The organism is Nocardiopsis sp. CC223A (assembly GCF_030766825.1).
Taxonomy (GTDB): domain Bacteria; phylum Actinomycetota; class Actinomycetes; order Streptosporangiales; family Streptosporangiaceae; genus Nocardiopsis.
This window is the reverse complement of the sequence record NZ_JASFDV010000033.1, coordinates 1-56,709: the sequence shown is the minus strand read 5'-3', so window position 1 is coordinate 56,709 and position 56,709 is coordinate 1. Positions and strand designations below refer to the sequence as shown.

54 protein-coding genes (1 of these 54 only partly in view) are annotated in these 56,709 nt (G+C 71.3%); 30 read left to right on the top strand and 24 right to left on the bottom strand.

Annotated features, from left to right (window positions below; all coding sequences use genetic code 11):
* Positions 1-1,791, top strand: partial view of a methionine--tRNA ligase gene (metG, locus tag QJS33_RS15415; protein WP_306368661.1) — the 3' portion only. It extends 30 nt beyond the left edge of the window; only the last 1,791 of its 1,821 coding nucleotides appear in the window; its start codon lies beyond the left edge, outside the window; it ends in the stop codon at positions 1,789-1,791.
* Positions 1,792-1,929: 138 nt separating this feature from the next.
* On the top strand, positions 1,930-2,853 hold the full coding sequence (locus tag QJS33_RS15410) for a TatD family hydrolase (protein WP_306368660.1): 924 nt from the start codon (positions 1,930-1,932) through the stop codon (positions 2,851-2,853).
* Positions 2,854-3,184: 331 nt separating this feature from the next.
* Here the strand turns inward: QJS33_RS15410 and rsgA are convergent, their stop codons facing one another.
* From rsgA to QJS33_RS15390, 4 genes are all read right to left on the bottom strand, one after another.
* Complete coding sequence (gene rsgA / locus QJS33_RS15405; protein ID WP_306368659.1) at positions 3,185-4,297, bottom strand: ribosome small subunit-dependent GTPase A; 1,113 nt, start codon at positions 4,295-4,297, stop codon at positions 3,185-3,187.
* 217 nt (positions 4,298-4,514) lie between these two features.
* Positions 4,515-5,408 (bottom strand): MHYT domain-containing protein, encoded by an 894-nt coding sequence (locus QJS33_RS15400; protein ID WP_306368658.1) that lies wholly within the window; start codon positions 5,406-5,408, stop codon positions 4,515-4,517.
* 166 nt (positions 5,409-5,574) lie between these two features.
* Entirely contained in the window at positions 5,575-6,408 is an 834-nt protein-coding gene (locus tag QJS33_RS15395) for an MHYT domain-containing protein (RefSeq protein WP_306368657.1), read from the bottom strand.
* Between the two features lie 187 nt (positions 6,409-6,595).
* Positions 6,596-7,144: a TetR/AcrR family transcriptional regulator gene (locus tag QJS33_RS15390; RefSeq protein ID WP_306368674.1), complete on the bottom strand. Its 549-nt coding sequence runs from the start codon at positions 7,142-7,144 to the stop codon at positions 6,596-6,598.
* A gap of 447 nt (positions 7,145-7,591) precedes the next feature.
* On the opposite strand from QJS33_RS15390, the gene QJS33_RS15385 reads away from it, so the two are divergent.
* The 4 genes from QJS33_RS15385 to QJS33_RS15370 all read left to right on the top strand — a co-directional run bounded on the left by QJS33_RS15385 (position 7,592) and on the right by QJS33_RS15370 (position 9,934).
* Entirely contained in the window at positions 7,592-8,287 is a 696-nt protein-coding gene (locus QJS33_RS15385; protein ID WP_306368656.1) for a carbonic anhydrase, read from the top strand.
* Positions 8,288-8,579: 292 nt separating this feature from the next.
* The gene (locus tag QJS33_RS15380; RefSeq protein ID WP_306368655.1) at positions 8,580-9,053 is read left to right on the top strand and encodes a hypothetical protein; all 474 of its coding nucleotides are present in this window, start codon (positions 8,580-8,582) and stop codon (positions 9,051-9,053) included.
* 98 nt (positions 9,054-9,151) lie between these two features.
* A complete protein-coding gene (locus QJS33_RS15375; protein WP_306368654.1) occupies positions 9,152-9,523 on the top strand; it encodes a hypothetical protein in 372 nt (123 codons plus the stop codon).
* Between the two features lie 174 nt (positions 9,524-9,697).
* Positions 9,698-9,934 (top strand): hypothetical protein, encoded by a 237-nt coding sequence (locus QJS33_RS15370; RefSeq protein ID WP_306368653.1) that lies wholly within the window; start codon positions 9,698-9,700, stop codon positions 9,932-9,934.
* A 154-nt stretch (positions 9,935-10,088) separates the two neighbouring features.
* Here the strand turns inward: QJS33_RS15370 and QJS33_RS15365 are convergent, their stop codons facing one another.
* The 8 genes from QJS33_RS15365 to QJS33_RS15330 form a co-directional block, all read right to left on the bottom strand.
* On the bottom strand, positions 10,089-11,093 hold the full coding sequence (locus QJS33_RS15365) for a sugar phosphate isomerase/epimerase (protein ID WP_306368652.1): 1,005 nt from the start codon (positions 11,091-11,093) through the stop codon (positions 10,089-10,091).
* A gap of 55 nt (positions 11,094-11,148) precedes the next feature.
* On the bottom strand, positions 11,149-11,829 hold the full coding sequence (locus QJS33_RS15360) for a hypothetical protein (protein ID WP_306368651.1): 681 nt from the start codon (positions 11,827-11,829) through the stop codon (positions 11,149-11,151).
* Positions 11,830-11,991: 162 nt separating this feature from the next.
* The gene (locus QJS33_RS15355) at positions 11,992-12,849 is read right to left on the bottom strand and encodes a sugar phosphate isomerase/epimerase (protein WP_306368650.1); all 858 of its coding nucleotides are present in this window, start codon (positions 12,847-12,849) and stop codon (positions 11,992-11,994) included.
* A 12-nt stretch (positions 12,850-12,861) separates the two neighbouring features.
* Entirely contained in the window at positions 12,862-14,067 is a 1,206-nt protein-coding gene (locus QJS33_RS15350) for a substrate-binding domain-containing protein (protein WP_306368649.1), read from the bottom strand.
* Between the two features lie 2 nt (positions 14,068-14,069).
* Positions 14,070-15,125, bottom strand: a complete 1,056-nt coding sequence (locus QJS33_RS15345) for an ABC transporter permease (RefSeq protein WP_306368648.1) — start codon at positions 15,123-15,125, stop codon at positions 14,070-14,072.
* On the bottom strand, positions 15,122-16,219 hold the full coding sequence (locus QJS33_RS15340) for an ABC transporter permease (protein ID WP_306368647.1): 1,098 nt from the start codon (positions 16,217-16,219) through the stop codon (positions 15,122-15,124). Before QJS33_RS15340 ends, QJS33_RS15345 begins: the two co-directional genes overlap by 4 nt.
* On the bottom strand, positions 16,216-17,823 hold the full coding sequence (locus QJS33_RS15335; RefSeq protein WP_306368646.1) for a sugar ABC transporter ATP-binding protein: 1,608 nt from the start codon (positions 17,821-17,823) through the stop codon (positions 16,216-16,218). The genes QJS33_RS15340 and QJS33_RS15335 overlap by 4 nt, the downstream gene beginning before the upstream one ends.
* Positions 17,820-18,962, bottom strand: a complete 1,143-nt coding sequence (locus QJS33_RS15330) for a Gfo/Idh/MocA family protein (RefSeq protein WP_306368673.1) — start codon at positions 18,960-18,962, stop codon at positions 17,820-17,822. The genes QJS33_RS15335 and QJS33_RS15330 overlap by 4 nt, the downstream gene beginning before the upstream one ends.
* A 114-nt stretch (positions 18,963-19,076) precedes the next feature.
* On the opposite strand from QJS33_RS15330, the gene QJS33_RS15325 reads away from it, so the two are divergent.
* Positions 19,077-20,300 carry an ROK family transcriptional regulator gene (locus tag QJS33_RS15325; protein ID WP_306368645.1) on the top strand — a complete coding sequence of 408 codons (1,224 nt, stop codon included), beginning with the start codon at positions 19,077-19,079 and terminating at the stop codon, positions 20,298-20,300.
* Between the two features lie 228 nt (positions 20,301-20,528).
* Here QJS33_RS15325 and QJS33_RS15320 read toward each other — a convergent pair whose 3' ends face one another.
* Positions 20,529-21,059, bottom strand: a complete 531-nt coding sequence (locus tag QJS33_RS15320) for a DUF6069 family protein (RefSeq protein WP_306368644.1) — start codon at positions 21,057-21,059, stop codon at positions 20,529-20,531.
* Between the two features lie 127 nt (positions 21,060-21,186).
* Between QJS33_RS15320 and alr the strand changes: the two genes are divergently transcribed.
* The 13 genes from alr (at position 21,187) to QJS33_RS15255 (ending at position 33,044) form a co-directional block, all read left to right on the top strand.
* Complete coding sequence (gene alr / locus QJS33_RS15315) at positions 21,187-22,314, top strand: alanine racemase (RefSeq protein WP_306368643.1); 1,128 nt, start codon at positions 21,187-21,189, stop codon at positions 22,312-22,314.
* A gap of 192 nt (positions 22,315-22,506) precedes the next feature.
* Positions 22,507-23,025, top strand: coding sequence for a tRNA (adenosine(37)-N6)-threonylcarbamoyltransferase complex ATPase subunit type 1 TsaE (tsaE, locus tag QJS33_RS15310; protein ID WP_306368642.1), 519 nt, complete (start codon positions 22,507-22,509; stop codon positions 23,023-23,025).
* 4 nt (positions 23,026-23,029) lie between these two features.
* On the top strand, positions 23,030-23,707 hold the full coding sequence (gene tsaB / locus QJS33_RS15305; protein ID WP_306368641.1) for a tRNA (adenosine(37)-N6)-threonylcarbamoyltransferase complex dimerization subunit type 1 TsaB: 678 nt from the start codon (positions 23,030-23,032) through the stop codon (positions 23,705-23,707).
* Between the two features lie 68 nt (positions 23,708-23,775).
* Positions 23,776-24,213: a ribosomal protein S18-alanine N-acetyltransferase gene (rimI, locus tag QJS33_RS15300; protein ID WP_306368672.1), complete on the top strand. Its 438-nt coding sequence runs from the start codon at positions 23,776-23,778 to the stop codon at positions 24,211-24,213.
* The gene (gene tsaD, locus QJS33_RS15295) at positions 24,206-25,246 is read left to right on the top strand and encodes a tRNA (adenosine(37)-N6)-threonylcarbamoyltransferase complex transferase subunit TsaD (protein WP_306368640.1); all 1,041 of its coding nucleotides are present in this window, start codon (positions 24,206-24,208) and stop codon (positions 25,244-25,246) included. Before rimI ends, tsaD begins: the two co-directional genes overlap by 8 nt.
* A gap of 225 nt (positions 25,247-25,471) precedes the next feature.
* Positions 25,472-25,798 carry a hypothetical protein gene (locus tag QJS33_RS15290; protein WP_306368671.1) on the top strand — a complete coding sequence of 109 codons (327 nt, stop codon included), beginning with the start codon at positions 25,472-25,474 and terminating at the stop codon, positions 25,796-25,798.
* A gap of 48 nt (positions 25,799-25,846) precedes the next feature.
* Positions 25,847-26,356, top strand: a complete 510-nt coding sequence (locus QJS33_RS15285) for a hypothetical protein (protein ID WP_306368639.1) — start codon at positions 25,847-25,849, stop codon at positions 26,354-26,356.
* A gap of 232 nt (positions 26,357-26,588) precedes the next feature.
* A complete protein-coding gene (locus tag QJS33_RS15280) occupies positions 26,589-27,614 on the top strand; it encodes a PQQ-binding-like beta-propeller repeat protein (RefSeq protein WP_306368638.1) in 1,026 nt (341 codons plus the stop codon).
* 195 nt (positions 27,615-27,809) lie between these two features.
* Positions 27,810-29,018, top strand: a complete 1,209-nt coding sequence (locus QJS33_RS15275; RefSeq protein WP_306368637.1) for an ISAs1 family transposase — start codon at positions 27,810-27,812, stop codon at positions 29,016-29,018.
* A gap of 269 nt (positions 29,019-29,287) precedes the next feature.
* On the top strand, positions 29,288-30,571 hold the full coding sequence (locus tag QJS33_RS15270) for a PQQ-binding-like beta-propeller repeat protein (protein ID WP_306368670.1): 1,284 nt from the start codon (positions 29,288-29,290) through the stop codon (positions 30,569-30,571).
* A gap of 411 nt (positions 30,572-30,982) precedes the next feature.
* Complete coding sequence (locus QJS33_RS15265) at positions 30,983-31,537, top strand: Uma2 family endonuclease (RefSeq protein ID WP_306368636.1); 555 nt, start codon at positions 30,983-30,985, stop codon at positions 31,535-31,537.
* A gap of 200 nt (positions 31,538-31,737) precedes the next feature.
* A complete protein-coding gene (locus QJS33_RS15260) occupies positions 31,738-32,358 on the top strand; it encodes a hypothetical protein (protein WP_306368635.1) in 621 nt (206 codons plus the stop codon).
* A 62-nt stretch (positions 32,359-32,420) separates the two neighbouring features.
* Positions 32,421-33,044, top strand: coding sequence for a hypothetical protein (locus QJS33_RS15255; RefSeq protein ID WP_306368634.1), 624 nt, complete (start codon positions 32,421-32,423; stop codon positions 33,042-33,044).
* A 27-nt stretch (positions 33,045-33,071) separates the two neighbouring features.
* Here QJS33_RS15255 and QJS33_RS15250 read toward each other — a convergent pair whose 3' ends face one another.
* From QJS33_RS15250 to QJS33_RS15225, 6 genes are all read right to left on the bottom strand, one after another.
* Positions 33,072-34,397, bottom strand: coding sequence for an NtaA/DmoA family FMN-dependent monooxygenase (locus QJS33_RS15250; protein ID WP_306368633.1), 1,326 nt, complete (start codon positions 34,395-34,397; stop codon positions 33,072-33,074).
* Positions 34,398-34,560: 163 nt separating this feature from the next.
* Complete coding sequence (locus tag QJS33_RS15245; RefSeq protein WP_306368632.1) at positions 34,561-35,448, bottom strand: hypothetical protein; 888 nt, start codon at positions 35,446-35,448, stop codon at positions 34,561-34,563.
* Positions 35,449-35,521: 73 nt separating this feature from the next.
* Entirely contained in the window at positions 35,522-35,989 is a 468-nt protein-coding gene (locus tag QJS33_RS15240) for an ATP-binding protein (protein ID WP_306368631.1), read from the bottom strand.
* The gene (locus QJS33_RS15235; RefSeq protein ID WP_306368630.1) at positions 35,986-36,525 is read right to left on the bottom strand and encodes a hypothetical protein; all 540 of its coding nucleotides are present in this window, start codon (positions 36,523-36,525) and stop codon (positions 35,986-35,988) included. Before QJS33_RS15235 ends, QJS33_RS15240 begins: the two co-directional genes overlap by 4 nt.
* 364 nt (positions 36,526-36,889) lie before the next feature.
* Positions 36,890-37,072 (bottom strand): DUF397 domain-containing protein, encoded by a 183-nt coding sequence (locus tag QJS33_RS15230; RefSeq protein WP_306368629.1) that lies wholly within the window; start codon positions 37,070-37,072, stop codon positions 36,890-36,892.
* Positions 37,069-37,833, bottom strand: a complete 765-nt coding sequence (locus QJS33_RS15225; RefSeq protein ID WP_306368628.1) for a Scr1 family TA system antitoxin-like transcriptional regulator — start codon at positions 37,831-37,833, stop codon at positions 37,069-37,071. Before QJS33_RS15225 ends, QJS33_RS15230 begins: the two co-directional genes overlap by 4 nt.
* Before the next feature lie 98 nt (positions 37,834-37,931).
* Between QJS33_RS15225 and QJS33_RS15220 the strand changes: the two genes are divergently transcribed.
* Positions 37,932-38,213 (top strand): hypothetical protein, encoded by a 282-nt coding sequence (locus QJS33_RS15220; protein WP_306368627.1) that lies wholly within the window; start codon positions 37,932-37,934, stop codon positions 38,211-38,213.
* Positions 38,214-38,353: 140 nt separating this feature from the next.
* Positions 38,354-38,590 (top strand): hypothetical protein, encoded by a 237-nt coding sequence (locus QJS33_RS15215; protein ID WP_306368626.1) that lies wholly within the window; start codon positions 38,354-38,356, stop codon positions 38,588-38,590.
* A 1,878-nt stretch (positions 38,591-40,468) separates the two neighbouring features.
* Here QJS33_RS15215 and QJS33_RS15210 read toward each other — a convergent pair.
* The 3 genes from QJS33_RS15210 to QJS33_RS15200 all read right to left on the bottom strand — a co-directional run bounded on the left by QJS33_RS15210 (position 40,469) and on the right by QJS33_RS15200 (position 43,599).
* Positions 40,469-41,125 carry an ABC transporter ATP-binding protein gene (locus QJS33_RS15210; protein ID WP_306368625.1) on the bottom strand — a complete coding sequence of 219 codons (657 nt, stop codon included), beginning with the start codon at positions 41,123-41,125 and terminating at the stop codon, positions 40,469-40,471.
* Between the two features lie 39 nt (positions 41,126-41,164).
* Positions 41,165-43,222 (bottom strand): hypothetical protein, encoded by a 2,058-nt coding sequence (locus QJS33_RS15205; protein WP_306368624.1) that lies wholly within the window; start codon positions 43,220-43,222, stop codon positions 41,165-41,167.
* Positions 43,223-43,293: 71 nt separating this feature from the next.
* Positions 43,294-43,599, bottom strand: coding sequence for a lactococcin 972 family bacteriocin (locus tag QJS33_RS15200; RefSeq protein ID WP_306368623.1), 306 nt, complete (start codon positions 43,597-43,599; stop codon positions 43,294-43,296).
* A 250-nt stretch (positions 43,600-43,849) separates the two neighbouring features.
* Between QJS33_RS15200 and QJS33_RS15195 the strand changes: the two genes are divergently transcribed.
* Both QJS33_RS15195 and QJS33_RS15190 read left to right on the top strand, forming a co-directional pair.
* Positions 43,850-44,791, top strand: a complete 942-nt coding sequence (locus QJS33_RS15195) for a zinc-binding dehydrogenase (RefSeq protein ID WP_306368622.1) — start codon at positions 43,850-43,852, stop codon at positions 44,789-44,791.
* A gap of 106 nt (positions 44,792-44,897) precedes the next feature.
* The gene (locus QJS33_RS15190) at positions 44,898-45,305 is read left to right on the top strand and encodes a VOC family protein (protein ID WP_306368621.1); all 408 of its coding nucleotides are present in this window, start codon (positions 44,898-44,900) and stop codon (positions 45,303-45,305) included.
* 101 nt (positions 45,306-45,406) lie between these two features.
* On the opposite strand, the gene QJS33_RS15185 is transcribed toward QJS33_RS15190, so the two are convergent.
* Together QJS33_RS15185 and QJS33_RS15180 are read right to left on the bottom strand one after the other, a co-directional pair.
* Positions 45,407-47,629 (bottom strand): hypothetical protein, encoded by a 2,223-nt coding sequence (locus tag QJS33_RS15185; protein WP_306368620.1) that lies wholly within the window; start codon positions 47,627-47,629, stop codon positions 45,407-45,409.
* Between the two features lie 388 nt (positions 47,630-48,017).
* Entirely contained in the window at positions 48,018-49,283 is a 1,266-nt protein-coding gene (locus tag QJS33_RS15180; protein ID WP_306368619.1) for a class I SAM-dependent methyltransferase, read from the bottom strand.
* Between the two features lie 245 nt (positions 49,284-49,528).
* Between QJS33_RS15180 and groES the strand changes: the two genes are divergently transcribed.
* The 6 genes from groES to QJS33_RS15150 all read left to right on the top strand — a co-directional run bounded on the left by groES (position 49,529) and on the right by QJS33_RS15150 (position 56,638).
* The gene (gene groES / locus QJS33_RS15175) at positions 49,529-49,840 is read left to right on the top strand and encodes a co-chaperone GroES (RefSeq protein WP_220564839.1); all 312 of its coding nucleotides are present in this window, start codon (positions 49,529-49,531) and stop codon (positions 49,838-49,840) included.
* Between the two features lie 118 nt (positions 49,841-49,958).
* Positions 49,959-51,566, top strand: a complete 1,608-nt coding sequence (gene groL, locus QJS33_RS15170) for a chaperonin GroEL (protein WP_306368618.1) — start codon at positions 49,959-49,961, stop codon at positions 51,564-51,566.
* 256 nt (positions 51,567-51,822) lie between these two features.
* The gene (locus QJS33_RS15165; RefSeq protein WP_372339668.1) at positions 51,823-52,464 is read left to right on the top strand and encodes a sigma-70 family RNA polymerase sigma factor; all 642 of its coding nucleotides are present in this window, start codon (positions 51,823-51,825) and stop codon (positions 52,462-52,464) included.
* 410 nt (positions 52,465-52,874) lie between these two features.
* Positions 52,875-54,368 carry an IMP dehydrogenase gene (gene guaB, locus QJS33_RS15160; RefSeq protein WP_306368616.1) on the top strand — a complete coding sequence of 498 codons (1,494 nt, stop codon included), beginning with the start codon at positions 52,875-52,877 and terminating at the stop codon, positions 54,366-54,368.
* Positions 54,369-54,516: 148 nt separating this feature from the next.
* Positions 54,517-55,623 carry a GuaB3 family IMP dehydrogenase-related protein gene (locus QJS33_RS15155; protein ID WP_306368669.1) on the top strand — a complete coding sequence of 369 codons (1,107 nt, stop codon included), beginning with the start codon at positions 54,517-54,519 and terminating at the stop codon, positions 55,621-55,623.
* A 154-nt stretch (positions 55,624-55,777) separates the two neighbouring features.
* On the top strand, positions 55,778-56,638 hold the full coding sequence (locus tag QJS33_RS15150) for a lytic transglycosylase domain-containing protein (protein ID WP_306368615.1): 861 nt from the start codon (positions 55,778-55,780) through the stop codon (positions 56,636-56,638).
* Positions 56,639-56,709: the final 71 nt, after the last annotated feature.

The following is a 56,709-nucleotide window of genomic DNA, read 5'->3' as shown; positions in this document are numbered from 1 at the left end:
GTCGCTTGGCCTTACACCAACGGACCGCGCCACATCGGTCACGTGTCCGGCTTCGGAGTCCCCTCCGACGTCTTCTCGCGCTTCCAGCGAATGTCGGGCAACAACGTGCTGATGGTCAGCGGCACCGACGAGCACGGCACCCCGATCCAGGTCCTGGCCGACCAGGAGGGCGTCACCGCCCGCGAGCTGGCCGACCACTACAACCGGGTGATCGCCGAGGACCTGGTGGCCCTGGGCCTGTCCTACGACCTGTTCACCCGGACCACCACCGGCAACCACTACTCCGTGGTGCAGAAGCTCTTCACCACGCTGTACGACAACGGCTACGTCTTCGCGCGCACCACCAAGGGCGCCATCTCCCCGTCCACGGGGCGCACCCTGCCGGACCGCTACATCGAGGGCATCTGCCCGATCTGCGGCTACGACGGCGCGCGCGGCGACCAGTGCGACAACTGCGGCAACCAGCTGGACCCGATCGACCTCATCTCGCCGCGCTCCAAGATCAACGGCGAGACCCCGGAGTTCGTGGACAGCGAGCACTTCATGCTCGACCTGCCCGCGTTCGCCGGCGTGCTCGCGGAGTGGCTCAAGGGCAAGGAGGGCCAATGGCGCCCCAACGTCCTGAAGTTCTCCATGAACCTGCTGGACGACCTACAGCCGCGCGCGGTCACCCGTGACCTGGACTGGGGCGTGCCGATCCCGCTGGACGGGTGGAGCGACAACGCCAACAAGCGGCTGTACGTGTGGTTCGACGCGGTCATCGGCTACCTGTCCGCGTCCATCGAGTGGGCCGAGCGCACCGGTGACCCCCAGGCGTGGCGCCGCTGGTGGCAGGGGGAGGACCCGGAGTCCTTCTACTTCATGGGCAAGGACAACATCGTCTTCCACTCGGTGATCTGGCCCGCCATCCTGCTGGGTGCGAGCGGCCGGGGCGACCGGGGCGGCGACCCCGGCCCGCTGGGCGCGCTGAACGTGCCCACCGAGGTGGTCTCCAGCGAGTTCCTCACCATGGAGGGGCGCAAGTTCTCGTCCTCACGCCGCGTGGTCATCTACGTGCGCGACTTCCTGGAGCGCTACTCCGCCGACTCGCTGCGGTACTACATCATGGCCGCCGGGCCCGAGACCCAGGACACCGACTTCACCTGGGCCGAGTTCGTGCGCCGCAACAACGACGAGCTGGTGGCGGCCTGGGGCAACCTGGTCAACCGCTCCATCTCCATGGCGGCCAAGAACCTCGGTGAGATCCCCGCGGCGGGAGAGCTCACCGACGAGGACCGCCGGGTGCTGGAGGCGTCCGGGGCCGCGTTCGACACCGTCGGCGCCCGCCTGGAGCGCTCGCAGTTCAAGGCGGCGCTCCAGGAGGCGATGCGGACCGTCGCCGAGGCCAACAAGTACATCTCCGAGCAGGCCCCGTGGGCCCTGAAGAAGACCGACCCGGAGCGGATGGCCACCGTGCTGCACGTGGCGCTCCAGCTGGTCCAGGACGCCAACACCCTGCTCACGCCGTTCCTGCCGGAGTCGGCCAACAAGGTGTACGCGATGCTGGGCGGCGAGGGCACCTGGACGGGCATGCCCCGGCTGGAGACCGGCCACGACACCATCGGCGGCTCCGCCGAGAAGGTCGACTACCCGGTCATCACCGGTGACTACGCCGACAACGCCGCCCGCTGGGAGTCGGTCCCGATCGTTCCGGGCACCCCGCTGGCCCGCCCCGAGCCGCTGTTCGCCAAACTCGACCCGTCCGTCGTGGACGAGGAGCTGGCCCGCCTGGAGGGCGGCGCCGCCGAGTAGGGCGGACGGCACGAGAAGAAGTTCGGACACAGGAGAAGCACCGTGGCCGCCGGCCGTCCGCTGAGGGCGGTGGGCCACGGGTGGGACGCCGCGCCGACGGGCCGACCCGTCGGCGCGGCTCGTCGCGGAGGGAACGACATGGGCAAGCGGTCGGGAAAGGCCGTCGAGGCGCGCAACGCGCAGACGCCGCCTCCGGCACCGGAGCCGCTGCGGGTCCCGGTGGCCGACAGCCACACCCACATGGACATGCAGACCCCGGAGGTCGCCGAGATCATCGCCGCCGCCGAGGCGGTCGGGGTGACCCCGCTGCTCCAGGTGGGCGTCGACCTGCCGTCGTCGCGCTGGGCGGCGGACGTCGCGGCCGCCAACCCCGGGAAGGTGTGGGCGGCGGTCGCCCTGCACCCCAACGAGGCACCCCGCGTCGTGCACGGCGACGGCGCGGACGGTGTGGAGGTGGACGACACCGACTGGGCGGGCAAGACCCGCCGGCCCGGCGGTTTCGAGGCCCTCGCGAAGCAGCTGTCCGAGATCGACGCCCTGGCCGCCCGGCCGCAGGTGGTGGCGGTCGGAGAGACCGGCATGGACACCTTCCGCACCGGCCCGGAGGGGACGCGGGCGCAGGAGGAGTCGTTCCGCGGGCACATCGCCATCGCCAAGCGGCACGGCAAGGCCCTGATGATCCACGACCGGGAGGCGCACGAGGACGTGTTCCGGGTGCTGGAGGAGGAGGGCGCCCCGCACACGGTGGTGTTCCACTGCTTCTCCGGCGACGCGGCCATGGCCCGCCGCTGCGCGGAGCTGGGCTACTTCATGAGCTTCGCGGGCAACGTGACGTTCGCCAGCGCCGAGCCGCTGCGCGAGGCCGCGCAGGCGGCCCCGGCGGAGCTGGTGCTGGTGGAGACGGACGCGCCGTTCCTGACCCCCAAGCCCTACCGGGGCCGCCCCAACGCCCCGTACCTCATCCCGCACACGCTGCGGACGCTGGCGGAGGTCAAGGGGATGGACGAGGACGAGCTGGCGGCCGTCATCGCGGGCAACGCCAAGCGGGCCTTCGGCTTCTAGAGAAGCGCTTTCGGGGAAGACGGGGACGGGCCGACCTGTCGCACGCGACCCGCTCGACCCGCATCCGAGCCGCTTGCGCTCGGTCGGATCCTCGAACGACCTGCGCGCTGGAGAGCGTCCGCGCGGTCTGGGCGCCCGCACATCCGGCGTTCTCCGATCAGGCCGGATGAGGGAACCGTCGAGGATGAGCGGGTCAGATGCGACTCCGCACGGTCGGATGCTCATCCGATCCACTCGGCCCCTGGCCACCGCCTCGCACACTGCGCGGGCCGACTGCGAACGGGGACGGGCGCCTCCCCGGCCGGGGAGGCGCCCGCAAGCCGTCCCGGCCTCAGCGGCCGCCGCGCTTGAGACGGCCGCGTTCGCGGCCCTCCTTGGTGATGGCCTTCCACCTGCGCGTCTGCTCGGAGCGCAGCCGGGCGTCGCCCCGGGCCCGGTTCCGCTCCGACTCGCGGCGCAGCCGGTTCCACCGCTCCAGGCGGCTCAGGTCCAGCTCCCCCTCGTCGATGGCGGCGCGGACCGCGCACCCGGGTTCGGTCTCGTGGACGCAGTCCCGGAACCGGCACTGTTCGGCCAGCCCGGTGACGTCGGCGAAGGTCCGGTCCACGCCCTCGGCCTCGCCGGGGACGTCGATGCGGCGCACCCCGGGGATGTCCAGGACGACCGCCCCGTGGGGCAGCACCAGTAGCTGCCGGTGGGTGGTGGTGTGCCGCCCCCGCCTGTCGCCGCGGATCTCACCGGTGTCCATCAGGTCCTGCCCGGCCACGGCGTTGATCAGGCTGGACTTGCCCGCACCCGAGGTGCCCAGCAGCACCCAGGTGGACCCGGGTGCCATCCGCTCGGTGAGGGCGTCCAGCCCCTGGCCGGTGTGCGCGCTGACCACGTGCACCTCGATGCCGGGGGAGACCGAACGCACGAGTTCGACGACCTCGGGCAGCCGGTCCCCGGCCAGTTCGGCCTTGGTGACGGCGACGATCGGTTCGGCGCCGCCCGCCCAGACCAGGCTGAGGAACCGTTCCAGGCGGCCCACGTTGGGCCCCTGGTCGGCGGCCTCGCAGATCAGGACGCGGTCCACGTTGGCGGCGAGGACCTGGTCGTAGGAGTCCTTGGCGATGCCCTGGCGCACGAGTGTGCCGGAGCGCTCCAGCACGGCCTCCACCAGCCAGGTGTCACCCGAGCGGCGCAGGGCGACCCAGTCGCCGGTGCACGGTGCCAGGGCGGGGTCGGTCCGGGCGTCCTTGAGGACGGCGGGGGAGTGGTCGGCGGGGACCTCGCCCTCGGCGGTGCGGACCACCGAGCCGCCGCGGCGGGCGGCACTCACACGCCCGGGCACCAGGAGGTGCTCCGAGCCGTGGGAGACGGTGTCGAAGGCGGTCGCGACGCGCGGGTTCCAGCCCAGCGCGGTCAGCGGATGCGGAGGTGTGCCGGTGACAGGGGTGTTCACGGTACGGCTCTTTCTTTCGGGAAGAAGGCGAGCCGGGCACCCGGGGAATGGCCGGGTGCGCTCAGGGCTCGCGGAACGTCGGGAGGTGGGGCTCACAGGCAGGGACGTTCACAGGCATGGCACGTCCTCCTCTCCGTCTCGTTCCGCGGCGGGCGCACGCGGACCCGCCGAAACTACACTCGGCGGGCCCGCGGGGGCCAGTGGTTTTTCCGGGGTGTCAGCGGCGGCGCGTCCACACGTCGTCGGCCGGGCGGTACCGCTCGCCCGCCGCCGGCAGGGCGGGGGGCGCCGAGGCGTGGCGCGGACTGTACCCGGCGTCCCCGGGCCGGACCGCGTCGTCCGCGGGGACGGCGGCGGCGTGCTCGGGGCGGCGGCTGTAGTCGGTGCGCTCGTCCTCGACCCCCAGCAGGAGGAAGAGACTACAGATGAGCAGGAACACGAAGAGCACCACGATCATCGGCAGCAGCAGGTCGGGCACGGTGGAGCCCTCGGGGGCGCCGTATCGGGTGAACTCGGGGGCCTCGTGGTGCACGCCAGCCATCCCGGTGTAGTGCATCGAGGTGACGGCGATGCCCATCAGGACGGAGGCGCCGGCGTTGGCGCCCAGCCCCGTGACCCGGGTGGCGAACCACAGGGCGACGGTGGCCGCGACGATCGCGATGGCACAGGACGCGGCCACGTACCCGGGGTCCAGGTGCAGTTCGCCGTGGACGTTCATCGACGCGACGCCGGTGTAGTGCATGGCGATCACGCCGAAGCCCAGCAGCAGGCCGCTGAGCAGCAGCCAGATGGTCCTCCGGTTGCGCAGGCTCAGGGCGAGCGCGAAGCCCATGACCACGATGGCGATGGCGCCGCTGACGAGGGTGAGCAGTGTGTCGTAGCGGATGGCGGTGCCCGAGAGGCGGAAGCCCATCATGGCGATGAAGTGCATGGACCACACGGCCATACCGCCCAGAGCGAGGGATGCCAGGAACGTCCAGTGCCACCGGGCGAGCCCGGTGGCACGGCGGGCCCGGTGGGCGAAGGAGAGGCCGAGGAAGGAGCCGATCACCGAGACGGTGAACGCGATGGCGGGGGTCAGCCAGTCCTGGCCGAAGACATCGTCGAGCACGGGACTTCACTTTCCATGACCTGCGTCACATTGGGCGTGGGTACGGATCATAAAGTCGAAACGGCGGAAAAGCCAGGGGGTGTGCGGAAACCATGTGCCCCCGATGCGGAGGGTCACCATTGGGGGCGTGCTTTTTTCTGGCCTGTTCCCGATGTCCGAATAGGGATTAGCGGGTGCGGTTCCGGTGCGGATCGAAAACGTGACGGGGAGAATACTCTCCGCTCTTTTCGCTCTTCTCCTCCGGGGCCGCGACGCGCGGTTCCGCGGGGCGCCGGGGCGAGTCCTCCACGCCCAGCATGAGGAAGAGGCTGCACACGAGCAGCAGGACGAAGAGGCCCACCACGAGCGGCAGCAGCAGGTCCGATGAGGTGGCCCCGGCCGGGGCGGACATGTGGTGCTCCGCGCTCACGGTGGCGCTCATCCCGAACATGCCGGTGTAGTGCATGGAGGAGACGGCCACGCCCATGAGCAGCGAGGCCAGGGTGATGGCGGGCAGGCCGGCCACGCGCCGGGCGAACCACAGTGCGGCGGTGGCCGCGGCCAGGGCGATCGCCGTCGCGGCGGCCACGAACACCGGGTCGTGGTGCAGTTCGCCGTGCAGGTTCATCGAGGCCATGCCCATGTAGTGCATGGCGACGATCCCGGATCCGGCGACGGCGCCGCTGAGCAGCAGCCAGCCGGTGGTGCCGCGGCGGATGGTCAGGTACAGCGCCACTCCCATGACCAGGACGGCGACGGCGCCGCTGGCCAGCGTCAGGGCGGTGTCATAGCGGATGGGGGTGCCCGAGACCCGGAAGCCCATCATCGCGATGAAGTGCATGGACCAGACGGCGGTTCCGCCCAGGCAGACCGCGCTCACCGCCAGCCACTGAAGGCGGGCGAAGCGGCGCGTGGCGGCGCGTGACCGGGTGGCCGCCATCAGGCCGATGAAGGAGCCGATGACCGATACCGCGTAGGCGATCCCCGGAGTCCACGGCCCGTAGGTGAAGTGGTCGATCATGCCGTTCCTGCCCGTTGGTGTGGTTTTCCGATGAAAAAATCATAGAAAGCACATACGGGGGAGAAAGCCGCAGAGTATTACGTTGTCTCGTTTTCGGAGCGTTCGGTCCGGGGCGGACACCTGACCCCGTCGGGCATGTGACCGGCGGTGACCGTGATCTCCGTGACCGTTATCACCGGCCCCCGGGTCAGGCGGGATGCGGCGGGCGGCGCAGCCCCTGGAAGGCGACCGTGGCGAGGGTGTCGGCGATCTCCTCGGCCGACAGCCCGCGGTCGGGCTTGTACCACTCCACGATCGAGTTGACCATGCCGAACAGCAGCCGGGCCGCCACCGCCGGGTCGACGTCGTCGCGGATGTCCCCGTCGACGATGCCCTCGCGGACCAGGTCGGCGATCAGGTGGTCGAACTCGCGCCGCCGCTCCAGGGCGTGCTTCTCCACCTCGGTGTTGCCGCGGACCCGCAGCAGCAGCGTGACGTGCGGGAGCAGCTCCACCAGTACGCGGACGCTGCCGCGCAGGACGTGGTCGAGCCGGTCCACGGCGGGGCCGGTGACCGAGGCCTCCTCGCGGGTGACCTCGAACAGGGCGTCCATGGCCAGGTCCAGCGACCGGCGCAGCAGCTCGGTCTTGCTGGAGACGTGGTGGTAGATCGCGGACTTCGTGACGCCCAGGGCGCGCGCCAGGTCCTCCATGCTGGTCCCGTCGTAGCCGCGCTCGTTGAAGACACGGGCCGCCACGTGCAGGACGGAGTCGGCGTCGTGGCCGGGGCGTCCGGAGCGGCGCCTCCCGGAGCGCGGGGGCGCGGACTCGCCAGGGCTGGTTCGGGGCACGGTTGTCGAATCTACCTCGTGTCGTCGTTCGGTCGCGGCCCGATCGCCCGCGCGCGGGGCGCGTGTCGTGACCGTCACACGAGGGGGTCGGTCACCGAACGGTCGGTCGGTCGGGAGTCTACGGCGGATCCTGGTGCATCGGTAGAGGTGGGGGGCTCGCGGCGGCCGGTGACCGGCCCCTCGGCCGGGAGGGGGTCGGGGCGGGCGCGTGGCGGTGGGGGAGAAGCGGGTGCGGAGCCGACGCTAAGAACACGTTAAGTGGCTTGTGTCCTTTTTGTGGTGAGCGTAGTTTTTGTTCGCTTTCTTTGCCAGGAGGCGCGATCCGCCTCGAAACGAAGAAGAACGAGACTCCCCATGGCCATTTCACGTCGTCACGCACTGCGCGCCTCCCTGGTCGGCGGCGCTGGAGCCGCCCTGGCCGCCGCGGTTCCCGCGTCCGCATGGGCCGATTCCGGAACCCCTTTCGAGGGAGGGGCCGCCGACGCCCTGCGCCTGCTCAAGCAGGGCAACCGGCGCTGGCGCAGGTTCGCCTCCCGCCACCCCCATGAGGGGCGCCGCCGCCGGATCGAGGTCGCGCAGGGGCAGAACCCCTTCGCCCTCGTCCTGGGCTGCGCCGACTCGCGCGTCGCCCCGGAGCTGATCTTCGACCGGGGCCTGGGCGACCTGTTCACCGTCCGCTCCGCGGGCGAGGTCCTGGACTCCTCGGTGCTCGGCAGCATCGTCTACGCCGTCGAGCACCTGGCGGTCCCGCTCATCGTGGTCCAAGGGCACTCCGGCTGCGGCGCGGTGACCGCCGCCGTGGAGGCCCACCGCACCGGGGAACTCCCGCACGGCCACGTCGGCTACCTCGTGGAGCAGATCCTGGAGGTCGTCGACTCCACCCCCGACGACGGGGGCGACTTCGTCGACGACTGCGTGCGCGCCAACGCCGAGCACGTCGCCGACCTGCTGCGCCGGGACACGGAGCTGGCGCCCTTCGTCGAGTCGGGCAGGCTGGACGTCGTCGCGGCCCGCTACGACCTCGAAGGGTACGGGGTCGACTGGCTCTGATCCGGATCGTAGGTCCCGAAAAACCCATACGACGATAAAGGCGATCGCCCGTTGCATTGCGGGCGATCGCCGTTTTCATTGTGCCTTACGTGCACAATCCTTTCAGGTCCGTCATTGCCGACTCGGGACTCCTGGCAGGTATAACGCAATAAATCTTGGAAAACCCAGCGAAAAGGTCCGTGCCCCTCTATCGTCGTGTCCTGTCCGTACCGGGGCGGCCCGCGGCCCCGCCCCCACGGGCCGCCCGACCCCGTCTTCCCAAAGGACCGATGTGCGCGCGATCGACCGACAGATGAGGGACCTGCTCCGGACGCCCGGGGCGCGCAGTGTCCACCTCGTCGACTGGCGGAGCGGGCGGACCCTCGTCCACGTCGGCGACGAGGACCGCCCCGAGGACGTCGTCGAGATCCTGCGGTCCGTGCACGCGGGTCCGCTGTACGCGGACCAGGCCATGGAGGACGTCGTCGTCTCCGACGGCGGACACCACGTCCTGGCCGCCGTCCTGGCCGGAGCCGACGGCCTGTGCCTGCGGCTGCGGGTGCGCCGGGAGGACGGGAACCTCGGTCTCGCCCTGCGGCACCTGCGGCACCTCGCCCGCACCGCGCGGGCACCCGTACCCCGACGCGACCGGCCGCCGCTGCCGGGCCGGGGGGCCGTCCCCCGGCCCCGGACCGCCGTCCCCGTGGACCGCGGCGTCCTGGAACGCGTCCTGGGCGCACTGCGCTCTCTGTCCACCGACCACCCCGACCGGGCGGTGACCGCGTGACCGGTGACGCCTCCCCGCGCCGTGCGGTCCACGGGCTGCGCCGTTGGATCACCGAGCGGGGGCGGACGCGCCGAACCATCCAAAGGAGAGAGAAGGACATGCCGAACATCGAAGCCGGGCTCAAAGAGATGATGGCGATCGACGGGGCGGTCGGCGCCGCCGTCGTGGACTACAGCAGCGGGATGGCACTGGGCACCCTCGCCGCCACCAACTCGCTCGACCTCACGGTCGCGGCGGCGGGCAACACCGAGGTGGTCCGCGCCAAGATGCGCACCATGGACCAGCTCGGCCTCAACGACGCCATCGAGGACATCCTCATCACGCTGTCCGGGCAGTACCACGTCATCCGGCCGCTCACCAGCCGCAAGGGCCAGGGGCTGTTCCTCTACCTGGCGCTGGACCGCTCCCGGGGGAACCTCGCCCTGGCCCGGCACTCGCTCAAGGGGATCGAGGAGACCCTGGAGGTCTGACACCGGGACCCGGTGCGGGCAGGGGAGGGGTTCCGCCCCTCCCTCCTGCCGCCCGCCACCGCCCTCGACGGACGGCTCCTCCGGCGGCTCCGCGGCGCCGCCGCCGATGATGGGGGACAATCGGGGAAGACCCCGCTTCCCCACAGCCGCCCCCATGTCCGAGGAGAACCGGCCATGTTCCGGATCGCCATCAGCCGCCTCGACGATGCGCGCATCGTCCCGGAGCACCGGGAGACCGTGCTCTCCGTCGACGAGGCCGTCCGTGCCGTCCTGGTCCGCCTGCCCGCCGCCGACCCGGCGGCGTTCAGCGGCCGCGCGGTCCAGGACTCGGTCAACCGGGTCAACGACTTCCGGCGCGACGTCGTGGCCGACGGCCGCGGATACCGGGTGGTCATCGCTCCCATGATGTGAACCGCGGCCGCCGCCTCCGAGCCCTGTCCTCGATGCCCTGCTGCGCCGCCGGGGCCGGGCGAGGCGCCGGCGGGGTTCTGGCGGGGCCGAGGGTTCCTGCCCTCTGGGGCCCCGAGCACGGACCGAAGCGAAGCGGAGGTTCGGGGAGTACTGCTCAGCCGGAGCCGAACGCCGAGTCGAACGACGCCTGCGGTGGGTCGTAGGCGTGGGAGCGGACGAACTCCACCGCCTCGGCCGCGCCCACCAGCCGGTCCATCCCCGCGTCCTCCCACTCCACCGAGATCGGCCCGGTGTAGCCGATGGAGTTCAGGACGCGGAAGCAGTCCTCCCAGGGCACGTCGCCGTGGCCGGTGGACACGAAGTCCCAGCCGCGCCGCGGGTCGCCCCACGGCAGGTGCGAGCCCAGCCGCCCGTTGCGGCCGTTGCCGGTCCGCCTGCGGGTGTCCTTGCAGTCCACGTGGTAGATCCGGTCCCGGAAGTCCCACAGGAACCCCGCCGGGTCGATGTCCTGCCACACCATGTGGCTGGGGTCCCAGTTCAGGCCGAACGCCTCCCGGTGCCCCACCGCCTCCAGCGCGGCCTGCGTCGACCAGTAGTCGTAGGCGATCTCCGAGGGGTGCACCTCGTGCGCGAACCGCACCCCCACCTCGTCGAACACGTCCAGGATCGGGTTCCACCGGTCGGCGAAGTCCCGGTATCCGGCCTCGATGACGTCCTCGCCCACCGGCGGGAACATCGCCACGTACTTCCAGATCGCCGACCCGGTGAAGCCCACCACCGTGGACACCCCGAGCCGGGCCGCGGCCCGCGCGGTCGTCTTCATCTCCTGGGCCGCCCGCCGCCGCACCCCCTCGGGGTCGCCGTCGCCCCACACCCGGGACGGCAGGATGTCCTGGTGCCGCCGGTCGATGGGGTCGTCGCAGACCGCCTGGCCGAGCAGGTGGTTGGAGATCGCCCACAGCCCCAGGCCGTGCCGTTCGAGGGTGCCGAGCCGGTCGCGTACGTAGTCGTCGTCGACGGCGGCCCGGGTGACGTCGAGGTGATCGCCCCAACAGGCCAGTTCCAGTCCGTCGTAGCCCCAGGAGGACGCCAGGGAGCAGATCTCGTCGAAGGGCAGGTCGGCCCACTGCCCGGTGAAGAGGGTGACCGGTCGTGTCATGGTCGGGCCTTTCGTCGGCGGGCCCCGGCTCGGGGCCGGGGCCGGTGGTCGGTCGTCAGTGGTGGTACTCGTGCTCGACCCGGGTCCCGGCGGTGCCGTCGGGCTCCAGGGCCCCCAGGCCGGGGGACGCGGGCAGGTGGACGTGGACGTGGCCCAGCCCGGCGGCGACCGCGGCCTCGTCCAGGTGCGAGGCCGCGGCCGACCAGCCGACCACGGCCTCGTTGCGCACGTCCATCGCCACGTGCAGCAGGTCCATGCGCAGGTCCTCGTCCTCCACCAGCGCGGCCTTGGAGTAGGTGTCGGCGACCACGACCAGCAGCGAGGCCGAGGAGACCAGGCCGGTGCGGACCGGGTCCGCGCCCTCCCGCACGGTCAGGCCGGTGACGGTCTCGTGCGCGGCGGTCCGCCAGCCGTGCACGGTCGCCGCGTCCACCACGTCCAGCGAAGGGTGGGCGCCGTCGGTGGGCAGCCACTCCGCCATCTCCTCGATGACCGGGGACAGGATCTCCTGCGCGGCGGCCGCGTCCTCGGCGAGCGCGGCCACGGCGTCCGCGTCACCGGGCCCCGCCCGCCCGCCGGACAGGACGAGCGCGACGATCAGCGCCATCACGACGGCCATCGCGGCGATGGTGAGCCACCAGGTCAGCGGGGTGGTGCGCGAGGGGTCGGGGAGATCCTCCGGGGGCGCCGGGGCGGGGACCTCCAGGGACGGGGGGTTCGGGTGGTCGGAGGGCATGGTGACGTCTCCTAGCGGGTGGGAGTCACCCTGCTCCCGGCGGCGCTTTCCGGCGAGCGCGGCACCGAGCGGGGTGGGGGCGTGCCGTGCCGGACGCGCCGCCCGCCCGGCCGCTGTGCGCGTACGGCCGGGTGCGGGCCGCGCCCCGTGTCCCGCCACTCCTCACCTTCCGATCGGGAGGGACCGCAGGAACGCCAGCCCGTCGACGGCGATCGCGTCCTGTGTCGCCGCCAGCGGCCGCCAGATGGAGGCCGCGGTGGCGATGGTGGCATTCTCCGCGGTGAAGGATTCGATGACCAGGGGGCCTGTGTAACGGATCGCGTCCAGCGCCCCGACGATCCCGGGCCAGTCCAGGTGGTCGGCGCCGGGGGTGCCCCGGTCGTTGGCGCAGACCTGTACGTGGGCGACCCGGTCGCCCGCCCGCAGGATCGCCGCCGGGACGTCCCGCTCCTCGATGTTCATGTGGTAGACGTCCAGGGCCAGGCCGCAGTGTTCCGACGGCAGGTCGGCGAGCAGCTCCAGGCCCTGGTCGACGGTGTTGAGGACGCTGGTCTCGTACCGGTTGAGGGGCTCCACCGCCAGCCGGACGCCCGCCTGCGCGGCGTGCTCCACGACCGGGGCCAGGGCCTCGGTCAGCTCCGCCGCCAGGGACGCCCGCCCGGCGGGGGACATCCGCCAGGTGCGGCCCACCGACGCGTAGGCGGGACCGGCGGCGACGGGCGAACCGACCGCCGCCGCCGCGTCCACGACCCGGCGCAGGTAGTCCTGTGTCGCCCGCCGGGTGCCCGGGTCGGTCGCGACCAGCTCCCGACCCGGGCCCATGACCAGCACGACGCGGGGCTCCAGACCCAGCCCGCTCACCAGGTCCCGCGCGCGGCCGGGGTCCCAGTCGCCGACGTCCTCCACGGGCAGCTCGATCACATCGAAGCCCCACTCGGCCACCCTCGGGGCGAGCCGTTCCAGGCCCTCCCCGGTCAGCGGTGACGTCCACACCCAGGTGTTGACCCCCAGCGCGCGCATCCGCCCCGCCTCCTACCGGTCGGTCCAGGCCTCGGGGAACCCGGGCAGGTCCTCCCCGCCGAACTTGGCGTAGTGCAGCGACGGCATGTCGGCGTTGCGGTCCAGGAACTCCTGGAGCTCGCCCTGGCGGATGGGCTCCTGCGGCAGGACCCACTCGGCCGGGACCTCCTCGCCGTCCAGGATCATGGCGGCGGCCAGCACCGGGGTGCGCCACTGGAAGTTGGAGTACACCGGCGCGATCGCGGTCAGCCCCTCCTCGTCCCACTTGCGCATGAAGCTGAGCTCGTCCTCGCCGGAGATCACCGGGTAGGGCCGCCCGGCGTCCTCGAACGCCTCCAGGGCGGCCACGGCACCGTCGCCGGCGTCCATCCAGATGCCGTCCACCTCACCGCGCTGGAGGTGCTGCGAGACCAGGTCCTTGATCTTGGCGCCGTCGCCCTCGGTGAACTCGTAGCCGAGCACGTCCAGCTCGCTCTCGCCGAAGATCTGCTGGGCGGCCGCCCAGCGGTGCTCCAGCACGTCCACGCCCGGCAGGATGCGCAGCGCCAGCACCGTCGACCCGGGCTCCAGGTTGTCCACCAGGAACTCCGCGGCGTCGGCGCCGTAGGCGTAGCCGCCGATCGGGTGGATGAACGTCACCATGCAGTCGGTGTTGACGCCGCGGTCGAACACGATGACCGGGACGCCGCTCTCGCAGGCCGTCTCCACCGCCGGGGTCAGGGTGGCGGTGGTGGACGGCGAGATGATGATGGCGTCGCAGTCGCCGGAGTCCACGAAGGCCTGGATGTCGGAGATCTGCTGGTTGTCGTCGTCGGCGGCGTCGGACACCCGGAAGTCGCCGATGCGGCCCTCCTCCTGGAGCGCCTCCACCTGCTGCTCCATGGTGATGAAGCCGGTGACGCGCCAGGGGTTGGAGACCGAGGCGTTGGAGAAGCACACCGTGGCGTCCTCCGGGGAGTCGTGGACGAACTCCGAGGTGTCCGTCCACTCCGGTTCGATCGCCTGGAGCCACGGCTCGTCGGGCGAGCCCTCCGGCGTGATCTCCCGCTGGGCGAGCTGGGCGTCGTACTCGGCCCGGTCGAACCACTCCGCGTCCGGGGTCGGCCCGGCGCCGTCCTCGCCTCCCGGCGCGCCGTCGTCGGGCGCGTCGGTGGTACACGCCGAGAGCATCAGTGTCAGGCCGGCGGTGCCGGCGAGCAGCATGCGTGAGATGCGCATGATTACCTCCTGGGGGTCCCGGGCTCGCGCTCGGGTTCGTGGTCCGGTCGCCGGCGCGGGCGCCCCGGCGGTCGCAGATCGCCGCGGCGGGCGGCGTAGGCCACCGCGGCGATGATGATGAGCCCCTGCACCGAGGGCTGGATGGTCGAGGGCAGGTAGAGCTGGTTGAAGAGGGTGAACAGGGCTTCGACGGTGAGGGCGCCCAGGGCGGCGGCCACGACCGTCCCGCGGCCGCCGCCCAGGACCACGCCGCCCAGCACCACGGCGGTGATGGCGGTGAACTCCAGCCCCTGGCCGACCTGTGCGGTGACCCCGGCGTAGCCGCCGATGAGGATCGCCGCGACGGTCGCCATGAGGGCGGAGCCGACGAAGGCCAGGATGCGCACCCGCCGCACCCGCACCCCGGAGAAGGCGGCGGCGACGTCGTTGTCGCCGGTCGCCATCAGGGAGCGGCCGAACGGGGAACGCATGAGGAACACGGCGCCGACGGTCAGCGCCAGGGCGATGAGCGCCGCCCAGGGCAGCTGCCCCAGGAACGGCAGGTCCTCGATCCCGCCCCGGCCGGGGACGCGGAACGCCTCCGACAGGGAGCCGGTGGGCGCGCCCCCGGTCCAGAACCGGACCGCGCCGAACAGGACGAGCATCATGCCCAGGGTGGTGATGATCGACGGCACCCCGAGGAATGTCGTGACCAGCCCGTTGACCAGGCCCACCAGCACGCCGAAGGCGAGCATGAGGACGATGACCGGGAGGGTCATGCCCTCCTCCCCGTCGATGAGCCGGGCCGCGATGACCACCTGGGCGCCGACCAGGGAACCGACCGACAGGTCGAACTCCCCGGACACGATGACCAGGTACTGGCCCACGGCCAGGATGACGAGCGGGGCCGCCTTCTTGGCGAAGGCCATGAGCGGGGGGCCCTGGAAGAAGGACGGGTTCTGGGTGGCTATGACCACGAAGATCAGCACCAGGATCAGCAGGACCGTGGCGGTGCCGCCCCGGCCCAGCGCGGACGGCAGGGCCGGGGGTGCGGATCGCCGGGCGGGCGTCTCGGTCATCGGCCGCCTCCTTCGGTGCCGGAGGTGACGGGGGCCGGGGCCGCGCCCGGATCGGACGGGGGAGCGGGTGGCGGCGGGCCGCCGGAGGGGAAGCGCACCCGTACCGCCGACCGGGACGGTCGGCCGCGGGCGTAGATGGCGACGGCGGTGATGACGATGACGCCGCGCAGCACGTCCTTGACGAACGGGTCCACCGCCAGCACGTTGAACACGGTGTCGAGGGTGGCCAGGATGAACACCCCGGCGATGGTCCCGGCCACACCGCCGCGCCCGCCCAGCAGGTAGGTCCCGCCGAGCACCACCGCGGCGATGGCCTCCAGCTCGTAGCCGTTGTTGTAGACCAGGGCGCTGCCGGTGCCGAAACGCGAGGCCAGCAACAGCCCGGCCATCCCGGCGGTCATCGAGCACAGGACGTGCGCGGTGATGACGGGGACCCGGTCGCGGACCCCGGACAGGCGCGCCACCTCGGCGTCGCCGCCCACCGCGTACATGTGGTAGCCGGTGCGGGTGCGGTGCAGGAACACGACCGCCGCGCCGGCCAGGACCAGCATGACCAGGGTGGACACCGGGAACACCCCGATGCGGGTGTAGCCGAAGGCCTGGAACGCGGAGGGTATCGCCCCCGCCGGGCCCTGGAAGTTGGTGTCCAGGTAGCCCTTGATGATGAGCCCGGTTCCCAGGGTGGCGATGAACGGGTTGACCCGCAGCCACGTGACGACGGTGCCGTTGGCCAGGCCGATCAGCGCCGCCAGACCCAGGGTGGCGGCGATGCCCAGGGGGACGCGGGCCGGGTCGCCCGCCATGACGGTGGCCGCGACCACGGTGGACAGGGCCGCCACGTACCCGACCGACAGGTCCAGGGAACGGCACAGGATGACCAGGGTCTGGCCGATGGCGAGGAACCCGAGCAGACTGCTGCGGGTGAACAGGTCCACGGTGTTGGCCGTGGTGAAGAGGTTCTCGCCCCGGGACGCCACGTAGAGGGTGCTGAGCACCAGCAGCAGGCCCAGGGCCAGGTAGACCAGGCCGGTGGTGCCGGTGCGGGCCCACAGGGCGCGGACCGTGGCCGGCGGGGAGGCGGGGGGAGCGCTCACGGTGCGGCCTCCTCGTGTCGGGGGTCGTCGGAGTGGTCGGCCGCCGCGGCGGTGATCCGCGGGTCCTCGACCCCGGGGCCGGCGGGCTCGGCCGTGGAGCCGGTGGCCAGCGCCATGACCTCCTCCTCGCCGGAGCCGCCGGGCAGCTCGCCCGCCACCCGGCCGTCGGCCAGGACGACGAGGCGGTCCGACATCCCGATCAGCTCGGGCAGCTCCGAGGAGATGAGGACGATCGCCACCCCCTGCGCCGCCAGCTCCCGCATCAGCCGGTAGACGGCCTGCTTGGCGCCGACGTCGATGCCCCGGGTGGGCTCGTCCAGCACCATCACCCCGGGCTCGGTGGCCAGCCACTTGGCCAGTACGACCTTCTGCTGGTTGCCGCCGGAGAGGTAGCGCACCTCCTGGGTGTCGCCGCCGCGCGCCACCAGCTCCAGGCAGGACAGCACCCCCGGCAGCCGGGCGGCCCGCGCGCCCGAGCCGAACGGCCACACCGCGTCCAGGACCAGGCGGGCGTTGGCCAGGACCGACTGGTTCAGGGCCAGGCCCTGGGTCTTGCGGTCCTCGCTCACCAGCACCAGGCCCGCCCGGATCGCGGTCCGGGGCGAGCGCGGGTCCACCCGGCGCCCGTCCACGCGGACCCCGCCCCGGGTGAAGCGTTCGATCCCGAACAGGGCGTGCGCGATCTCGGTGCGTCCGCTGCCCTGGAGCCCGGCCAGGCCCACGATCTCGCCGCCGCGCACCTCGAAGGAGATGTCGTCCAGCCGGGAGTTGCCGCCGCCGGCCACCTCCAGGCGCACGTCGCCGTGGTGGTCCCCGGTCGGCTCCAGGGGATCGGGGAAGACCGCCGACACCGGGCGGCCCACCATCATGCGGACCAGGTCGGCCGGGCGGGTCCCGGCGGCGTCCACGGTGTCGACGAGGCGACCGTCCTTGAGGACGGTGATCCGGGTCGCCAGGTCGAAGATCTCCCGCATGCGGTGGGAGACGTACAGCACCGCGACACCGCGTTCGAGCAGGCGGGCGATGATCCGGTAGAGCACCTCCACCTCGCTCTCGGCCAGCGCGGCGGTCGGCTCGTCCATGGAGATGACGCGGGCGTCGTGCGAGAGCGCCTTGACGATCTCCACCACCTGCTGCTGGGCCACCGACAGGGACCGGACCCGGGCCCACGGCTCGATCCCCACCAGGTCCAGGTCGGCGAGCAGGGCCGCGGTGGCGCGCTCCATGGCGCGGGCGTCCACGGCGCCGAACCGGCCCCGGATCTCCCGGCCCAGGAACACGTTCTCGGCGACGGTGCGCTCCGGGAGCAGGTTGAACTCCTGGAACACCGTGGCCACCCCGGCCCGCTGGGCCTGGACCGGGTGCTCGAAGGAGACCGGGCCGCCGTCCAGCTCGACGGTGCCCTCGTCGGCCGGGTGGACCCCGGCCAGGACCTTCATCAGGGTCGACTTCCCGGCGCCGTTCTCGCCCACCAGGGCGTGCACCCGGCCCGGGTACAGCTCCAGGTCGACGCCGTGCAGGACGCGCACGCCGAGGAAGGACTTGCCGATGCCGCTCATGCGGACCACCGGTTCTGCGGGGGGTGCGGGAGGTGCGGCGTTCATCCCCGGTCCACCTCGGATATGTCGACCCAGCGGCGTTCCCGGGCCGAGAGCAGCACGGCCTCGGCGATGACCGCCGCGCGCAGCCCGTCGGCGAAGACCGGAAGGCCCTCGGGCGAGCCTCCGGAGACGGCGTCGGCGGTGTCGGCGACCAGGGCGTTGAAGCAGTCCTGGTAGCCCTGCGGGTGGCCGACGGGGACGGCGGCGAGCCGGGCGGCGTCGGCGCTCAGGTCCGGGGCGTCCCGGGAGATGATCCCGGTGCGCCCGCGCCCGCCCGCCCACAGGGTCTCGGGGCGCTCCTGGTCGAAGCGCAGCGAGCCCTCGGTGCCGGAGACCTCCAGCACCAGGCTGTTCTTGCGGCCGGGGGAGACCTGGCTGATGACCGCGCCGCCCACGGCCCCGCCCGCGGTCGCGAACTGGAGGGTGACCAGGTCCTCGGTGTCCACCGGGCGCCCGTCGCGGACGTCGTTGAACCGGCCGGTCCGGGCGCTGACCTCGGTGATCCGGTCGCCGGTGACGAACTCCAGCATGTCGCACCAGTGCGAGCCGATGTCGCCGAACGCCCGGGAGGGCCCGCCGATCCGCGGGTCCACCCGCCAGTTGTCCTCCTGTGGGTACAGCAGCCAGTCCTGGAGGTAGCCGCCGTGGGCCAGGCCGACCCGGCCGATGGCGCCCGCGGCGACCAGCGCGCGGGCCTCGCGGACCATGGGGTGGAAGCGGTAGGCGAAGGGGACGACGGCGACCAGTCCGGCGGTCGCGGCGGCGGCGGTCATCTCCGCGGCGGTCCCGGCGTCGGTGGCCAGGGGCTTCTCGCACACCACGTGCTTGCCGGCCGCCAGGGCCGCGAGGGTCAGGGGTGCGTGGAGGTGGTTGGGGACGCAGACGTGCACCACGTCCACGTCGTCGCTGCGGATCAGGTCCAGGGCGTCGGCGTGGGCGCGCCCGACGCCGTTGGTGGCGCGGAAGGCCTCGGCCTTCTCAGGGGAGGAGCCCGCCACCCCGACGACGGCGCCCCCGTGGGCGCGGACGGCGTGGCTGTGGACCCGCCCCATGAAACCGGTGCCGATCACGGCGGCCCGGTAGGCGTTCGGCACGGTCGCCCTGACATCGGATCCGCTGCCGATGCTTGTGACCTTACTCACTGACATGCTCGCACCGTACGCCCGACTTCTGTCGATGGTCAAGCATAAGTTGAGAAACGTGACCGCAATAGACTCTTCCGAGGCGGTCAATAGATCCTGTGCTTGACTTGTCCCATGACGGAAGATGCGCTGACCGGTCCGCCGGCCCACGGACTCCGGGCCGCTCCCACCACGACCGCGCCCGGGGCGGGCACCCTGCTCCAACTGCTGCGCGACGGCCGCCCCCGCACCCGGTCCGAGCTGGCCGGGGCCACCGGCCTGGCCCGGTCCACCGTCACCCAGCGGGTGGACGCCCTCCTCGCCAGCGGGCTCATCGGCCCCGCGGGCGAGGCCGTCTCCACCGGCGGCCGCCCGCCCACCACGTTCTCGTTCCGGCCCCGGGCACGGGTCGTCCTCGCCGCCGACCTGGGCGCCACCCACGCGCGACTGGCCCTCACCGACATGGCCGCCGAGGTCATCGCCGAGGACCGCGCCGACCTCGACATCGCCCTGGGCCCCGAACACGTCCTCGACTGGGTGGTGGAGCACGGCCGGGGGCTGCTCGCCCGCGCCGGCCGCGACGTCTCCGAGCTGCTGGGCCTGGGCATCGGCCTGCCCGGCCCCGTCCAGCACTCCACCGGCCGGGCCGTGAACCCGCCGATCATGCCCGGCTGGGACGGCTTCGACGTGCCCGGCTACGTGGGGGAGCGGCTGGCCGTCCCGGTGCTGGTGGACAACGACGTGAACATCATGGCGATCGGCGAGCACCACACCGCCTGGCCCACCGCCAGCCACCTGATGTTCGTCAAGGTCGCCACCGGCATCGGCTGCGGCATCGTCAGCGAGGGGCGCGTGTACCGGGGCGCCCAGGGCGCGGCCGGGGACATGGGGCACATCCACGTCGCCAGCGGCGCCGACAGACCCTGCCGCTGCGGCAACACCGGCTGCCTGGAGGCCGTCGCCAGCGGCGCGGCCCTGGCCGAGGCCCTCACCGCCGAGGGCGTGCCCGCCCACGGCGCCCGCGACGTGGTGGAGCTGGCCCGCAACGGGTCCGTCCCGGCGCTGCGCGCCCTGCGCCAGGCGGGCCGCGACATCGGCGAGGTGCTGGCCGCGTCCGTCAACATGTTCAACCCGTCGGTGATCGTCATCGGCGGGGCCCTGGCCCTGGCCGGGGACCACCTGCTGGCCGGGGTGCGCGAGGTCATCTACCAGCGGTCGCTGCCGCTGGCCACCGAGCACCTCAGCATCGTGTCGTCGGCGGCCGCCGAGAGCGCGGGCGAGATCGGCGCCGCGGTGCTGGTCATCGAGCACTGCCTGAGCCCGGAGCACGCCGACCGCCTCATCGCCGGGACCGCCTGAGAGGCCGGAGGGGCGGCATGGACGGGCGCCCCCGCCGGACTCGCGTCCGCGCGCACAGCGCAATTCCGGCGGGGATGTTCGGCCTCCCGAGCAGTGCCCCTGATCGGTCGCCGCACGTGACCGGCCGCCTGCCCGGACGTCACCGAGGCGTCAGGACACGCCGGAGGGGGCGGGACCCGGTCGGGCCCCGCCCCCTCGGCGGTCGTCGGTGGGACTGCTCGGCAAGGGCTACAGGCCGCGGGGCTCGCCGCGGTACTCGGCCCGGCCGACGTCGGGCAGGATGCCCTCCTGGTGCAGCACCGGCCTCTCCCCGGAGCGGGGCTCGCGGCGCACCACGGCCGTCCGGGCCACGCTGCTCACCAGGGTGGCGATGGCCACCCCCGCGACCAGGTTGATCGCCGCGGTGCCGACCTGGCTGGCGGGCTCGGCGCCCTGGGTGAACGGGGTGACCACCGCTATGGCGGTGATCAGTCCGATGATCCACCCGAAGAACGCGCGGGCGCGCGGTGCCGCCACCAGCAGCAGGTGCATCAGGGCCGTGGCCGCCAGGGCGGCGACACCCGCCATGAAGGCGTAGGCCGCGGTCCCCGCGTCACCGAGGTAACCGGCCTCCTCCGGGGCCAGCACCGGGATCCCCAGGACACCCCGCATGATCAGGGTGCCCACCAGGACGACCAGTGCGGCCACCACCGCCGTCGCCAGCCCGCCCGACCACAGGCGGACGGCGTTGACGGGACGTTCAGTCGCGAACTCGCTCATGCCGATACCCCCAGATACGGCGTCGAGTATCGTCGCACTCCGTATACATCCGGATACGTCCGAACTCGGTCACAGCCCACATACCCGCAGCTCCACAGCGGTAACCCACACGTGGAACACTGGGGACATGGCTCACTTCGCGCACGCCCGCGTCGACCTGGACGCGATCTCCCACAACGCACGGCTGCTCCGCGGGCGTGCCGGCGGGGCGGCGCTCATGGGCGTGGTCAAGGCCGACGGCTACGGACACGGCATGCTCCCCGCCGCCCGCGCGCTGCTGGCCGGCGGGGCGACCTGGCTGGGCACCGCGTTCATCCACGAGGCGCTCGGACTGCGCGCGGCCGGGATCACCGCGCCCGTGCTGGCCTGGATCATCCCGCCCGGCGAGCCGGTGGGCGAGGCCATCGGGAACGGCATCGACCTGGGCGTCAGCGACCCCGCGGTGCTGGAGTCCGTCCTGGCCGCGGCCCGCGAACTGGGCCGCACCGCGCGGGTGCAGCTCAAGATCGACACCGGCCTGAACCGGGGCGGCATCGGCCACGCCGAATGGGGACCGCTGGTGGAGGCCGCCGCGCGCGCCGAGGAGACCGGGCACCTCAAGGTGAGCGGGATCTGGTCGCACTTCGCCTGCGCGGACGAGCCCGGACACCCCTCGATCGCCGCCCAGCTCTCCGTGTTCCACGACGCCCTGGAGTCCGCCGCCAAGGTCGGCCTGACCCCCGAGGTGCGCCACATCGCCAACTCGGCGGCGCTGCTCACCCTGCCCGAGGCGCACTTCGACCTGGTGCGCGGCGGCATCGCGAGTTACGGGCTTTCCCCCATCCCGGATTACGACGTGCCCGGATTGCGGCCCGCGATGACCCTGCGCGCCCGCGTCGCCCTCACCAAACGGGTGCCGCCCGGCAGCGGCGTCTCCTACGGCCACCGCTACGTGACCGACCGCGAGACCACCCTGGCCCTGGTGCCCCTGGGCTACGCCGACGGCGTGCCCCGGGCCGCCACCAACAAGGGGCCGGTGCTCCTGGGCGGACGCGAGCGCGTCATCGCGGGAACAGTGTGCATGGACCAGTTCGTTGTCGATGTGGGCGACGACGACGTGGCCGCCGGAGAGTACGCGGTGCTGTTCGGCGATCCGGCCGAGCACCCGGGCGCGCCGAGCGCCCAGGACTGGGCCCGGGTCCTGGACACCATCCCGTACGAGATCGTCACCCGGGTGGGCGTCCGGGTCCCGCGCGAGTACGTCGGCGGCGCCTGACCCGCCGCGGACGATCACGCCGACCGCGTTCCGGCCGGTCAGGGGCGTGCCGGGAACGATCGTGGCCGATCGTCCACAACCGGTCACACGCCCCGCCCGACCCGCCTAACCTGGGGTGGAGGGGACACCCGAGGTCGTGCCCTGCCCCGGTCGGCCACCGCCCGAACCGTACCGACGAGCTTTGCGAGCCCGATGACCAACGTGACGACCACAACGAAAGCGCCCACCGTCCACACGGTGCACGCCGCCACCGACGGCGCCATGCGCGCCCTCGGCCGTGCCCTGGCCGACCTCAGCCGACCAGGCGACCTGCTGATCCTGTCCGGCCCGCTCGGTGCGGGCAAGACCACCCTCACCCAGGGCCTGGGCCGGGGGCTGGGCGTGCGCGGCTCGGTCACCTCCCCGACCTTCGTCATCTCCCGCATCCACCCCTCGCTGGTGGGCGGCCCCTCCCTGGTCCACGTGGACGCCTACCGGCTGGGCGGGCCCGACGAGATCGACGACATCGACCTCGACATGACCCTCCCCGAGTCCGTCACCGTCGTGGAGTGGGGCGAGGGCGTCGCCGAGGGGCTGTCCGAGGACCGGCTGGAGATCCGGATCGAGCGCCACCCCGACGACACCCGCACCGTCCACCTCACCCCGGTCGGTCGGCGCTGGGCGGACGTCGCCCTGCCCGTCGCCGTCGACGACGAGAACACGGAAGACTAGACCCGTGCTGCTCCTGGCCTTCGACACCGCCACCCCCGCCGTCACCGCCGCCATCGGCGAGTCCGGCGCGGACGGCGCCTTCACGCTGCGCGCGAGCGCGTCCTCGGTGGACGCCCGCCGCCACGGTGAACTGCTCTCCCCGACCATCCGCCGGCTCACCGGGGAGGCCGGGGTCGCCCTGGCCGACCTCGACGCCGTCGCCGTCGGCATCGGCCCCGGCCCCTACACCGGCCTGCGCGTGGGGCTGGCCACGGCCCACGCCCTGGCCGACGCGCTCGGCATCCCCTGCCACGGGGTGACCACGCTGGACGCGCTGGCCTTCGCCACCGGCCGCACGGAGCCGTTCGTCGCCATGACCGACGCCCGCCGCAAGGAGGTGTTCTGGGCCCGTTACGACGACCGCCTCACCCGGGTGGGCGAGGTCGCCGTGGACCGCCCGGCCGACCTCGACACCGGCGGGCTGCCGCTGGTCGGCGACGGCGCCCGGATGTACGCCGACGTGTTCGGGGCGGCCGCGGCCGCCCCGGAGCCGGTGCACCCCGACGCCGCGGCCCTGGCCGAGCTGGCCCTGCACCGGTTGCACGCCGGGCAGTCCCTGCCCGCCCCCGAACCGCTCTACCTGCGCCGACCCGACGCGGTGGTGCCCGGCGCCCCGAAGAAGGTCCGCCAGTGGGTGAAGTGACACCGGTGCGCGACACCGCCCTGGACGCGGTGCGCGTCGCCCCGCCCGAGGGCGTGGTCCTGCGGCCCATGGCCGACGGCGACGTCGACGCGGTCATGGCGCTGGAGCGCGCCCTGTTCCCGGCCGACGCCTGGAGCGAGGGGATGCTCCGCGACGAGCTGGCCGAGGCCGCCACCCGCCACTACGTGGTGGCCGTCGCCGGGGACGCCCTGGCCGGCTACGCCGGCCTGCGGTTCGTCCCGCCCGAGGGGGACGTGCAGACCATGGCCGTCGCCGAGTCCGCCTGGGGCACCGGGATCGGGGGAGCCCTGCTCACCGAACTCCTGGACCAGGCCGCCCGGCGCGGGGTGACACAGATGTTCCTGGAGGTGCGCTCGGACAACCCGCGCGCCCAGAAGCTCTACACCCGCTTCGGATTCGAGCAGATCGGCGTCCGGCGCGGCTACTACAACGGGGCCGACGCCCTGGTCATGCGGCGCATCGCCGAGGAGGGTACCCATGAGTGACCACGACCTCCCGCTCATCCTGGGCATCGAGACGTCCTGCGACGAGACCGGCGTCGGACTCGTGCGCGGCTGCGAGCTGCTCGGCGAGTCGGTGGCCTCCAGCGTCGAGCAGCACGTCCGCTTCGGCGGCGTGGTGCCCGAGGTGGCCAGCCGCGCCCACCTGGAGGCCATGACGCCCACCGTGCACCGGGCGCTGGACTCCGCCGGGGTCAAGCTCACCGACGTCGACGCCATCGCCGTCACCGCCGGGCCCGGCCTGGCCGGGGCGCTGCTGGTGGGGGTGTCCGCGGCCAAGGCGTACGCGATGGCGCTGGACAAGCCGCTGTACGGGGTCAACCACCTGGTCGGGCACGTGGCCGTGGACCAGCTGGAGCACGGGCCGCTGCCCAAGCCCGCCATCGCCCTGCTCGTCTCGGGCGGGCACACCTCGCTGCTGCTGGTCAACGACCTGGCCACCGACGTGGTGTCGCTGGGCGACACCGTGGACGACGCCGCCGGCGAGGCCTACGACAAGGTGGCCCGGCTGCTGGACCTGCCCTACCCGGGCGGGCCGCCCATCGACCGGGCGGCGCAGCAGGGCGACCCCAAGTCGATCCGCTTCCCGCGCGGCAAGTGGGGGGACGGCACCTACGACTTCTCGTTCTCGGGGCTCAAGACCGCCGTCGCCCGCCACGTGGAGGACGCCGACCGCCGCGGCGAGCCGCTGGTGGTCGCCGACATCGCGGCCGCGTTCCAGGACGCGGTGGTGGACGTGCTCACCCGCAAGGCCGTCGACGCCTGCGTGGAGCACGGGGTGAGCACGCTGGTGATCAGCGGCGGCGTGGCCGCCAACTCCGCGCTGCGCGCCCTGGCCGAGCAGCGCTGCCTGGAGGCGGGGGTCACCCTCCGGGTGCCCCGGCCCAAGCTGTGCACCGACAACGGCGCGATGATCGCCGCCCTGGGCGCCGAGGTCGTCGCGGCGGGTCTGCCGCCGTCGGAACCGGACCTGGCCACGGACACCTCCCTCCCGGTGGAGTCCCCCCTGGCCCGCTGACGCGCGCTTCCCCAGGCCCCCGGAGCCCCGCTCCGGGGGCCTCTCGCATCCCTGCGCAACCCCGCTGACCACATACGGCCATGTGAGGCACTTCGTCCCATAAAGGCCGATACGATGCCTCGATCCGAGTGTGATGCTCGATATGGTTGTTATAGGTAATCGGGTGATCACGCCCCTGATTGCCGGGATTGTCCCCACTTCCCCGCGAAGGAGTAGGTGACCACCATGTCCTCCACACCCGTGGGCGTCAATGTCAACGATGCCCAGTCCGACGGTGAGGCCTCGGCAGACGCGGCAGCCCGGCTCAAGGACCTCCCCCTCGACTTCGATGATGCGATCACCGCTGCCAAGAACGCGGTGGAGAACAACGCTCCCGGTGTCGCGGGGTGGGGAGCCTTCGGTGATGTCCAGGCTCAACACATGATCGATGTCCAAACCCACGCGCACAGCATCGCGGAGAACGCCCAGGACGGGGCAGGCGCGGCTGCGGGAACCGATGAGGAGTCGGCCAGCGAGTTCCGCATCCCCATCAATGATCTGCAACTCATGTAAAGCAGATCTTCTCTCTTTTCTGGTGTCCTCATTCGGTTGGAGCAAGTTATGTCGGCAATCGAGAATAAGTGCCAGATCGACCGGGGTCAGGTGACCTCTGCCAGGGATATGTTCTCGGAGTTGCACGCCAAGATCAGCGGCCGTTCGGGTGAGTACAACACGATCACCGAGCCGGTGGGATTCAGTTTTTCGGAACTGATATCCGGAGAAATTTGGATTGAGGTGGAAAAGAACAAGGGGGCGTGGAGCGATGCGATGATGGCGTGTACGCACGCCTTCGGCGTCCTCGACAAGGTCAATTCTGATGTCAAGGTCTACGACGACAAGATCGAAGAGCTTCAAACAGACCTTAATGCCATTCTTAACGGCCCGGACAAGGAGGACGCTGGAGTCGTCACCGCAGCCATCGAATGGCACACCGGTAAGGAATCATGGCCAAGGAAGAGAATGAGGGTGGGACTTTCTCTGGGAGATGGGCGCAGTATGACACGTCTTATGCGAACTATTATGACAATGAGAAAATCTCAGGACATTGATTTACTCAATGGGTTTTTTTAGAAATTTTCCAACTCCCTTTCTTGTGTTCCCTTTGTTGGTAATTTCTGGATTTTTGTCGAGTTGTTCTTCTTTCGAAGAAGGTGGTCATGTCGAAGCTGAAGTGGAATGGGGAGAGCCCGAGCAAGTACGAGAAGTCAGTCAAGCTGCTTGGACGTGGGAGCCGCCAGGTGGGAAAACGATCCAAGGTGTATTCCCTGTTTCCACCGGGGCCCTGGCATGGTGGCACGGGGGAGTGGTCTCGCTGGCCGGAGAGACTGGTGAGGAGATCTGGAGTTATACCGTTCCCGATGGCGAGGCGTTCAGTGCGGGGTTCAGCGCGAACGGCTCCAAGGTTTGGGTTGCACATGGTCCGGGTGACGAGCCGCCACGGTCAACCCTGATCCTGGACGCAGTCACGGGAGAGATGACCGGAGAATTCGACGCGAGGGAAGGGGAACTCCCTTGGGAGTCCCCGTGGGACTTGTCGGCGATCGGGGACGGCGAGCGCGTGCTGGAGTTCCAGGGGCCTAACTTTGAGAACCGCATCTACAGTGTTCTAGAGCGTGAGGACAACCAGGTTCGTTGGAGACAGGAAAGACCTCTGGGATGTGAAGGTGCTCCAGGCGATCTCTCAGCTCAAGCCGGGCACCACATCTATGATGGTCTGGTAGTCGTTCTGGTCGTATGCAGTCCGCAGGGTTATGAAACCTTCGGCGAACCACGGACCTATGCGGTTGTGGCATTGGACTTGAAGGATGGAAGAGAGGTGTGGCGTCGCGAGTTTCCCGACCCAGAGGGGGTCTCCTCGAGCAGCTTGCGCTTTTCGGGAATCGATGATCGGGTTCTTTTCTCTTCGACTCGGTTCTCTGAAGCGCATTTGATCGAAGTCGAGGACGGGGAGACGCTTACTTTTGAGGAAGGGTGGGGAGTCGGGCTCTACCCCGAGGGGGTCCTGATCGCGTCCGGAACTGCGGGTGCGGTATCTGGCTATCGGTTGTGGGACGGGAACGAAACCAGGACCGAGTCAGTGCTGCCTCCCACTGAGGTAGTAGAAGCCGAGCAGGCGGTCCCTCTGGCGGAGGGGTTGGTGACGATAGCTGATCCTGGAAGAGACGGACCGTCGGTGGAGTTCACTTTCTGGGGTACAGAGGCGAGTGGGTCGATCGAAGCGCCACAGGAGGTATCCGGTGCGTCCGAGTGGGTGCGGGAGGTGCCTGGAGCCGTGCTCTTGGGGGTGCGGCGCGACGCGGGAGTTCGGACGCTGGTCGCCTACCGCTGAATACGCAGAGGCGTGCCGGCTGGGGCGATTAACTCAGGGCTCGTGCAAGTTCCGGCTTGGTGTAGATCGTCCGGTTCAGGAAGAGCAAGGCCGTACACGCAAACAGGCACGGGGACCCGTGATCATTGTGGTGTCGAAGCCAAATGATCCCGAAGGTCTCCCGTGCCCGCCCCACCATCATCCACGGTCCCGGCCGTGCTCGCCAAACTCGCGCCCCTCAACACCCCCGACATCGCGGACCTGCGCCCCTACCTGGCCACGGTTGCCGACCCCCGCTCACGCCGCGGCCGCTGGTACCCGCTGACCTGCATCCTGACCATCTGCGCCTGCGCCGTGATCTCCGGTGCCAGAACCATCGAGGAGATCACCGAATGGGGACAACGCGCCCCGAACGCGCTCTTGGAAACCATCGGTGTGCGCCCCTACCCGCTGCGCCGAAGGCGCTCCCCGGCCGCTTGCACCATCGACCGCGTCCTGTGCCGCATCGACCCACACACCCTGGACACCGCCGTGTACGCCTACCTTGCCGACCGCCACCGCACCACCACCGAGAACACCCCCGACGGCGACAAGGACACACGGCCCGCACAGCAGGCCATCGCCGTGGACGGCAAAACCCTCAAAGGCTCGGCCCGCCACGCCCGGCCGCGCCGCCACCTGCTCTCGGTCCTGACCCACCACCGACCCGTCACCCTGGCTCAGACCGAGGTCGGCGCCAAAACGAACGAGACCCGCCACTTCCTCCCCCTCCTGGAGGGCCTGGACCTGACCGGACGCGTGATCACCTGCGACGCCCTGCACACCGTCCAGGACCACCTCAAGCGGCTCGTCGAGGACGTGGGGGCCCACTACGTGGCCGTGGTCAAGACCAACCGGCCCACCCTGCACGCCCAGCTCTCGGCCCTGCCCTGGGACGCGTTGCCCCTGGCCCACACCCGCTCGGAGAAGGGCCACGGGCGCCGTGAGTCCCGGTCGATCAAGGTCATGGGCATCGCCGACAGCCTCGGCGGCATCTGTTTCCCCCACGCCAGACTCGCCTTGCGCATCCACCGCCGCCGGCAGCAGGCCGGCAGGAAGCAGACCCGCGAGACGGTCTTCGCCGTCACCGGCCTGGACGCCCACCAGGCCACAGCCGCCCAGCTCGCAGCCCTGGTCCGCGGGCACTGGGCGATCGAGAACTCCAACCACCACATCCGGGACGTGACGTTCGGCGAGGACGCCTCCACAGTCCATACCGGCAGTGCTCCCCGGGCGATGGCCGCGTTGCGCAACCTGGCCATCGGGGTGCTGAAGGTGACGGGAGCGGTCAACATCGCCAAGACCACCCGCGCGATCCGTGACCTACCCGAACACGCACTCCCGTTCTTCGGGATCGGTCACGAACCCGACCTCTCGGGAACTTGAACGAGCCCTGCGATTAACTCGTATGGGGAATCGGCTCGGAAAAAGTCGTTATATCCATCCTTTTGTGTTTCAATAGGCGATTGAAAATGATTTCGTCAATGCGGGGTCTCATGGTGGAGTAGATGCTTCGAAGGATGTTCGGATTCCCTGTCAAGGGCGCCTGACGGTATTGCCGTGGTGATCTTTCCTGCGGTTACTGAGTGCGCACCGACAGGAGTCGCGGTTGTGGGAGTTGGTTCGGTATGAGGCGAAGGGCCATCGCCGTGGTCATGCTGGGTGCCGTCGCACTGGCGGCCTGCTCGCCGGGCGGGGCATCCGACTCGACCGGGGCGTCCGACGGTTCCGGCCCCCGCGAAGCGGTGCAGGACCTGGAGCGTCCATCATCCGTCAGCGAGGCCGCATGGACCTGGGAAGCTCCTGAAGGGGTCGGAGCGCTGGGCGGTCTGTTCCCGGTCCCCGGTGGTGTGGCCGCTGTCATGGACGACGGTGCCATCGCACTGTCCGGCGAGAACGGAGGGGTGATGTGGGAGCACCGCTTCCCCGATACCCGGGCATTCGGTGCGGTGTCGGGACAGGGACAGTACTTCACGCTCCAGCTCATGGACACCGAAGATGATGAGGCCCGGCCGCGGATGCTGGTGATCGACGCGTCCACGGGGGAAACCGTGCACGACTACCGGTTGGAAGATGAGGAGTCCTCCGGCCACGTCGTCCGGGGATGGCTGGCCAACGTCACCGACGAACACTGGATCACGGTCGAGGGTGAGCAGGAGTTGGTCGCTCATCGGCTCGGGACGGATGAGACGGCTTGGTCGGTTCCGGATGTGGCGGCCTGCAACGGAGTCGGTTCCGTGGACCGGGCCGTCGTGACGGATGGGACCCTGGTGGCCGCCTTCACCTGTTACGACCAGCCGGAGGGTGAGACCTCGGTAGAGATGACCGAGGGGCAGGAGTTCGTTTCGGGGTACTCGGGGTTCGATCCGGCCACAGGAGAAGAACTCTGGCGGACCGAGGCCACGGCGGGAATGTTCGCCGCCGACGCCCACGAGCGGACGTTGACCGTTCATGCCAGCGGTGTGGTCACCGCCTACCATCCTTATGGCCGGATCGGCCATGTCGTCGACCAGGCCACGGGCGAAGTGGTCACAGTGGACGAGGGCGACGTCGTCTGGACCGAGGAGGACGGTTCCTTGCGAGGAGTGTGGACCGATCGCACCCACGCGTATCGCATCGAAGGGCCGGACGGGCAAGAGCAGCGGCGTCTGGGCACTGATGAAATCGGTATCGCCGAGTCGTTCGCCAACGCCTTGCAGGGGGATGACGCACCCGTAGCGCTCGAAGACGGGGTGCTCCTCCCGGCAGATCTGATACCGCGTGGTGAGAACGAGGCGGAGGCCGCGGTGTTCCAGGGTTTCGACGGGGCTGTTCCGATCACGCTCGCCTCGGCTCGGGAGACCAACCTGGAGTTCGATGACGCCGTTCTCGCTCCGGGTACCGTGGCCGTCTCCTACATCAGCCATTCAGGCCAGGGCGTCGTCATAGGTCTGCACTGAGACACCCCGCTCTGAAGGAGACTGCGCTGCGGGCGGAGCCGTGCACGGCTCTCATGCTGGTTCCAGGGCCTTGAAGCGTTCCCCTTGCAGGGACGCTCCTCGGGGCCTGAGCGAACCTTTCTCGGCAACATCTCGTAACGGTTCGTGATCTTCGGTCAGGTGGTGCGTTCGTGCTCCAGTTGGGGCAGGACGAGGGCGGCTCGGGCGACCCGGGTGATGTCCGTGGAGTTGAGGCCGACCCTGCGTATGACCTTGAGAGTGGCCGATCCTGTGGCATCCGTCCTGCGCGGATCGCCTTCGTGTGCCTACACTGAAGACCGGGTTCACATCGACATCACCACCGGCGCCGCCGAGGGAACCCTATGACCATCGCCGAACACCGTCCGCCCCCCGGAGACCCCGGCGTTCCCGATGAGTTCTGAGCTGTTCGAAGACCTCGCGGAGCAGGCGTTCGAGGCCGACCGTGTGCGCATGGAGATGTTCAACGGGAAGGTCTGGGTTCACAAGGTGACCGACGGGGCGCACGCCGGAATCCTCACGTGGTTGATGCGCGAGTTCATCGCCCACCGTCCCGATCTCGACCTCACCACCAGCGGGTTGGGGCTCAAGGTGGACACCTACCGTAACGGGCGTGCCCGGCCTGACGGTGTCCTCGCACCGGTCGGTCAGTTCGACGATGCGGGGGAATGGGCCGACCCCGAAGGTGTCCTCGCCGTGGTCGAGGTGACCTCGTGGGATGCCGACACCCACGCCCGAGACCGTGTCGAGAAGCCCGCCGTCTACGCGGCGACGGGTATCGGTGTCTACCTGTTGGTGGATCGCGACGCCGACGCCGTCGTGGTCCACAGCCGCCCTGTCGAGGGCCGGTACCTGGACCAGAGCATCCACCCCTACGGCGAGGCCGTCCCGGTCCCCGGCACCGGGGTCGTGCTGGACACCGAGCCGCTCAAGCGCTTCGCCCGCTGACGGGTAAGGGCCGCGCCGACAGGGGGTCGGCGCCCGGTCCGGCGTGCACCGCCGTGAGGCGGGAGAGAACCTCCAGGGTGGAGGGGGAGTCCTATACCGGTGCCGCATGTGATGCCCGCGCGAGCGGGCGGGCCGGGCACCGTGTCCGGGACGGGACCGGCCCTGCGCGTGCGGACGACCCCCTCGACGGAAAGGCCCCCATGGTTCGCCACCGCCCCCTGTTCTCCGCGGCGTCCGCGCTGCTCGTCCTGCTCCCCGTCGCGGCCTGTGGGGCGGCGCCCGCCTCCGGTTACGAGCGGCACCAGTTGGCGAACTTCACGATGGACCTGCCGGCGGACTGGTACGAGGACGGGGACCTCGGCATCGAGTGGTCCACGTCGGACCAGGGGCTGGAGACCGGCATCATGCGGGCGCCCGAGGGGGAGATGGTGATCCACACCATCTGGGCCCTCAGCAACTCCGAGAAGAGCGCCCTGGAATGGACCGAGGAGAAGGAGGGCGGGACCGCGGAGGCCGCCGGGTCCTACGAGCGCGTCTCCCTGGAAGGCCGGGAATCGACGAACTGGTTCGGTCCGGACCGTTCCACCGCGCTGCTGGAGTTCGAGGCGGTCCTCGACGAGGGCGACTACTGGTGGATCCACGTCGACGTCGAGGACCCCCACCGGCTCGTCCTCCAGAAGGTCGTCAAGCGGGAGGACACGGACATGGCCTTCGGCATCCGGGTGAGCCTTCCGGTCGCGGAGGCGCAGGAGCACCGGGAGACGGCCGAGGCCATCGTCGACTCCTTCGACATGCACATCTACGACGACTCCGACGTCTGATGATGGGCCGCGTCGCCCCGAACCCTCCTATGCGAACGACCCCCGACCACGGAGAGGCCCCCATGATCCACCGCCGTCCCCTGCTCGCCGCCCTGTCCGCGCTGCTCGTCGTGTCGCCCGTCGCGGCCTGCGGGGCGGTCCCGGTCTTCGGATACGTGGAGTACGAATCGGAGACCTTCACGGTGGATCTGCCGGTGGACTGGTACGACGAGGGGGAACTCGACACCGAGTGGACCGGCTCGAATCAGCGGGCATTGATGACCGGCGTCATCAGACCTCCCGAGGGGGATCTCCTCGTCCACGTCATCTGGGCCATCAGCGATGTCCGGAAGAACGCCCTGGAGTGGACCGTGGAGGAGGAGACCGAGACCGCGGAGGTCGCCGGGTCCTACGAGCGCGTCTCCCTGGAGGGCCGGGAGTCGGCGAGCTGGTTCGGTCCGGACCGTTCGACCGCGCTGTTGGAGTTCGAGGCGGTTCTCGAACCGGGCGAGCCCCACTGGGGCCCCGTCGATGTCGAGGACCCCCACCGCCTCGTCCTCCAGAAGATCGTCAAGGAGGAGGGAACCGACGTGGTACACGGCATCCGGGTGAGCCTTCCGGCCGCGGAGGCGCAGGAGCACCGCGATACCGCCGAGAGGATCGCCGACTCCTTCGACATGCACGTCGTCGACGTCTCCGACGTCTGAGCGGGCGAAACGTCCGGGCGGCCGCCGTCAGGCGCCGGGGATGAGGTGCTCGCGCAGGGTGGTGCCACGGTAGGAGTCGCGGAACAGGCCCTTGTCGACCAGTGCCGGGACCACCTCGTCCAGGAACAGGTCGAGCGAGCCCAGCGACCCGCCCGGCAGGGCGATGAACCCGTCCGCCGCACCCGCCGCGAACCGCTCTCCGATCTCGCGCACCGCGTCGTCCGGCGTGCCGACCACCACCCAGTGCGCCGACCCCACCACCTCGGGCCGGTGCAGCAGGTCCGCGACGGTCGGCCGCTCCCGCTCCACCAGGCGGCGCAGCAGGTCGGCGTGGGTGCGGCTGCGTACCGGGGTGTCCGCGGGCGGCAGCAGCTCCGGGGTCACCCGCGCGTCCGGCGCCAGCCCCGACACGTCCAGCCCCAGCACCGCCTCGACCGCCGCGTACCGGCGGGCGTCGTCCAGGTGCGCGTGCGCCTCCCGGTGCAGCGCCAGCGCCTCTTCGCGGGTGCGGCCCAGGAAGAGGCTCAGCCCCGGCAGCACCCGGAGTGCGTCCGGGTCGCGTCCCAGTTCGGCGGCGCGGCGGCGCAGGTCGGAGCGCAGCTCCACACCCGCGTCCAGGTCCGGCGTGGCGGCGAAGGTGGCGTCGGCGACCGACGCCGCGAACGCCCGCCCCACCGGGGACGCGCCCGCCTGGAAGAGCGGCACCTCGCCGGACGGGTCGCCCGGCACGGTCAGCGGCCCCCGCACGGAGAAGCGCTCCCCGTCGTGGTCCAGCACCTCCACCCGGCCGGTGTCGGCGTACCGCCCGGCCTCCCGGTCCGCGAGCAGTGACCCGGCCGGGTAGCCCCGCCACAGCCCGCGCACGACCTCGGTGAACTCGCGGGCCCGGGCGTAGCGCTCCTCGGCGGTCGGCATCTCTCCGACGCCGAAGTTGTGCTGCCCGTCGAGGGAGGTGACGATGTTCCATCCCGCGCGCCCGTTGCTGATCCGGTGCAGCGACATCAGCTGCCGGGCCACCACGTAGGGCGGGTTGAAGGTGGTGGACACGGTGGTGACCAGGCCGATCCGGGAGGTCTCCCGGGCGATCGCCGCCAGCATCACCGTGGGGTCCAGGCTGCTGAACCCGGGGGATTCGGCCAGCCCGTCCGGGTCCACGAACAGCGAGTCGGGCTTGAACACGAAGTCGAGCGCGGCCGCCTCCGCACGCCGGGCCAGGTCCACGTACAGGTCGGTGCCGTACAGATCCTCGACACGGCTGTCCGGCCGCCGCCAGGAGTGCCCCTTGAGCCAGGTCCCGGCGAGGGAGAGCCCGATGGTGAGCCGGTCGTGCCTGCTGTCGGAGGTCGTGGTCATGTGGTGTGCTTCCTTCCGTGTCCGCCCCTCACCTTTTCACGGGGGCCGCGGACGGGAACGCCGGGTGGGCGGCCCGGAACGGCGGAGCGCCCCCTCGCTCGGCGAGGGGGCGCTCCGTGCGTTCGGGACCGCAGGCCGATCCGGGGCCTGCGGCCGACACGGATCAGTCGAAGAGGTCCTCGGCGCGGTCGATGTCCAGGGCCCTGTCCACCCAGGAGTTCAGGGTGTCCAGGTCGTCGCAGGACCGGATCCGTTCGCGGACGTCGTCGGAGACGGTCAGTCCCCGCTTGTTGAGGATGCGGAGCACACTGTTGGCGACCCCCTCTTCGCGGCCTTCCTCGCGGCCTTCCTCACGGCCTTCTTCGCGGCCGATGCCGACGTACTTGCGGGCGAAGTCGCTCTGCCATTCGTAGGTGTCCACGGACATCAAGCCCTCCAGCTCCTTACGGGCCGCCTCGTTGAGACCGGCCAGCACATAGTCATAGTAGAACGGACGGTTCGTCTCACCAGCGGAATCCAACGCCTCCACCAGCGCCCGCAACACCCGCCCGTCGTGCCCGCCGTGGGCGTGCGCGGACAGCACCGCGAGTTCGGGCAGGGCGCGGGCTTGGGCGGGGTCGACCACCACCGGCATGGTGTCGGGGCCGATCACCAGCGGGCGGAGGGTGAATCCGGGGTGACCGGTCTCGATCGGCTGTGCGCACCATTGTGCGGTCGCCTCGTCGGGGCACAGCACGATGAGCACGGTCGGGCACTCCAGGCGCCCGTACAGGGTGGCCAGGTAGGCGGGCCAACTGAAGCGTTTGCGGTCGTCGGGGCGGTTCTGGCGTTCCACGGCCACGGCCAGGACGGGGTGGTCGCCGTCGCGGAGCAGGACCGCGCCGTCGGCGTTCCATTCCTTGGGGTCGCAGTTGGTGAGCACCGAGGAGGTCAGGACCGCTTCGGTGTGGTCGGGGACCGGGTATCCCAGGGCTTCGCGGAGCAGGACCGGGACGGTCTCGGGCCTGTTCTGGATCAGCCGGAGCGGGATCTCATGGGATCGACTCGGCATCTGGCTCCTCGGTCGTTCGTCGTGGATGTGAGGGGGAACCGGCCGCGGACGGGGTGTCCGCGGCCCGGAAGGCTCATGCGGTCTCGGGCGGGCCGTGCGGGTCGGGCGGGTCGGGGAGGGTGAACGCGGCCCAGGTGTGGCGGCCCAGGTCGCAGCACTCGCACACCGGCCGGTGGCCCCACACGGTGGCGGTGGCCTCGATCAGCAGCAGGCCCCGGCCGCCCTCGGCCAAAGCCCACTCTTCGACGGTGCGGGCGTAGGGGATCTGCGGGATGCGGCCGTTGGTGTCGCCGTCGTCGGTGAACCCGACGCAGACCCGGTCACCGATCGCCCACAGGGTCCGGATCACCTGCCCGCCGCCGCGCCCGGAGGCGGTGTAGCGCAGGCAGTTGGTGAACAGCTCGCTGCCGCACAGCACCACCGCGTCCACGGTGTCGGCGGCGAACCCGTGCAGGTCGGTGGCCAGGTCGGTGCGCATCCGGGCCAGCTCGGACGCCTTCCCGGCGTAGCGGCGGGGCGGCCAGGCGCGAACGTTCGTCACACCCCCACCCCCTGGGCCTGCGCGCGGTGGCGCTCCTGCTGGGCGACCCAGGTGCGGACGGCTTTTTCCAGGTCGGCCAGGTCCGGCGGCACGAACGGGTCCCGGACACGCACAGGCTCGGGAGCGGTGGGGGCGAGCAGGTCCCCGGCGGGCGCGGGGCGCTGCGCGGGGATGCGCGGCGGCGCGGGGGGCTCGGTGGTGTCGTTGGTCCAGCGGGCCAGGCGGGCGCACGCCTGGGCCTGGACGCGATCGGCATCGTCGCCCTCGGCGAGGGAGCGCTCGTGGGCGGTGTAGTAGGGCCGGACCAGGGCGACGTCCTCGGCCGGGACGATCTCGGCGGGCGGGGCGAGGTCGGCGGGGAGGCGCAGGGTGGAACGTCGGGCGGGTCCGGGGTTCGCGGCGTAGCGGCGAACGCGCGTTGACCTGCGGCGGAGACCGAGGATGCGGGTTCGGGAGTGGCGCCCGCGGGGAGGGGAGAAGAGCGCTTCGAGCAGGCGCAGGGCACGGCTCAAAAGCGCGGCACTAGACTGAGCCACGTCGGCAATCCGATCAGTTCAAGGTTTGGGAATTGCTGGCCACGACCCCGGGCGCTACCTAAGCGTCGCGGGGTCACTGTGTTCGGTTGTCGAGCTGAGGTTATGCGATGGCAAAGACGATAGGGCCATTTAGGCCCGAGTAGTGCCAGAAATTTTTCCCGGACCGGCGTCTGTGCAGGTGAACTCGCTTGCGGGAATTTTTCTGGCTATTGCCATTAAAGGTTCTATTCGGTCATCCGGGTACGAAAAATCCCCCGACCTGGAATTCCAGGACGGGGGCTCGGGCCGCGGAAGGGCCGGTCGTCGGTCTTTGCCGAGACGGGGGATCTCGGCTGGGCCGGGGCGGCGAAGGCCGTGGCCCGGATCATCGGTCGGTGCGGACGCCGGCGAGGAGGGCGGACCACTCGGTGCGGTCGAAGCTGAGGTGTCCGGCCTCCCGATGCTGGGTGTCGCGGACGTCCGCGCCGTAGGCGGACTCGCGCGCTTCGACGCAGTTCGCCCCGTTGGCGCTGTAGCTGGACTTGTGCCAGTCCGCAGGGTTGCTCATGTCGTGTGCTTCCTAAGTTCTTCTAGCGAGGCCTGGTGCGGGAGCGCGGCCCCTATGGCGGCGGTGGCTTCTACGGATAGCCGGTCGTGAGAGTCCGCCTCATGGATCACGTTACCGTCCGCATGGTCGCTCACCACCGCGAGATCACCCGTGCGCAGGCGGAAAACCATGAGAGGCGCAGCAGGGACCAACAACGTGGTTCCCTCGGGCACCAGATGCAGCATCACCCGGTCGGTTTCCGCCCAGGTGAGCAGCGCTCGCGCCTGGGCGGTTCGGAGGGTCGGGGGCAAGCCCGACACGGCGGCAGCGGGGAACACGGCAGTGACGCGCAGGTCGGGCAGTTCTGTGAGCCGCTCGCAGCGTAGGGACACCAGACGAGCGATTTCTTCCGGGCTCGCCGCCGGTAGTCCGGCCCGGAAGACGGCGGCGGCGACCTCGGGGCACTGCAATATGCCGGGCGTCGCCGCCGGGGTTATCAGCATGAGGTGGCGGGCTGCCGCCTCGATCGCCGCGAGGTCCCGGGCCCAGTCCGGCAAGCCGGTGCCGTTGGTGTGCGCCTGCCAGGCGGATAGCACTTTCCCGCCCGCGGAAAGGACTTTGTCCAGCCTTTCTGCATTATCGCGCTTAGGGTCTGAATGTCCTAGTTCCCAGCGGTTGACCGATGACGGGCTGACGTTTGCGCGCGCAGCGAGCTGTTTCTGTGTCAGCCCTGCGACCTCGCGGTATCGCGTGAGGGTGTCTGCGAACAGATTGGGGGTCATGTGCTTATGGTGTCCAACTGATTCCGTGGGGAAACCGCAAAATCCCGTGTGGTCCCGAACCCTATGGGATCTTGTCGGTGCTGTTCACCATGGGTTTCATGAGCGACACAGCACGCCTCCCTGATGCAAGTGACACCGCAATGGCGGTCATGGCGCTGCACTCGGCGCTGCGCCGCCGGGGGATCGCCGTGACGGACGGCGACCTTCCGGGATCGGTGCGGGCCGAGCACGCGGGACGCCGGGTGGACGTCCGCTACTCCGACCGCCACTGGTGGCGGACGATGCCGGGTGACCCCCGCGTCACCGTCCCGATCGCGCCGGAAGGCAGCGAACACACCCTGGCCCGCGACCTCGTCGCCGAACTCCTCGGCCGCCTGTGAACGGCCACGGCGAACTCACGTGGGCCGACTTCGCCCGCCTCACCGCACCCCGTACCCGACCGGCTCCGGTCGCCGACCGCGTTCCCGGGCCACTGCCCCGGCGCCTTCCCATCACCCGCAAGAAAGGCAAGGACCCTGCGATGACCTCTCCGCGCACCTCCGCCACGACGCGCACCGACCGTCCCGCGACCCGTGCCCAGCGGGAGCGGGCCGACGAACTCTTCGACCGCCTCTCCTCCCTCCTCCGCGACGCCGCCGACCCCGGAGCCGACACCGCGGCACTCCTGCGCCGGGCGGACCGCGCCTTCGACGCCCTCCACCGGCACCTCTGCAACGGCGGCGCGTTGCCCAGCCTGTGGGTCAACGCCCGTCGCTGACGTGGCAATGGCCATGCTCATTCCTCCTGCGGCGGAAGGTACTCTTCGCTTCCACAGCCCGGCCCTGGGCAACCACGTCCATGGGCCGAGGTGTCCTCCTTGGAATCTGTGACCGATCTCCGGGCTGTACTTCCGCGTATCCCCCGTCCCCGCAGCCGGAGGGCGTCGTGCGGCCTCCGGCCCAGGGGGTTTCCCACCCGATCGGGGCCTCAGCCATAGCCGGAGGGCGTCGTGCGGCCTCCGCCTCGGGGGGTTTCCCACCTGCCCGGGGCCTCAGCCATAGCCGTGTCACGCCACTGGGGCCCCGGCCGAAGGGGGTGAGAGGTACGTGGAGGTTTCCAAGTCGCCCGCCATCTGGGAAGGGCGGTGTGAGGGCGCTCTCTCAGAAGTGTTGTGCTCCACCGGTCACCGTTTGGGAAGGTACAGACCCGGGCCGGGCGTCGATCCGTCCCCGCGTACGAGGTCCGGCAGGCCGCTGGGCGGTTGCGTTCGAAGCACGCCCGGGGTGGTGGGGGTTGGTTCAAGGGGACGGGTCGGTGACCGGCGGCACGCTCAGCCACACATGTCCACGGAGAGAACGCTGTGACTGCAAAGCCGCGGTTGCTCAGACCTCGCTTGTCACCCTGGCCACAGGCGGTGCAACCCCGGCCGGCACTGCCCTCCCGCACCGCTGGGGGTGACAGGGAGGAAGAACCGCCACCCGCGCTTCAGGGGGTGGAGGCGGCAGGTACCGGAACCCCTGCCGCTGGGGGTGCGGGCCGCGCTCATCCCTGCGGCCCTGGCTCCCGGGTCTCGGAAGGAAGGACCAGAACCCCCGCCGCACGGGGGTGACGGCCACAGGAGGCCTGAAGGCACGGGACAAGAGGCAGAGGGCAGGGGGGTTTCGGGAGGCGGGGCACCATCGCCACCGGCACCACCAAAAACGTGGACGTGGTCACTCTCTGTGGCCGTGGGTGGCGGTGGAGGCGGGGGTTTCACCCTCTGGGGTCGGGGAGGGCGATCGGGGCCGGGGTCACTACGGCAGGCGGCTGAGGTGACAAGCGAGGTCTGAGCAATAGCCTGTTTCCAGTCACAGCGTTCTCTCCGTGGACATGTGTGGCTGAGCGTGCTGCCGGTCACCGACCCGTCCCCGGAAAGCGCACCCCCACCACCCGGGGCGTGAGCCCAACGCACCCGCCCGGCGCTCTGCCGGGCGCCGACTGCGCGGGGACGGGTCGACGCCCGGCCCGGGTCTGTACCTTCCCAAGCGGTGACCGGTGGAGCACAACACTTCCGAGACAGCGCCCACAGACCGCCCTTCCCAAGCGGTGACCGTCCTGGAAACCTCCACGTTCCTCTCACCCCCTGCGGCCGGGGTTCCGTTCCGCTCTACCGACACCCCCTTCGGGCGGGGCGGGAGGACTCTTGCGGCCTCCACCCCCTAGGGCGGGGACGGGAGGACTCTTGCGGCCTCCACCCCCTGGGGCGGGGGCGGCCAGGGATGTGACCGGGCTGGGGCTGAGGCCCCAGGCCGGGTGGGAACCCCCGGGGCACAGGCCGCGCGACGCCTTCCGGCTGTGGCGGGCCGTCCCGGTCGGGTGGGAACCCCCGGGTCCGGGACTGAGGGAACGCCTGGCCGGACCCCTGGAGCCGAAGGAGATGATGCTGCCTCCGGCAGGACCGGGACCCCGGACAGGCCACCCCTCACCCCCACAGCGTTAAAAAGCAAGGAGGAGAGGACACAGACAGACCGGCCGGGCGCCCCGATCGGGTGGACAACCCCCTGCGGCCCGGGTCGCGCGGCGCCCTCCGGTTGTGGCCGGGCGCCCCGGTTGCGTGAGGGGTCGCCGTTGTGGCGGGGGGGCACGACGCCTCCGGTCGGTCCCGGGAAGGAAACCCTCAGAGGCCGCTGTGGGCCAAGGTCACTTCGCGGCCGCAGGCCTCCACCACCGTGCGGTCGTGGGTGGCGATGACGACGGTCCGGCCCGCCTCGTTCATCCCGCGCAGCAGCCCGAGCACCACGTCGCGGTTGTCGGCGTCCAGCGACCCCGTCGGCTCGTCCGCGAGCACCACCTCACACGGCTTGAGCATCAGCCGGGCGATGGCCACCCGTTGCTGCTCCCCGCCCGACAGCGAGAACACCTTCCGCTCCTCGGTTCCCGCCAGCCCCACATGCTCCAGGGCCTCGGCCATCCGCTCCTTCTTCGACCCGCCCCCCGGCGCGTAGGCGAGCGCCACCTCCAGGTTCTCCCGGACCGTCGCGCTCTCGATCAGCGCGAAGTTCTGGAACAGGTACCCCAGGTGCGAGCGCAGGTACCGTTTCGCACCCCGGCTGCGCGGCCGCGGTGCGCGCTCGCCTAGCAGGCGGACCTCGCCGCCGTCCGGGGCCTCCAGCAGCCCCATCAGGTTCAGGACCGTGGACTTGCCCGACCCGCTGGCCCCGGTGACCGCCACCATCTCCCCGGCCCCGACCGCGAGGTCGAAACCGTCGAGCACGGCCCGTCCGCCGTACTCCTTGCGCACACCGCGCAGCTCGCAATGGGTCGTCGTCGCCATCTCGGCGGTTCCCTCTCCTTCGTGTTCCAGAACCCGTGATCAGGCCTGGGACGCGCCTTCCCGGACGATCCGGCGGTGGAAGTACGCCAGCACCCCCAGCACGATCGCCAACACGGCGACGCCGATCGCCGCGGACAGCGCGAATTGTGCTTGGGCCCGCACCACGTCCGACTCGAACACCCCCAGTTCGATGACTCTGAAATCCGCCAGTGCGTCCCACAGCCCCTTGGCCGCGTAGCCGACGAACAGCGCCACCAGTCCCACCTCCACCAGCAGGAACCCCCGGTGCGTCGCCGCGAACGACCACCCCGAGATGTGCCGGGCGAAGATGTGCTGGGCCCGCGCCCGGGTGTACACCAGGCAGGCGGCGACGGAGGTCAGGGCCAGCACCGCGACCGACGCCGCCAGGTTGAACACGTTCATCCGCAGGTCCCCCAACCAGCGGTGATGGTCGAGGGCGGCCCGCTCGGGGATGGATTCCACGGCAACGATGTAGGACGACAGCGGGGGTTCGGCGGCGTCCCGGGCAGCGGCGTCCCCGTCGAGGAAGACGATGCCGCCGCCGGAGGCGATGGTGGCGTACATCCCTCCGTCGAAGTACCCCGGCGGGTGGACGATGACGACCGGGTCGGTGAGGACGGGGCGGATACTCCATGTCAGGTCCGAGGTCGTGGCGTAGGTGGGGAAGGTGTGGCCGTCGGGGTAGGTGAGGACGGTGACCGGGCCGTCGCGGTGCTCCTCGGCGGCGGAGTACTCGGCCCCGTACTGGACCCCGTTCACCAGATGGTCGGAGTATCCGGTCAGGGATTCCGGCACCAGGATGCGTACTCCGGGCCCGTAGAGTGCGGCCTCACCGACATCGACGCCTGCGTGCGCAAGGTAGGTCTCGTTCACTGACAGCACGTCTATGCCGGTGGCCCGCACCTCAGGAGTCAGGACGTCCTGTGCGAGTTTCTGCTCGACCATGATCACTTCGCCACGTGCGTCGGCGTCCACGATCCAGGGGCCGACGATGGTCTCGTAGGCCTCGAACGACTCCTCCATGTCGGCGCCGCCTCCGATGCGGGGCGCCCCCATCTCCTCGGTACCGGTCAGGGAGTCGAGTCCGGCCTGGTGCTCGGCGACCCGCTCCCCGTAGGTGAAGGTGGCGGTCGCCGAGACTAGGACCAGTGCCACCGAGGCGATCCGCACCGCGTACGCCGACACCGCGACGCTGCGCACAGGCAGCCTTCCTTTGATCGCGGTGGGTACGGCGGTGAGGTGTAGGAGGGCGAGGGCGGCGGCGTGGGAGGCCAGCGCCGCGGCCAGGAGCAGAACCGCGAAGACGGCGGTCACCGCCGCCAGTTCCCCCACCCGGGCGAAGCCGTTGTACCACCACAGGAAGACGGCGAACGCGGCCGTGCTCGTGGGGGCCAGGAGCAGCCAGGCCCGGGTGACTCCGCGCAGGTCGGCGGCGAGGATGCGTCCGTAGGAGTGCCCGTGCAGGCGTCTGACGCCGTAGGCGCGGGCGTTGAGCAGCACACCGGCGCCCGTGGTGGCGGTGACGAAGGCCAGGACCAGCAACAGCATGGTGCCGAGGGCTTCGTTGAAGATGATGGTGCCCGGGTAACGGGCCATGACCGAGAGGGCCGGGTCGATCTCGCCCGACAGGCCGACCGACTCCAGGGTTCCGAGGACCAGTTCGGCGTCGGCCGCCGTGCCCTCGACCCAGTAGGAGCCGCGCGGGTCGTCCTCGTCCAGTTCTGCCAGGGCATGGACCCGCAACTGCGGCACAGGTGTGAAGTTCGGGTACCCGTTCTCCGCCCAGGAGCGCATATCGCTCCCGGGCACGGAGGAGAGCACGTACAGCTCCATGCCCCCATCGAGGTCACGGGGGGCGGCTCGGGTGGCCATGACAGCGACCGGTCGTTCCTCGGACAGGGCGGTCAGGGCGGCGACGACCTCTTCCGTACTCGCGCCGCCCTCGTTGCCGTCGACACCCACGTAGTGGACCGGCCCGAGATCGTTGTACCGGTGCATCGCGGCCATGGTGAGGAATCCCAGGAGCATCGCCATGGCGATCACCACGGTGTGGACGAAGGCGAGGATACGGTGCACGGGACCTCTCAGCGGGAGGGACCGCCTCTGCGGCCCCTTGTACGTAGGGGATCAGTGAGGCGAGGGTTCGTTCAGCACCTGTTGTAGAAGGACTCCTCGACATGGAACGGGCTGTCCGCGAGGGAGGCACGTGCCCAGATACGAGGATCGGCCTTCTCCGAGTCCTTCACACTGGTGTTTTTGCGTGCAACGGTCGCCGTGTGGCAGAAGGTGTTGTGCAGGTACTGCGAGTGCGCGGTGCCGTTCTGGGTGCCGTAGCGCCAGGTGCCGCCGCCTGCGGGCACCTCCCGGAGGGCGGCCAGTGCGGCGCCCGTACCCATGGAGAGGAAGACGGTGGCGAGCAGCGCGACGACCGTGCTCTTGCGGAAACCGGACACGGGGGCTCCTTCGGCTGGGGGCGGACGGGAAGGCATCCGACAGCAAAGCGTGTACGCCCGATCGCCGCAAGTGTCCGGAAGGTCCGGTTCGCCACCCGCTCCCGGAGGTGCCGCGTCCCATCTGCGCGGACGTCCACCGCTCCCCGTCCCCGATGTCCGCATCCGGCCATCCCGACCCGCCCGCACGCCACGCGGAACACGTTCCCCTCCGGGCTAGAACTCGGTTCGGTGAATGTGGTCGACTACCGGCATGTTCGCGATCACAGCAGCACGTGCTTCCTTCGACGACCCCCTCTCCGCGCTCGAAGCCGGTGAGCGCCCCGACCCCGGGCCCCGTGACGGCTGGACCGTGGTCGACGTCAGGGCCGCCTCCCTCAACCACCACGACCTGTGGAGCCTGCGCGGCGTCGGCCTGCCGGCCGACCGCCTTCCGATGATCCTGGGCTGCGACGCCGCCGGGACCGACGAGGACGGCAACGAGGTCATCGTCCACGGCGTCGTCGAGGACGGCGCCGGCCGCCCGACGATCCTGTCCGAGAAGTACGACGGCACCTTCGCCGAACGGGTGCTCGTGCCCCGGGCCAACCTGCTGCCCAAGCCGCCGGAGCTGTCCTTCGAGGAGGCCGCCTGCCTGCCCACGGCGTGGCTGACCGCCTACAGCATGCTGTTCGGCAAGATCGACCTGCGCCCCGGTTCGACGATCCTCGTCCAGGGCGCGGGCGGCGGCGTGTCCGTGGCGCTGGTCAAGCTCGCGGTACGGGCCGGGCACCGGGTGTACGTGACGAGCCGGGACGAGGGCAAGCGCAAGAAGGCCCTGGAGCTGGGCGCCTACGCGGCGGTGCCGACGGGGGAGCGGCTGCCCGAGCGGGTGGACGCGGTGTTCGAGTCGGTGGGCCAGGCCACCTGGGCGCACTCGGTGCGCGCCCTCAAGCCCGGCGGCGCCATCGTCGTCTGCGGCGCCACCAGCGGCGACGCGCCGCCGGCCGAGCTGACCCGGGTGTTCTTCTTCCAGTTGCGGGTCATCGGCTCCACCATGGGCACCCGGGACGAACTGGCGGGCCTGACGGAGATGTGCGCCCGTACGGGGGTGCGGCCGGTGATCGACCGGGTGCTGCCGCTGGACCGGGCCGCCGAGGGCTTCCGGGCGATGGCCGACGGCGGGCTGTTCGGCAAGGTCGTCTTCACGCCTTGAGGACGCCTTCGATTCCCGGGGAGTGGAGGACGGAACCCGTCCTCCACTCCCCGTAGCGTCGTTCCCACCGACCGGAACCCCGCGCGGGGACCACGAAGGGACGATCATGCTGCGAGGACTCACCACCGTCACCCTGTGGGCCGATGACGTCGCCGAGGCGGCCCGCCGGTACAGCGGGGTCCTGGGCGCCGAGCCCTACTTCGAGCGCCCCGGCCGCGGCCTGCCGTCCGGGTACGTGGAGTTCCGGACCGGCGACCACCAGCACGAACTCGGCATCGCCGACCGCCGCTACGCACCCCCGGCCGGACAGCCGGGCCCGGGCGGCGCGGTCGTGTACTGGCACGTCGACGACGTCGAGGCCGCCCTGGCCCGACTGCTGGAGCTGGGCGCGCAGGAGTACGAGCCGCTCACCGTCCGGGGTGAGGGCTTCGTGACCGCGTCGGTGGTCGACCCTTTCGGCAATGTTCTCGGGGTCATGTACAACGCCCACTACTTGGAGATGCTCCGGTCCTGACCGGGTACCCGGAGACCCGGGCTCCGTACACGGGAAGGGGCGGAGCGCCACCGGCGCCCCGCCCCTCATCGCGATCCCCGCACCCGCCTCAGCGCGGCGGTCTACTCGTCGTCGTCCTCTTCGTCACGGCGGCGCTTGCGCTTGGTGGGGACGCCGGAGCCGCCCTCACGCCCCGGGCGCAGCAGCGCCTCGGCCAGGGCCAGCACCGTCTCCTCCAGGGAGGCGAACCGCTTGGTGATGTCGTCGTGGGAGTTCTCGACCGCCTCGGTGACGGTCTCCTCCAGCTCGTGCCGGTCCGGGCGCTGCTTCAGCTCGCGCAGCACCGGGGTGACCGCCGAGGTGACGTGCTCGTCGATCTCGTCCAGCTTGTCGCCGTGGTCGATCTGCGGGCGCTCCACCAGCTCGGTCAGGCGGCGGTGCAGCTCGCTGACCTCCATGGTCTGCGGGAGCTGGTTGAGGCGCTGGTTGAGCGCCTCCAGCCGGTCGTCCACGGCCTCCAGCCGGCCGTCGACGCCGTCGAAGTGCCCGCTGACACCCTCGAACTGGCCCTCGACGCCGTTGACCCGGCCGTCGATGCCGTCCAGGCGGCCGTTGACGCCGTCCATCCGACCGTCGATCCGGTCGATCTTGCCCTCGATGCCCTCGAACTGGCCCTCGAAGTGCCCCTCGAAGGTGTCGAAGCGGTCGGTGAGGCGGCCCAGCTCGTGGTCGACCTTGCCGGTGATCTGGGCGAGGTGGCCGTCCACCTTGGTGGTGAGGGCCTCGCGCTGGCGCTCCAGCCGCTCGTCCAGGGCGGTGCGGTGCGTCTCGACCTGTTCGGTGAGCGCCTCGGTGAGGGTCTGCGACCGGTCCTCGGCGTCGGTGGCCAGGCGTGCGGCGCTCTCCGCCACGAACGTGCGCAGCTCCTCGAAGCCGGCGGCGACCCGCTCGGCGTCCTCGGAGATCCGGGAGGCGAGGGAGTCGGTGCGCTCGGTGAAGGACTCGTTCATCCGCTCGGCGGCCGCCTCGGCGCGCTCGCGGGCCTCGGTCCGGCCCAGCTCCAGCTGCTCGTCCAGTTCGGACAGGCGCTGGCGCAGGTGGGTGCGCAGGTCCAGCAGCGCGGTCTCGTTGTCCTTGCGCAGGGCGGTGACCGCGCCGGTGACGTCGGCGACGGCGGCGGTGGCCTCGGCGTGGTTCTCCTCGGCCAGGGTCGTCAGCTGGGTGACGCCTCCGTCGACCTTGGCGGCCAGGGCCTCGTGGCGCTCGACGAGCGCGTCGTGCCGCTCACCCGTGGCGGCGGCCAGGGCGGACAGCTCGCCGTTCAGCTCGCCGGTGTTCTCCTGGAGGCGCGCGAGCAGGGCCTCGTGCTTCTCCGCCAGGGCGGCGGACAGCTCGGCGGCCTTGGCGTCGGCCTGCTCGGTGAGGGCCGTGCGCAGCCCGTCGGTGCGCTCGCCCAGGTCGGTGCGGGCCTCGCCCAGGGCCTCGGTGAGGGCGGTGCGGCCCTCCGCGACGGCGGTGGACAGCTCCTCGCGGGCGGCGGACACGGCCTCGGCGAGTTCGGCGGCCTTGGCGTCGCTCTGCTCGGTGAGGGCGGTGCGGGCGCCGGTGACGGCCTCGGCCAGCTCCCCGGCCTTGGCGTCGGCCTGCTCCGTCAGCGCGGTGCGGGCCTCGCCCAGGGCGGTGGACAGCTCCTCGCGGGTGCCCGCGACGGCCTCGGTGAGGGCGGTGCGGTTCTCGGCCAGCGCCTCGGCGAGCTCGGTGTGCCGGGTGCCGGAGGTCTCGGCGAGCGCGGCGAGCGAGGCCTCCACGGCCTCGGTCTTGGCGCTGAGCTCGGACAGCGCGCCGTCGAGGGCGGTCAGCCGCGACTCGAAGGACTCCGACAGGGTGGTCAGCCGCTCGCCCAGCTCGCCGACCTGCTCGGCGGTGCGGTTCCCGGTCTCCGACATGCGCTGGAGGCGGGTGAGCGCGGTGTCCAGGTGCCCGGCGATGCGGTGGGTGTCCGCGCGCAGGGACGGCATGTCCGACAGCGGCTTGACCTGGCGGCCGACGACCTCGATGTGCTCGGCCAGGGTCTCGGCCCATTCCGGCGGTCGGGCCAGGAAGTCGTCGATGCGGCCGTTGACCGCGGTGAGGGACTCGGCGAGGGCGGTGAGCTCGCGCTCGCGCAGCTCGCGCAGGAGCCACTCCATGCCTTCCAGGCGCTGGCGCATCTCCTCGGTCACCGCACCCTGCGACTTCTGCTCGGAGTCATGCTCGTGGGCCGCCTGGGAGAGCAGGTCGCGCATGCGGTCGGAGATCCCGGCCTGACCTCCCCCGTTGAGGAAGTTGTGATTGCTCTGTTCCACCGAGGTGCTCCTTGTTCTCTCTGGCGCTCCCGACACCTGGCCCGGGGGAATGGACGGTGGGTGTTCCGGGCAGGTCGGGTTCTCGATGGTCCCCGGGCGGGCGGCGGTCCCGCAGGTGTTCATGCCTCAATGTAATCAGAGTGTGACTGTGTGTATACATGCGAGGCAAAGGGCCAGCGTCGATCGAACCGCGTTGCGGATCACTCACGCACGGCCTTCCGGGTGGACCCATGAGAAGGGAGGGAATCGCGGGCCCAGTCTAACGACCCGGACCGCCCTCCCCCAGGGGATGGGGAAAGATATCGGCCCTGTGAGATAACGATCCGATACCTCGGTTCCTACTCTGGGTGACCACCCCTCCCCGGGTACACCGGGTGATCCCCCCAGGTCAGACCGGCGGGGACGGTGCCGCGGCACCCGGTCGGCCCGCCCCGGCCGGCAGTTCGCGGCACAGCAGCGCGAAGGGCCGCTCCCCGATCCGGGTGAGCACCACCGTGGCCGCACCCGGGCCGGAGGCCTTGAGGTCGCGGCGCAGCTTCTCGGTGTCCACCGCCGAACCCCGCTTCATCACCGTCACCGTCCCCACCCCGCGCTCGCGCAGCGCGGCCCTGACCCGTTTGAGGGAGAAGGGCAGCACCTCCTCCACCTCCAGCACCCGCCACAGCGGGGAGCGCACCGCGGTGTCCGCGGTGAAGTAAGCGATCCGCTCGTCCAGCAGCGCCCCGTCCACCCGGGCCGCGGCCTCGGCCACCAGGTGCGAGCGCACCACCGCCGGGTCCGGGTCGTACAGGTACCGGCGGGCCGGGGCCACCGGCGCCGGCCCCGGGTCGGAGTCCCCGTCCAGGTGCGTGCGCGAACCGTCGCGTTCGGACAGCACCGTGGCCCGGCGGCGCGGCCCGCCCGCCAGCGCCCCGAACCACAGGGCCGCCTCCTTCAGCTCGCCGTCCACCGAGATCCACTCGGTGTCCGCGCCCGGCGGCAGCGCCTCGTGCGGGATGCCCGGGGCGGCTTTCAGGCACGCCGCCTCCGCCCCCTCGGCCAGGGCCACCGCCACGTCCCACGGCGGGGAGTAGGCGGCGGGGTCGAACACCCGGCCGCGCCCGCCGCGCCGGGCCGGGTCGCACACCAGCAGCGGGTACCGGCCCGGGGCGATCTCCGTGACATCGCCCTCGCGCACCCGGGCCGTGTCCGCCAGGCCCAGCGCCCCGATGTTGGCCCGGGCCACCGCCGCGGTCGCCGGGTCCAGCTCCACTCCCTCCACCGGAACGCCCCGGGCGGCCAGCGCCAGCAGGTCCGCGCCGATCCCGCAGCACAGGTCGCCCGCCGGGCCCGTGTGGGCCTTCGCCACCCGCTCGGCCCGGTACTCCGCCACGGACCGGCGGGTGGACTGCTCCAGGCCGTTCGGGGTGAAGAACATCCGGTCCGCCAGGTCGCCGAACTTGGCCCGTCCGCGAACACGCAGCGAAATCTGGGTGAGGACGGCGTTCACCAGCTCGGAAACGGGTAGGTCGGGGTCGAGGGCGGCCACCCGCGGGTCCTCGCGCAACCGGGAGGCCGCCGTCAGCGCGTCCCGGGCGGCCGATTCGGCGTCCACCGACGCCAGGACGTCCCGGCCCGCGTCGGTCAGCAGGGCCTCGAACGCGGGCACGCGCATGGATCTCCTTCACCACGGTGGGGCGGTCCCGCTCTGGGCCGGGTCCGGTAGCGCCGCTGACCAGGGGTCACGGTCACATTTCCATTCTGGCACTCTCGGGGGTAGAGTGCTAATCGCGACGAGGCCGGTCTGGCACCCGCGACGACAGGCCGCCGCGGTCGCCCCTTTTTCTCAGCCGGTCCGTGCCCTCACGTGCACGGAGCCGGAGTACTGGACACCGAAATCCTGAAGGGGGAGGTCACACAGTGTCGACCGCCACCAAGACCGTGCTGAAGCCGCTTGAGGACCGCGTCGTGGTCAAGGCCCTGGAGGCCGAGCAGACCACCGCTTCCGGCCTGGTCATCCCGGACACCGCCAAGGAGAAGCCCCAGGAGGGCGAGGTCCTCGCGGTGGGCCCGGGTCGCTGGGACGACGAGGGCGAGAACCGTATCCCGCTGGACGTCCAGGTCGGTGACATCGTCCTCTACAGCAAGTACGGCGGCACCGAGGTCAAGTACGACGGCCAGGAGTACCTGGTCCTCTCCGCCCGCGACCTCCTCGCGGTCGTCGAGAAGTAGTTCTCGACGCGCCCCGTTCGCACGGGCGCGGAGCAGTAACCGCATCCCGCACCGGTCGGCACCTCGCCGGGCGGGCGGGATGCTCGCTTTTGGCCAGGCCTACCAAGGAAGAACCGGAATGCCGAAGATCCTGGAGTTCGAGGACGACGCCCGCCGCGCCCTTGAGCGTGGCGTCGACCGCCTCGCCGACGCCGTCAAGGTGACGCTGGGCCCGCGCGGCCGCAACGTCGTCATCGACAAGAAGTTCGGTGCCCCCACCATCACCAACGACGGTGTGACCGTCGCGCGTGAGATCGAGCTGGACGACCCCTACGAGAACCTGGGCGCCCAGCTCGTCAAGGAGGTCGCCACCAAGACCAACGACGCCGCGGGCGACGGCACCACCACCGCCACCGTGCTGGCCCAGGCGCTGGTCCGCGAGGGCCTGCGCAGCGTGGCCGCCGGGGCCTCCCCGATGTCCCTGAAGAAGGGCATCGACGCCGCCGCGGTCAAGGTGTCCGAGATCCTGCTGGAGCGCGCCCGCCCCGTCGAGGAGCGCGCGGACATCGCCTACGTCGCCACCAACTCCGCCCAGGACGCCCAGATCGGCGACCTGATCGCCGAGGCGTTCGACAAGGTCGGCAAGGACGGTGTCATCACCGTCGAGGAGTCCCCGACCTTCGGGCTGGACCTGGAGTTCACCGAGGGCCTCCAGTTCGACAAGGGCTACATCTCGCCCTACTTCGTGACCGACGGCGACCGCCAGGAGGCGGTGCTGGAGGACGCGCAGATCCTCATCAGCCAGGGCAAGATCTCCAACCTCAACGAGCTGCTGCCGCTGCTGGAGAAGATCGTCCAGAACAAGAAGCCGCTGCTGATCATCGCCGAGGACATCGAGGGCGACGCCCTGGGCGCCCTGGTGCTCAACAAGATCCGCGGCACCCTGAACGTCGCCGCGGTCAAGGCCCCCGGCTTCGGCGAGCGCCGCAAGGCCATGCTCCAGGACATCGCGATCCTCACCGGCGGCCAGGTCATCGCCGAGGAGGTCGGCCTCACCCTGGAGAACGCCGACGTGGACGTGCTGGGCACCGCCCGCCGCATCACCGTCACCAAGGACACCACCACCCTCGTGGACGGTGCCGGCGAGCAGTCCGAGGTCGAGGACCGCATCTCCCAGATCCGCAAGGAGATCGAGGCCAGCGACTCCGACTGGGACCGCGAGAAGCTCCAGGAGCGCCTGGCCAAGCTGGCCGGCGGCGTCTCGGTGCTGCGCGTGGGCGCGGCCACCGAGGTCGAGCTCAAGGAGAAGAAGCACCGCCTGGAGGACGCCATCTCGGCGACCCGCGCGGCCATCGAGGAGGGCATCGTCGCCGGCGGCGGCGCCTCCCTGGTGCACGCCTCCACCGCCCTGGACGACCTGGGCCTGACCGGTGACGAGGCCACCGGCGTGGGCATCGTGCGCCGCGCGCTGGTGCAGCCGGCCCGCTGGATCGCCGAGAACGCCGGCGCCGAGGGCTTCGTGGTGGTCCACCGCATCTCCGAGATGGAGGTCGGCCAGGGCTACAACGCCGCCAAGGGCACCTACGGCGACCTGACCGCCGAGGGCATCATCGACCCGGTCAAGGTCTCCCGCTCCGCCGTGCAGAACGCCGCCTCCATCGCGGGCATGCTGCTGACCACCGAGGTGCTGGTCGCGGACAAGCCCGAGGACGAGGGCGACGACGACGGCCACGGCCACGGCCACTGACGGATCCCGACGGGGTCCTTCCGTCGGCGGACGGCGGCGGTGGGCCGGCCCGGGGTGTTCCCGGACCGGCCCACCGGCCTGTGCGACGGGGCCTGCCGAGCGTGCTCCCGGGGTCCGGGAAGGTGTGCACTATCACGCGCACATCGGGTTTGGCCGCGCCCCCTGGTCCGTTTTGGGGTGAATTTTCCAAAACGTAACCATTCCGTAGTTGGCGATTGGAGCGGTCGACTCCGCGGACGGGGGCATGATCACTAGCGTGACGGATGCAAACGCCCGGGGGGGCGTTACCGCGCAGCGGCCAGGAACACCGGGGGAACCCGACCCCGCGTCGCGCGACACCGGACTGAACCACCTGGGATCGCGTGCGGTCCGGGGTGAGGACGGCGCCATGGACTCGCTGCTCCGCGAGGTCCGGCCCATGGTGGTCCGCTACTGCCGTGCCCGGCTGGCCCGGGTGTCCGGGCTGGCGCACTACTCCGACGACGTGGCCCAGGAGGTCTGCATCGCCCTGCTCTCGGCGGTCCCGCGCTACCAGGACCGGGGCCGCCCCTTCGCCTCCTTCGTCTTCGGCATCGCCGCCCACAAGGTGGCCGACACCCTGCGCGGCGCGGGCAGGGTGGAGCTGGTCTCCAGCGACTCCGTCCCGGACCGCCCCGACGAGGCGCCCGGGCCGGAGGAGTCCGCGGTGCGGGTCATCGAGGCCCAGCGCGCGCGGGAGTTGCTCGACGAACTCCCCGAGCAGCAGCGCCGGCTGCTGGTCATGAGGGTGATCGCAGGACTGACAGCGGATGAGACGGGACATGTACTTGGAATGTCGGCGGGCGCGGTACGGGTTGCCCAGCACCGGGCTATTGCTCGGCTTCGGCAGGTGGCCGTGGCGAACCGCCTCCTCCCCTGAGCGCGCCGGACGCCCGGGCGACGGGCGCCGCCCCTGCCCCGACCGCCCCCGCGCGCACGTGCCCTGCCGGGCCCTCGGCCCCGTCCGCTACACCCCGCGTTCTCGCCACTGACCCGCGCCCGCCGCACGGGCGGCATGGCGCGCGCCCGGCGGACCGGGAAGAACACGCACGCCTACGGCTGTTGACCTGGGCAAGGTCCTTCCCGGCCCGCGGTCGATCCGCTGCGCCCCACACGGTCCCATCTCAAACAGTGAGACTGCTCACTTTCTCGCCCCGGCGGCGGGGAGAACACCCCGTTCCCCCCGAGCCCACCGGGGCGACGACCTAGGATGAGACGACACGCGGGGGCGAGCACCGCGCGGGCGCGCCGGAGGGCCGGCGTGCCGGAGCGAGCAGCGGAGGTTGTGTCATGGGTCAGGAGAACATCGGCGACTACGGGGACAAACTGCTGCCGCCGGGGTTGACCTACGACGACGTGCTGCTCGTACCGGCCTACTCCGACATGCAGCCCGGCGAGGCCACCACCGCCACCCGGCTGTCCCGCAACATCGGCCTCAACATCCCGCTGCTGTCCGCCGCCATGGACACCGTGACCGAGGCGCGCATGGCCGTCGCCATGGCCCGCCAGGGCGGCGCCGGCGTCCTGCACCGCAACCTCTCCGCCGAGGACCAGGCCGCCCAGGTGGACCTGGTCAAACGCTCCGAGGCCGGGATGGTCACCGACCCGGTCACCTGCAAGCCCGAGGACACCCTCGCCGACGTCGAGCGCCTGTGTTCGCACTACCGGATCTCCGGCGTCCCCGTCACCGACGCCTCCGGCCGCCTGGTGGGCATCGTCACCAACCGCGACATGCGGTTCGAGAGCGACCGCGGCCGCCTGGTCCGCGACGTCATGACCACTCGGAACCTGGTCACCGCGCCGGTCGGCGTCAGCCGCGAGCAGGCCTTCCAGCTGCTGCGCGAGAACAAGGTCGAGAAGCTCCCGCTGGTGGACGCCGACGGCCGCCTGCGCGGCCTCATCACCGTCAAGGACTTCATCAAGAGCGAGCAGTACCCCGACGCCACCAAGGACGCCGACGGCCGCCTCGTCGTGGGCGCCGCCGTGGGCGTGGGCCCGGAGGCCACCGAGCGCGCCAAACTGCTGGTCGAGGCGGGTGTCGACTTCATCGTCGTGGACACCGCCCACGGCCACTCCGCCGGGTTGGCCGACATGGTCGCCAAGCTCAAGGCCAACGCCCGGGCCGACATCGTCGCCGGCAACGTCGCCACCCGCGCCGGCGCCCAGCTGTTGATCGACGCGGGCGCCGACGCCGTCAAGGTCGGTGTGGGCCCCGGCTCCATCTGCACCACCCGCGTCGTCGCCGGGGTGGGCGCCCCGCAGCTCACCGCCATCCTGGAGTCGGCCAAGGCGTGCGGCCCGGCCGACGTGCCGCTCATCGCCGACGGCGGGCTCCAGTACTCCGGTGAGATCGCCAAGGCCATCGCCGCCGGCGCCAGCAGTGTCATGCTCGGCAGTCTGCTGGCCGGTGTCGAGGAGAGCCCGGGCGAGCTCATCTTCATCAACGGCAAGCAGTTCAAGGCCTACCGCGGCATGGGCTCGCTGGGCGCCATGCGCGGCCGCTCCTTCTCCAAGGACCGCTACGCCCAGGCCGACGTCTCCGCCGAGGACAAGCTCATCCCCGAGGGCATCGAGGGCCAGGTGCCGTTCCGCGGCCCGCTCCAGGCGGTCGCCCACCAGCTCGTCGGCGGCCTGCACCAGTCCATGTGGTACGCGGGCACCCGCACCCTGGACGAGCTGCGCGAGCGCGGCCAGCTCATGCGCATCACCAGCGCGGGCCTGCGCGAGAGCCACCCGCACGACATCCAGATGACCGTCGAGGCGCCCAACTACAACGGCCGCTGACACACCGCCGCGCATCGGGCCGCCCGGAGTCCCTCCGGGCGGCCCGACCCGTTCCCGGGCCGGGGGCGGATAGACTCTCGGCGGTAGTGAAGGCACCGGTCGCACCGGCCGGGGCAGCACGTCAGAGGGGATCGAAGCGTTGGCTCAGGTGGAGATCGGGCTGGGCAAGAACGGGCGCCGGGCCTACGAGCTCGACGAGATCGGCATCGTGCCGGCTCGGCGCACGCGCGACCCGGAGGAGGTGTCGATCGCCTGGCAGATCGACGCCTACCGGTTCGAGACGCCGCTCGTGGCCAGCCCCATGGACAGTGTGGCCTCACCGGACACGGTCGTGGCGATCGGCCGCCTGGGCGGTCTGGGCGTCCTCGACCTCGAAGGCCTGTGGACCCGGTACGAGGACCCGGCGCCGCTGCTGGCGGAGATCAGCGAGCTGGGCGACGTGGCCGCCACCAAGCGGTTGCAGGAGATCTACGCCGCCCCCATCCAGGAGGAGCTGATCGGCCGCCGGATCGAGCAGATCCGCGACGCGGGCCTGGTCACCGCGGCCCGCCTGTCCCCGCAGCGCACCGCCCAGTACCACAAGGCGGTCGTCGACGCGGGTGTGGACATCTTCGTGATCCGCGGCACCACGGTGTCCGCCGAGCACGTGTCCGGGCGCGCCGAGCCGCTCAACCTCAAGCAGTTCATCTACGACCTGGACGTCCCGGTCGTGGTCGGCGGCTGCGCCACCTACACCGCCGCCCTGCACCTGATGCGCACCGGCGCCGCCGGCGTCCTGGTCGGCTTCGGCGGCGGCTCGGGCCACACCACCCGCTCCGTGCTGGGAGTGGCGGTGCCGATGGCCAGCGCCATCGGCGACGTCGCCGCCGCCCGCCGCGACTACCTCGACGAGTCCGGCGGCCGCTACGTGCACGTCATCGCCGACGGCGGGATGACCACCAGCGGCGACATCGCCAAGGCCCTGGCCTGCGGCGCCGACGCCGTCATGGTGGGCTCCCCGCTGGCCCGCGCCACCGAGGCGCCCGGCGCCGGCCACCACTGGGGCAGCGAGGCGCACCACGGCGAGCTGCCGCGCGGCGAGCGGGTGCAGGTCGGCACCATCGGCGACCTGTCCGCCATCCTGCACGGCCCGGCGTCCACCAGCGACGGCTCCATGAACCTCATGGGCGCGCTGCGCCGCACCATGGCCACCTCCGGCTACACCGACCTCAAGGAGTTCCAGCGGGTCGAGGTCGTGGTCAACCCGCACCGCTGACGGGCGTCGCGGGGGCGCGCCGGGGAACCGGGGCGTCCCCGCTTTTCGTTGTGCACCGGGAAAGCCTCCGGAGACCGTGTGCAACCATGTTCCGGCCGTCGGCGTCACACGACCCGACGACTCCGAGGGATTCTCCGAGGAAAGGGGTGGGGCGTTGGGCAGGAGTACCCGCGGCACGCGGAGCAAGGGTCCGCTCGCCGCCGTCTGCGTGACCCTGGCGCTGTGCCTGGCGCTGACCGGCGGCGTGCTCTTCGCGGTCGACCGGGTCTCGCGGTCGCTCTCCGACTGGGAGCCGCCCTCGTCGGCGGCCGAGGGCCCGCTGGACGGCACCATCGAGACGCCCCCGCACGACGAGCTCACCGGCCCTCCGGGGGCTGCCGAGGTCAACCGGGCCGAGTCGGAGCCGGTCGCCTCCGCGGGCGCCGACGAGCAGCAGACCCCCGAGACCGGGCCGCGCGCCGCCGACGACTGGCTGGAGCAGGTGTCGGGCGCCACGACCATCCCGGTGCGGGCCCTTCAGGGCTACGCCGGTGCGCAGCTCGCGCTGGCCGAGGAGCTGCCCTCCTGCAACCTGTCCTGGCCGACCCTGGCGGGCATCGGGTTCGTGGAGTCGCGGCACGGCACCTATGCGGGCGGCGAGATCGGGCCGGACGGTGTCACCACCGTGAACATCATCGGCATCCCGCTGGACGGCACCAACAACACCCGGACGATCCCCGACACCGACGGCGGCCTGCTGGACGGCGACACCACCTGGGACCGGGCGGTCGGCCCGATGCAGTTCATCCCGGGCACCTGGGCGCTGTGGGGCACCTCCGCGACGGGCGTCGGCGAGCCCGACCCGCACCAGATCGACGACGCGGCCCTGTCCGCCGGGCGCTACCTGTGCGCGAACGGCCGCGACCTGAGCACCGCGCAGGACTGGGAGGCGGCGATCCTGACGTACAACCGCTCCCCGGAGTACATGGCCGACGTCCTCGCCTACGCCCACGCCTACGCGGACGCGTCCGCCTGACCTGCGGTTCCTCGGCTGCACCGGGGGCGGCGGCGAGGGCCCGCACCCCCGCGGGAGAATCCGGGTGTGAG

Bases quoted from the DNA above. Each gene is read 5' to 3' on its own strand.
- QJS33_RS15410 (WP_306368660.1), top strand. From the start codon at position 1,930: ATGGGCAAGCGGTCGGGAAAGGCCGTCGAGGCGCGCAACGCGCAGACG.
- QJS33_RS15395 (WP_306368657.1), bottom strand. From the start codon at position 6,408: ATGATCGACCACTTCACCTACGGGCCGTGGACTCCGGGGATCGCCTAC.
- QJS33_RS15385 (WP_306368656.1), top strand. From the start codon at position 7,592: ATGGCCATTTCACGTCGTCACGCACTGCGCGCCTCCCTGGTCGGCGGC.
- QJS33_RS15380 (WP_306368655.1), top strand. From the start codon at position 8,580: ATGAGGGACCTGCTCCGGACGCCCGGGGCGCGCAGTGTCCACCTCGTC.
- QJS33_RS15375 (WP_306368654.1), top strand. From the start codon at position 9,152: ATGCCGAACATCGAAGCCGGGCTCAAAGAGATGATGGCGATCGACGGG.
- QJS33_RS15370 (WP_306368653.1), top strand. From the start codon at position 9,698: ATGTTCCGGATCGCCATCAGCCGCCTCGACGATGCGCGCATCGTCCCG.
- QJS33_RS15365 (WP_306368652.1), bottom strand. From the start codon at position 11,093: ATGACACGACCGGTCACCCTCTTCACCGGGCAGTGGGCCGACCTGCCC.
- QJS33_RS15360 (WP_306368651.1), bottom strand. From the start codon at position 11,829: ATGCCCTCCGACCACCCGAACCCCCCGTCCCTGGAGGTCCCCGCCCCG.
- QJS33_RS15355 (WP_306368650.1), bottom strand. From the start codon at position 12,849: ATGCGCGCGCTGGGGGTCAACACCTGGGTGTGGACGTCACCGCTGACC.
- QJS33_RS15350 (WP_306368649.1), bottom strand. From the start codon at position 14,067: ATGCGCATCTCACGCATGCTGCTCGCCGGCACCGCCGGCCTGACACTG.
- QJS33_RS15345 (WP_306368648.1), bottom strand. From the start codon at position 15,125: ATGACCGAGACGCCCGCCCGGCGATCCGCACCCCCGGCCCTGCCGTCC.
- QJS33_RS15335 (WP_306368646.1), bottom strand. From the start codon at position 17,823: ATGAACGCCGCACCTCCCGCACCCCCCGCAGAACCGGTGGTCCGCATG.
- QJS33_RS15325 (WP_306368645.1), top strand. From the start codon at position 19,077: ATGACGGAAGATGCGCTGACCGGTCCGCCGGCCCACGGACTCCGGGCC.
- QJS33_RS15320 (WP_306368644.1), bottom strand. From the start codon at position 21,059: ATGAGCGAGTTCGCGACTGAACGTCCCGTCAACGCCGTCCGCCTGTGG.
- alr (WP_306368643.1), top strand. From the start codon at position 21,187: ATGGCTCACTTCGCGCACGCCCGCGTCGACCTGGACGCGATCTCCCAC.
- tsaE (WP_306368642.1), top strand. From the start codon at position 22,507: ATGACCAACGTGACGACCACAACGAAAGCGCCCACCGTCCACACGGTG.
- rimI (WP_306368672.1), top strand. From the start codon at position 23,776: ATGGCCGACGGCGACGTCGACGCGGTCATGGCGCTGGAGCGCGCCCTG.
- tsaD (WP_306368640.1), top strand. From the start codon at position 24,206: ATGAGTGACCACGACCTCCCGCTCATCCTGGGCATCGAGACGTCCTGC.
- QJS33_RS15290 (WP_306368671.1), top strand. From the start codon at position 25,472: ATGTCCTCCACACCCGTGGGCGTCAATGTCAACGATGCCCAGTCCGAC.
- QJS33_RS15285 (WP_306368639.1), top strand. From the start codon at position 25,847: ATGTCGGCAATCGAGAATAAGTGCCAGATCGACCGGGGTCAGGTGACC.
- QJS33_RS15270 (WP_306368670.1), top strand. From the start codon at position 29,288: ATGCTGGGTGCCGTCGCACTGGCGGCCTGCTCGCCGGGCGGGGCATCC.
- QJS33_RS15265 (WP_306368636.1), top strand. From the start codon at position 30,983: ATGAGTTCTGAGCTGTTCGAAGACCTCGCGGAGCAGGCGTTCGAGGCC.
- QJS33_RS15260 (WP_306368635.1), top strand. From the start codon at position 31,738: ATGGTTCGCCACCGCCCCCTGTTCTCCGCGGCGTCCGCGCTGCTCGTC.
- QJS33_RS15255 (WP_306368634.1), top strand. From the start codon at position 32,421: ATGATCCACCGCCGTCCCCTGCTCGCCGCCCTGTCCGCGCTGCTCGTC.
- QJS33_RS15250 (WP_306368633.1), bottom strand. From the start codon at position 34,397: ATGACCACGACCTCCGACAGCAGGCACGACCGGCTCACCATCGGGCTC.
- QJS33_RS15245 (WP_306368632.1), bottom strand. From the start codon at position 35,448: ATGCCGAGTCGATCCCATGAGATCCCGCTCCGGCTGATCCAGAACAGG.
- QJS33_RS15230 (WP_306368629.1), bottom strand. From the start codon at position 37,072: ATGAGCAACCCTGCGGACTGGCACAAGTCCAGCTACAGCGCCAACGGG.
- QJS33_RS15225 (WP_306368628.1), bottom strand. From the start codon at position 37,833: ATGACCCCCAATCTGTTCGCAGACACCCTCACGCGATACCGCGAGGTC.
- QJS33_RS15220 (WP_306368627.1), top strand. From the start codon at position 37,932: ATGAGCGACACAGCACGCCTCCCTGATGCAAGTGACACCGCAATGGCG.
- QJS33_RS15215 (WP_306368626.1), top strand. From the start codon at position 38,354: ATGACCTCTCCGCGCACCTCCGCCACGACGCGCACCGACCGTCCCGCG.
- QJS33_RS15210 (WP_306368625.1), bottom strand. From the start codon at position 41,125: ATGGCGACGACGACCCATTGCGAGCTGCGCGGTGTGCGCAAGGAGTAC.
- QJS33_RS15195 (WP_306368622.1), top strand. From the start codon at position 43,850: ATGTTCGCGATCACAGCAGCACGTGCTTCCTTCGACGACCCCCTCTCC.
- QJS33_RS15190 (WP_306368621.1), top strand. From the start codon at position 44,898: ATGCTGCGAGGACTCACCACCGTCACCCTGTGGGCCGATGACGTCGCC.
- QJS33_RS15180 (WP_306368619.1), bottom strand. From the start codon at position 49,283: ATGCGCGTGCCCGCGTTCGAGGCCCTGCTGACCGACGCGGGCCGGGAC.
- groL (WP_306368618.1), top strand. From the start codon at position 49,959: ATGCCGAAGATCCTGGAGTTCGAGGACGACGCCCGCCGCGCCCTTGAG.
- guaB (WP_306368616.1), top strand. From the start codon at position 52,875: ATGGGTCAGGAGAACATCGGCGACTACGGGGACAAACTGCTGCCGCCG.